The organism is Arthrobacter sp. PM3, assembly GCF_003352915.1.
In the GTDB taxonomy this organism is placed as follows: Bacteria; Actinomycetota; Actinomycetes; order Actinomycetales; family Micrococcaceae; genus Arthrobacter.
Window position 1 is genome coordinate 2,375,052 of record NZ_CP022314.1, and the last position, 56,945, is coordinate 2,431,996.

The following is a 56,945-nucleotide window of genomic DNA, read 5'->3' on the forward strand; positions in this document are numbered from 1 at the left end:
GTGTCCTGGCGTGTTCTGCTCGAGGACGCCGGCGCGGTCCAATCGATGTCCCGCAAGGGCAACTGCTACGACAACGCGGTCATGGAGAACTTCTTCGGCCACCTCAAGGAAGAACTCTTCCACCATGCCCGGTTCCCCGGCACCGACGCCCTGGCAACGGCCCTGAACGAGTACATCCGCTGGTACAACACCGAAAGAATCTCAACAAAACTCAAAGGCCTGAGCCCGGTCCAATACCGCGCCCAGACCCTCGCAGCTTAGGCTGTAACCAACCAGTCCAACAATCGGGGACCAGTTCACGTCGAACGTTGGGCATCATGGCAACATGTCCAAGGGAACGGCCCAGGAACGGACATGTCCTGCCGGGCACGGTCCGCTGCACCGGGGGACATGCTCAGCGGTGGGCTCAAGGAATGGGCATACGCCCCAAGTGTCCAGCGCCCAGGCCACGCACTGGACATGCTCCTCGTTGGGAGCCAATCCAGTGGCGCATGTCCAGCGGCTGAGCCAACAACCGGGCATGTCCCTTGCTCGAAACCGGGCCAGTGGCGCATGTCCAGCGGCGGAGCCAACAACCGGGCATGTCCCTTGCTCGAAACCCGGCCAGGGGCGCACGGCCAGCGGGGGAGTCTAAGGCTGGGCATGTCCCGTGGTGGTGGGGTTGTCGGCCGAACGCTTGCGTCCCATGAACGCGGCCGCACCGCCGGCTGCGAGGCTCAGCACCAGAAGCACCCAGCCCGCCACGGTGAGCGCAGACGCCAGCGCGACCTGACCGCCGTCGACCGTGCCGGCTGACATCATGCCGTCAATCGCTGCGTTACCCCACAGCCTGACCACCACGAAAAGCAGGGGCAGCGCCCACAATGCCCAGCGCAGTCCTTTCCGCGCCACGTTCGTACCGATCAGCAGCAGCCAGGTGAAGCCGAAGATGAGCGGGAAGAGCGTGCCGGCCGTCTTGTGGACATAGTTCAGCTGGCCGACGGCGTCGGCGTCCATGGCCCCGCGCAACTGCCCCACGAACCCCTGGTCGAAGCCGCCCACCAGCGAATCCGGCATGGCGAGGCCGCCCGACAACTGGGTGAGCTGGTTGAGGGTGAGCAGGTGCAGGTACCAGAACAGGAACAGGCTGGCCACGACCCCGGCAATGACGATCAGGTTGCTGTTGCCCTGTGCCTTCTGCGGTGTCCGGCTGGTGGTCGGATTGATCACCGGGGGGAGGTGGTGCTGGGGGACCGCCGCATTGGCGCCATGCTTCTTGATCCGCTGCGCGGGTGTCTTGGCCATGGCTCCATTATCGCCCGTCCGGCGCGGCCGCCGGCGCCGGCTGTTCACTGCCAACCGGCGCCGATAGTCTGGAACGCGTGACCGAACTAGGAAAACACCGGCTTGGCCGGCACAGCACCGCAGATCTTGACCCGTCGCTGGATGACTACCAGCTCGCCGAGGCCCTGGTCCGCGAGGCCGGCACGCTGGCGCTTCTGATGCGGCAGGCAGGGCTCGAGGGCAAGCAGAAGACCTCGGTCTCGGACGTCGTTACGGCCGCCGACCACGCCGCCGAGTCCTACGTTCTGGAACAGCTCCGGCGATGCCGTCCGGACGACTCCGTTCTGGGCGAGGAGGGCGCGTCCGTGCTTGGCAGCAGCAGCCGGACCTGGGTCATTGATCCGGTCGACGGGACGTACAACTTCCTGCACGGATCCACCTACTGGTGCTCGGCCCTTGCCCTGAAGGATTCGTCCGGCGCCGGTCTCGGCGCAGTCTTCCAGCCCGAGGAGGACAAACTCTGGATTGGCGGGACCTCCCGGGGCGCAACGCTCAACGGCGAAAAGCTGGCCACGTTCCGTCCCGACGCATCCGGAGGTAAGGGTCGGTCCGAGACTCCGGTTTCGGACCTGGGCGCGGCAACCTACATCCACCCGACCTGGCTCGCGGACCCGATGTGTGCCATGCCGTGGCACGCGGCAGCGACGTCGGCGGCTGCGCTGCGCATGTTCGGGTCCGGGTCCTGCGACCTCAGCCGCGTGGCCGACGGCGAACTCGGCTGCTGGTTCCAGCACAGCTGCCCGGAGTGGGACTGGCTGCCCGGCAAGGCCATCGTCGAGGCGGCCGGCGGCGCGACCGACGTCGTGCGGGTCAACGGCCTCGACTGGTTCATCGCCGGAGGCACGACGGCGGTCCGTCAGTTGCGTGCGGCCCTCCTGTCAGGTTCTGTCGGCTAAGGTTCGCCGCTGCCGCCCCGCCGCGGAGCATGCCCATTCTTTGACGCCGTCTCCGCGGGGCATGCTCGTTTCATGGTGCAGCCTCGGGACATGCTCAATTTTCAGGGCAGTTGCGTCGGAACATGCTCATTCCTCGCAGCGAGGGGCGGACATATAGGGATCATGCCCTGTGGCTACGAGCAGCAGAGGGCATGCTCATTCCCTAATGCAACGACCGAGGGACATGCTCATCCTTCGAGGCCGGGCGCGGGCATGCGGGCAGCGCGGCCGTGGCTCCCGGCGCGGCAGGGGACAGGCTCATTCCTCCGTGCCACGACCGTGAGGCATCATCGGTCAATGGCTCAGCCGTGGGACATGCTCCCTTTTCGGCGGAGGAGGCGCGGAGCATGCTCATTCCCTGCGGGGAGCCGCGGACATGTGGGGATTATGTCCAGTGGCTGCGGGGAACGGAGAGCATGTCCCCCAGGGGCGGACACGGCTGTCAGCGGCACCGCCTAGACTTAGATACACCATGGATATGTTGTTTGACCCTTACGCCGACGGACACTTCCACGCTGCCTCGAAGGCAACGGCTGGCCAGAAAACGCCTGCCGGGACGGGCTTGGCGGGGCTGGAACCCGGGGCGGGCTTCGACCCCTACGGCAACGGCCCGCACGGCGGCAACCCCCATGGCGGCTGGGACCGTCCGCAGCTTCCCGACGCCGGCGAGCTCCTCGAAGGCCTGAACCCGCAGCAGGAGGAAGCGGTCAAGCACGCCGGCAGCGCCCTGCTGATCGTGGCCGGTGCAGGGTCCGGCAAGACCCGGGTGCTCAGTAACCGGATCGCCTACCTGATCGCCACGGGCCGGGCGCACCACGGCGAGATCCTGGCCATCACCTTCACCAACAAGGCCGCGGCCGAAATGCGGGAACGGATCGAGGCGTTGGTCGGCGGCCGGGCCAAGACCATGTGGATCTCCACCTTTCACTCCTCCTGCGTCCGGATCCTGCGCCGCGAGGCCAAGAACGTCGGGCTCAACTCCAATTTCTCGATCTACGACTCCGCGGACTCGCTGCGCCTGATCACGCTCGTCGCCAAGAACCTGGACCTCGACCCCAAGCGCTTCGCGCCCAAGGCCATCCAGCACAAGATTTCCGCGCTCAAGAACGAACTCATCGACGACGACTCCTACGCCTCCAGCGCCAACTACAACGATCCTTTCGAACAGGCCGTCGCCGAGGTCTTCAAGGGCTACACCCAGCGGCTGCGCCAGGCCAACGCGATGGACTTCGATGACCTGATCGCGCAGACCGTCTACATGTTCCGGGCGTTCCCGGCGCTCGCAGACTCCTACCGGCGCCGCTTCCGGCACGTTCTCGTGGACGAATACCAGGACACCAACCACGCCCAGTACGCCCTGGTGCGCGAGATCGTCGGCGAAGGCCCCGAAGCCTCCGAACTGACGGTCGTGGGCGACTCCGACCAGTCCATCTACGCCTTCCGCGGCGCGGACATCCGCAACATCGTGGAGTTCGAGAAGGACTACCCGGACGCCCGGACCATCAAGCTCGAACAGAACTACCGCTCCACCCAGACCATCCTCAGCGCCGCCAACTCGGTGATCTCCCGCAACCCGAACCGGCCCGAGAAACGGCTCTGGACGGCCGAGGGCGACGGCGAGAAGATCGTCGGCTACGTCGGCGAGAACGAGCACGACGAGGCCCAGTTCATCGCCAAGGAAATTGACCGGTTGCAGGACGAGGGCAACCTGCGCCCCGGCGACGTCGCCATTTTCTACCGCACCAACGCCCAGTCCCGGTCCATCGAAGACGTTCTGGTGCGCGTGGGCCTGCCATACAAGGTGGTCGGCGGCACCCGCTTCTATGAGCGCAAGGAAATCAAGGACGCCCTCGCCTACCTCCGGGTCCTGGTCAACCCGGACGACGACGTCAACCTCCGCCGGATCCTCAACGAACCCAAGCGCGGCATTGGCGACCGCGCCGAGGGCGCCGTCGCTGCTCTCGCCGAGCGGGAGCGCTCCTCCTTCATAGCCGCCGCGCGGCGCGCCGACGAGGCCCCCGGCATGGCGACCCGCTCCGTCAATGCCGTGCTCGGATTCGTGAAACTCCTCGACGACCTCGCCGAAGTGGCCTCCGGGTCCGGCGCGGCGGCGGCCCTGGAAGCGGTGCTCGAACAGACCGGATACCTGGCCGCGCTGCGCTCCAGCACCGATCCGCAGGACGAATCGCGCGTGGAGAACCTCGCCGAACTCGTCGCCGTCGTGCGTGAATACGAACGCGACAACCCCGAAGGCTCCCTCGGCGCCTTCCTGGAACAGGTCTCCCTGGTGGCCGACGCCGACCAGATCCCGGATGCCCCCGGGGCAGATATCGACGCAGCAGTCGCCGAGGCCAAGCGCCTGGGCGTGGTCACGCTCATGACCCTGCACACGGCCAAGGGGCTGGAATTTCCGGTGGTGTTCCTCACCGGCATGGAGCACGGGCTGTTCCCGCACCAGCGATCGGCGACGGACCCCAAGGAACTGGCCGAGGAGCGCCGGCTGGCCTACGTGGGGCTGACCCGCGCCCGGAAGCGGCTCTACCTGACCCGGTCCGAGGTCCGGAGCATGTGGGGGCAAAGCCAATACAACCCGGCCAGCCAGTTCATCGAGGAGATCCCGGCCGAACTCGTCGAGTGGAAGCGCGAAGGCGCCAGCCGCCAGGGCGGCGGCTGGGGGAGTGGCGCCGCAATCGGGTCCAGCCGCTACGGCGGATCCTTCTGGGGCGCCGGAACGGCGCGCGGCGCCGGCACCGGCCCCTCCGCTGGCTTCAACGCCGATGTCCCGGCCGCCGTGGCCAAGAACAGGGTCCAGCCGCAGAAGGAAATCGTCGCCGTCAGTGTCGGGGACAAGGTCAACCACACCAGCTTCGGCAACGGCACGGTCCTGGCCGTGGAGGGCGCCGGGGACAAGACGGTCGCCAAGGTGAAGTTCGACGTCGGCGAGAAACGGCTGCTCCTGCGTTACGCGCCGCTAACCAAGCTGGACGCGTAGCGGCAGACCGGCCGGCGCCGCCACCGGCGCGTACGTTACGCACGGGCCGCCGTGCCCCGGCGCCGCCGGTCAGGGCGCCCTTTTGCACCCCAAAAACCGCGTAATCTAGCGGTTTTTCTACGCTACATAGAATAGTGTCCTTACTCACATAACGGGTACTCTGGGACGGGCTGGTCCGATCGAAGGACTAGAGTTCCCAGAGGAGCATTGCGCCGTGTGGCTCGTTTCCAAGCTTGTCGCAGGGTGCGTTTATTCCGCAGCCCGGTAACCGTGAATACGCGGGGTCCGGCTGTACAGAAACTACTTCGACGTAGAAGGACACTAAACCGTGGACCTGTTTGAATATCAGGCGCGCGATATGTTCGAGGCGCACGGTGTACCCGTGCTTGCTGGCATCGTGGCGCACACCCCTGAAGAAGCAAAGGCAGCTGCCGAGAAGATCGGCGGCGTAACTGTCGTCAAGGCACAGGTTAAGGTCGGTGGCCGCGGCAAGGCTGGCGGCGTTAAGGTCGCCAAGACTGCCGATGAGGCGCTGGAACACTCCACCAACATCCTCGGCATGGACATCAAGGGCCACACCGTCAACAAGGTGATGATTGCCCAGGGTGCGGACATCGCCGAAGAATACTACTTCTCCGTCCTGCTGGACCGGGCCAACCGCAACTACCTGGCGATGTGCTCGGTTGAGGGCGGCATGGAAATCGAGCAGCTCGCCGTCGAACGCCCGGAAGCCCTGGCCAAGATCGCGATCGACCCGGCCGTCGGCATCGACCAGGCCAAGGCCGACGAAATCGTCGCCGCCGCCGGTTTCGCTGAGGAGCTGCGCGGCAAAGTCGCCGCCGTCATCCTCAAGCTCTGGGACGTCTTCAAGAAGGAAGACGCCACCCTCGTGGAGGTCAACCCGCTGGTCAAGACCGGCGCCGGTGACATCGTCGCGCTCGACGGCAAGGTCTCCCTGGACGAGAACGCCGACTTCCGCCACGTGCACCACGCACAGCTGGAAGACAAGGACGCAGCTGACCCGCTCGAGGCCAAGGCCAAGGCCCAGGACCTGAACTACGTCAAGCTGGACGGCGAAGTGGGCATCATCGGCAACGGCGCCGGCCTTGTGATGTCCACCCTCGACGTCGTCGCCTACGCCGGCGAAAACCACGGCAACGTCAAGCCCGCCAACTTCCTGGACATCGGCGGCGGAGCCTCCGCCGAGGTTATGGCAGCGGGCCTTGACGTCATCCTGGGCGACGAGCAGGTCAAATCCGTGTTCGTGAACGTCTTCGGCGGCATCACCGCGTGCGACGCCGTCGCCAAGGGCATCGTCGGTGCGCTGGCAGAGCTCGGTTCCTCCGCGAACAAGCCTCTGGTTGTCCGCCTTGACGGCAACAACGTCGACGAAGGCCGCCGCATCCTGACCGAGGCCAACCACCCGCTGGTTACCCTGGCCGCCACCATGGACGAGGGCGCCGACAAGGCTGCCGAGCTCGCCAACGCCGCTAAGTAAAGGGACGCGACAATGTCTATCTACCTCAACAAAGACTCCAAGGTCATCGTTCAGGGCATCACCGGCGGCGAAGGCACCAAGCACACCGCCCTGATGCTCAAGGCCGGCACCAACATTGTGGGCGGCGTCAACGCCCGCAAGGCCGGCACCACGGTCCTGCACGGCGAGAACGAAATCACCGTCTTCGGCACCGTCAAGGAAGCCATGGCCGAGACCGGCGCCGACGTCTCGATCGTCTTCGTTCCGCCGGCCTTCACCAAGGACGCCGTCGTTGAAGCCATCGAAGCCGGCATCGGCCTCGTTGTGGTCATCACCGAAGGCGTGCCGGTCCAGGACTCCGCCGAGTTCTGGGCACTGGCCCAGTCCAAGGTCGACGCCGACGGCAAGCAGGTCACCCGGATCATCGGACCGAACTGCCCCGGCATCATCACCCCGGGCGAGGCCCTGGTCGGCATCACCCCGGCCAACATCACGGGCAAGGGCCCCATCGGCCTGGTCTCCAAGTCGGGCACCCTGACCTACCAGATGATGTACGAACTGCGCGACCTCGGCTTCTCCACCGCCATCGGCATCGGCGGCGACCCGATCATCGGCACCACCCACATCGACGCCCTGGCAGCATTCGAAGCCGACCCGGAGACGAAGGCGATCGTCATGATCGGCGAAATCGGCGGCGACGCCGAAGAACGTGCGGCCGACTTCATCAAGGCCAACGTCACCAAGCCGGTTGTCGGCTACGTGGCCGGCTTCACCGCCCCGGAAGGCAAGACCATGGGCCACGCCGGCGCCATTGTCTCCGGTTCCGCGGGCACCGCCCAGGCCAAGAAGGAAGCCCTCGAGGCTGCCGGCGTCAAAGTCGGCAAGACGCCGTCCGAGACCGCCAAGCTCCTGCGCGAAGTCTACGCAGCCCTCTAGGCACTGCGTCAGTCAAGCGTTACACCAACGCGGGGTCACTTTCGGCCCATTCCACCGGGTGGGATGGGCGATAAGTGACCCCGCGTTGTGCGTTTAAGCCGGTTCAGACCTTGGCGCTGCTGAGGATTTCCTCGAGCCGTTCGTAGGCCTCGGACAGGCCGCCCTCCATCCCGGACTGGGCCATCCCGTCGCGGGCCTCCATGCTCGGGTAGACCGCGTGGGCGCGCAGCCGGGACCTGCCGCCGCCGAGGTCCTCGAAAGTCATGAACTCGATGCTCACGACGTCGGGGTAGCCGCCGTATTCAAACGTCTGGACGGCGAAGTCGTTCTCACGCACCGTGTGGAAGACGCCGTTGAAAGCGTGGGGCGTTCCGTCCGGGCCTGTGTGCAGGTAGCTGTAGCTACCGCCTGTCCGGAAATCGTAGTGGTCGATGTCCATCGCCATGCGGCGCGGCCCGAGCCACTGGGCGACGAGTTCGGGGTCTTTATGGGCCCGGAAGACCTCGGAGACCGGAAAATCGAACTCCCGCTCAAAATCGATGAAGGGCAGCCCCTCGGGAACTGTCAGGGTCAGTGCGTTGCTCATGATGCGTCCTTTGCCTGTGTGCCGCCCCGGGCGGCACGGGTTTCAAGCACGGCGTCGAGGCTGCGGAACTGCGCCTCGCGGACCAGCCGGTACTGGTCGATCCACGCGGTGAGCGCCTCCAGCCGTGCGGGGTTCAGGTGAACGGGCCGGCGCTGCGCGTCACGGGTGCGCGTGACCAGCTGCGCCTGCTCGAGGACCTGGATGTGTTTCGAGACGGCCTGCTTGGTGATCGCGAAGGGCTCCGCCAGCTCATTGACGGTGGCCGGACCCCGGCTGAGCCGGGCAATGATGCGGCGGCGGACGGGATCGGCGAGGGCCAGGAAAGCCGCGTCGAGCTGAGCGTCGTCGCCGGAATCCATAGGGCTTGCCTCCCCGAATCGCATATCCAATCAACCTTATTCAACTAAGAGGTTTATCAACCTCTTAGTTGTTAACTTACGCTTCCAGCCATCGGGGCACAAGGGCGCCGGGAACACCCGTCACCCGGCCACGCCCCGTGTCATGGTGCGGTTGTGCTCATGTTTGACGCCGCTGGCCGAGGCGAGCTCGTAGTCGTCGAGCAGGTGCCGGCGCCGGGCCGAGGCGAGCAGTTTCAGGCGCTTCTGCTCGATGGCGGACCGTGAATCCTCCACCGCAGCCAGCTCGGCCGACAACACCGTGATGGCGCGAAGGTGCTCGTCCGGCCCCACTCCCGGGGGCTGCACTTCCTCGGCCGCGTCCCCGATGACGCGGACCGCCCACTGCGACAGCCCGGCGGCGCGGGCGACGGCGGCGACCTTGAGTCCGTCCAGCAAGGCTTGGGCGATCCGTTCATTGAGATCCGCGGAGAGTGCGCGGAGCCGGCTGGACCTGAACGAGATTCGTTGGGTGTGCTCCGCCAGGAGTTCCCGGGCCTGTTCGCCCAGCCGGACCTTGGGATCAGGCCGCGACGTGCCGCGGTAGGTGTAGCCGCGGCCTCCCGTCCGGAGGTCCGGCACCCGCGCGGCAGATGGTGCGCCGGGATGTTGACGTTGTTGCTGGCCGGCCACCTGAGGTCCTCGCTTCGGGTCGGTAGGGCATGTACGGCGGAAACCGCCGCACCGGTCAGGCCCCCGGCCGGACCGTCGGGTCTCCCGTCAGCAGGTTAGGCGCCGCCCACGGTGCGGGGGAAATACGGATTATGCGTGGAACCATAGCCAAAACCGGTGGACCGGCCGCGCTTCGCGGACTCGCCGCCGGTCATAAGAGAGCCTTATCCGTCCACGCAGTTTAGGTCTTATCCAGACCGGTGCCTCCTTCCATAAGCTCGAATGAGTCAATGCTCAGCTCCCTCTGAATCCCTGGAAGAGAACATGTCTGAATTTGTGCCTGCGTCGCGCGTGTCCCGGATCAAATCCTCCCCGAGCGTGGCCGCCGCCGCCCGTGTGCGGGAACTCAAGGCCGAAGGCCGGCGGATCCTGGATCTGACCGTGGGCGAACCCGACTTTGACACGCCCGCCCACATCAAGGCCGCCGCCGTCGACGCGATCGGGCGGGGCGAAACGAAGTACACGTCCGTCACAGGCACGGCACCGCTGCAGCACGCCATCCTCCAGTCGCTGGAAGCCCGCACCGGGCTTCGCTACGGGACCGACGAAATCACCATCGGCGGCGGGGCCAAGCAGGTCATCTTCACCGCCTTCATGGCATCCCTGAACGAAGGGGACGAAGTGATCGTCCCCGCGCCGTACTGGGTCTCCTATCCGGACATGGTCCTGGCCAATGAAGGAACGCCCGTGATCGTCCCCTGCGGCGCCGACACCGGCTTCAAGCTCACCCCGGACGCCCTGGCCGCCGCCATCACCGAGCGCACCAAGTGGCTGATCCTGAACACCCCGTCGAATCCCACCGGCGCCGTCTACTCCCCGGACGAGCTGCGCGCCCTGGCGGATGTCCTCGTGCACGCTCCCGGCGTCTACGTCCTGACCGATGAGATCTATGACCAGATCTACTTCGGGCAGGGGCGGCTGGCCGGCCTGGCCGAAGTTGCGCCGGAGCTCAAGGACCGGATCCTGATGGTCAACGGCGTCTCGAAGGCCTACGCCATGACGGGCTGGCGACTGGGGTACGGGGCCGGACCGGCGCCGCTCGTTGCCGCCATGAACAAGCTGCAGTCCCAGATCTCATCCTGCCCCTCCTCGGTGAGCCAGGCCGCGGCGGCCGCCGCACTGTCCGGCGACCAGAGCTTTGTGCGCGAAAGCGTCGAGGTCTACCGCGAACGGCGGGACCGCGCCGTCGCGGCGCTCAATGCGGTCAGCGGCCTGTCCTGCACCACCCCGGACGGCGCCTTCTATGCCTATGTGAACTGCGGCGGGGTCATCGGCAAGACGACGCCGGACGGAACCGTCATCATCAACGACGAGGACTTCACGCTCTACCTTCTGGACGCCGCCGGAGTGGCCGTCATCCAGGGGTCCGCCTACGGCCTGGGGCCCTACTTCCGGATCTCGTACGCCACCAGCCTGGCCGTGATCGAGGAATCCATCGCCGCCATCGACAAGGCCGTCCAGGCCCTCAGCTGAACACCCACCACAAAGGAGCAACCGCGCCATGATCCACGTCAAGACCAAAATCGACAGGCCGTCGGCCGACGCCATCACCCAGCTGTCCAAGTTTTCCTCTGCGACGGTCCACGAGGCCCAAGGCCGCAAAGGCGCCCTGAGCTCCAGGATCAAGCCGATCGACCGCAGCATGTCCTTCTGCGGACCGGCAGTCACCGTTCGTTGCGCCCCCCGGGACAACCTCATGCTCCAGGTGGCTATCCACTACGCCCAGGCCGGGGATGTCGTCCTGGTCTCGGCCGGTGAATTCGACGAGGCCGGGACGTTCGGCGACGTCCTGGGCAACGCCATGAAGGCCAAGGGCCTGGCCGCGATGGTCACGGACTCGGGGGTCCGCGACACCCAGGACCTGATCGAACTGGGACTGCCGGTGTTCTCCGGCAGCGTCAGCATCAAGGGGACTGTCAAGGAAACCATCGGCCCCATCAACCATCCCGTCGTGATCGGCGACGAAATCATCTACCCCGGCGACATCCTCCTCGGCGACGCTGACGGCGTCGTCGTGGTGCGCAAGGACGAAGTGGACGACGTTATCCGCCTCTCGCAGGAACGCGACGACGCCGAACGGGACCTCATCCGCCGCTACCACGACGGCGGCACGACCCTTGAGCTGTGCAACCTCACCGAGGTGCTCAAGGCCAAGGGCCTGCTGGTCGAAGAGGACTAAGGATCCGGAAGCAGGGGACTAGGCGGTCCCGGGCCCGCGCCAAGCGGGCTCGACCAACGAAGGGAGGGCCCGATGCCGGTGACGGCATCGGGCCCTCCCTTCGTTGCAGAACCCGGCAGGAGCCCGGAATCAGGACCGGCTGTAGCTCCCGGGGGTGCCGTCCAGGTACCAGACGGCCGACATGCCGCCGGCCGCCGGCATGATGCTGCCCTCGAACACGAAAACCGGTTCGGCCGAGGCATCCTCCGTGCGCCATAAACCGTTGGCCGGGCAATGCGAACCCGTGCTTGCCCGCAGCGGAATGGAATTCTCCGCCGCGCGGCGGTTTTTCGTAATGATCTTCTTCATGGCCGGCTCCCGGATGAATTCGTAAGGATTGGGGGCAATGACGCGCCCTGATGCTTTTATCCTAGATTCACCGCAAACTATCCGCTAAGACAAATGCTGAATGTCCTGATAAGCCAAAGCTATGCGTCGCATTATTACCGCGCGTACTTGGCGGTCAGTATTGCCTGCAGCATTTCCCGCAGCACCAGCAGAACGGCGGAGGCTGCCTCTGAGAGCGGTTCGTGGTCCGGAGTGCACAGGGCGATCTTGCACTGCAGTGCCGGTTCCACCAGCCGCAGGACGCGGAAATTCTCCTCGTGGAAGAGGGCATCGGCGGCGGACTTCGGCAGGACTGTCGCCCCGAGGTCGGCGCGCAGGAGCCGGGCCAGGGACGGCACCGACTCGACTTCCCCCACCAGATTGAGATTCAGCCCCTGGTTCTCCATGCCCGCCTGCACGATCTGCCGCAGGGTGTGGTTCTGCTCCGGCAGGAACAGCCCGATCTTCGCGGCATCGGCCAGACGGATGGACCCGGTTTCGGTGTCCACTCCGAGGTCGCGGTCGGCATTGACCACCAGGTGCAGGTCCTCGGCGATCAGGGTGGTGAACTGGACCCCGCGGATGGGCCCGGGCTCGTAAATCAGTGCCATATCGAGGCGGCCGTTCTTGATGGCCTCGCTCAGGACCCCGCCGTAGATCTCCGTCAAATGCAGGACGATGTCGGGGTAGCGGCGCCCAACTTCCCGGATGATGTCGGGCGTCAGGCTGGACGCCATGCTGTACGGCGCAATGGCGATGGAGACCCGGCCGGAGGGCGCGGCTCCCGACGCCGCCACGTCAAGCCGGGCCTGGTCCACCAGCCGGAGGATGGTTTGCGCGTGCCGGTACAGCGTATGGCCCGCGGCTGTCGGCTGGACGCCCTGTTTGCTGCGGATCAGGAGGCGCTGCTTCAGCTCGTTTTCCAGGGCGGAAACCTGCTGGCTGAGCGCCGGCTGGGCCACGTGCAGGGCCGCCGCAGCCTTCGTGATGCTTCCGGAATCGACGATCTTGACGAAGTAAGCCAGCTTTCGCGTGTCCATAACGGTCTCTTTCCTGTGCGCGGCGGGAAGCCCGGCGGAAGGTCATATGCGAATGCTATGGAGGGATAGGCATCCGGTCTTTGTGTGACCCGCGTCTCGGACACTACCTTAATCACAGATGACATTTGCATGGCCATAAGTATTCTACCCCGGTTTTGATATAAGAACTCGTGATGACGTCATACCAGTTCTGAATAAACGCGCCGGTGCTTAAAACGTGAATGTCTTCTTTACATCCCGGAAATAAACGCCTCATAGCTTTAGGGGTGCCCGGTTCCACTGCCAGACCCGAATTCTTCATTCTTAGAAAGAGCTGACAGATGAAAATCACGACCCACCGCAAGTTTGCAATATTTGCCGCCGTTTCCGCCTCCGTGTTTGCCCTGACCGGCTGCGGCGGCAGCAGTGCCGCGTCCGTCAAGGACAGTGCCACGGCAGGCGAAGTCAACCTGATCGCCTACTCCGGCGTGTGGCAGGACCAGTACAACGCGGCCGTGATCGAGCCGTTCAAGGCGAAATACCCGGACATCAAGATCAACTACGTGTCCAAGCGCTCATCCGCGGAAATGCTCAGCGCCCTGCAGGGACAGAAGGGCAGCCCGGCCACCGACGTCGCGATCATGGACAACTCGGTGTCGACCACCGGCAACAAGCAGGGCCTCTTTGAAAAGGTCGACGCCGCGGCCGTCCCGAACCTGGCCAACGTCCCGGAAAAGTTCCGCAGCAAGGACGGTTACGGCCCGGTGGCCATGCTCGACGCCGTCGGCCTGCTCTACGACACCGCCACCTTCCCCAAGGCGCCGGAAAGCTGGGACGTGCTGTGGGATCCGGCCTACGCCGGCAAGATCAACGTCAACGCCCCGCCGTCGCTGCTGGGACTGTCCCTCACCGCGATCACCGCCAAGATGCAGGGCGAGGATTACACCAAGGGCATTGACGCCGCCGTGGCCCGGCTGAAGCAGCTGGCCCCCGGCGTGCAGACCTTCGCGCCGAACCCGGACGAATACCAGAATGTCATCACCGGCCAGACAGTCCTCGGACTCGGGCAGAACGCCCGGGGACAGTTCTACAGCGACCAGAGCAACAAGAAGATGGGCGTCACCTTCCCCATGGAAGGCACGGTCTACCAGATCAACACCATCAACCTGGTCAAGAACGCACCGCACTCGGCGGCCGCCGGGACCTTCATGAACTACGCCCTGTCCGCCGAGGCCCAGACGGCCTTCGCCAAGGCGCTCTTCTACGCCCCGTCCGTGACCAACGCCGAGCTCCCGGCCGACGTCAAGAAGCGCGTGGTGCCCACCGACGGCTCGGTGAACATCGTTCCGCTCGACGTCGACTTCCTGTCCTCGGCCCGGGACAAGTGGACCGACACCTGGAAGCGCACCATCATCACCAAATAGCCCCCGGCGGCTGCCCCTCCCCACCTTCGCATCAGGAGAACTGAACCGTGAGTGAATCAAAACTGTCGATCGTCGACCTGACGAAGCGATATGCCGCAGGCCTCGACCCGGCCGTCGACCGTCTGAACATGCAGGTTGAGGAGGGGCACCTGGTGGCGCTCCTCGGACCGTCCGGGTGCGGAAAGACCACCACCCTGAGGATGGTCGCCGGCCTCATGGACCCGACGGCGGGCTCGATCGTCGTCGACGGCAAGGAAATTACGCACACCCCCGTGAACAAGCGCGGCATGGGCATGGTCTTCCAGTCCTACGCCCTGTTTCCGCACATGAACGTCGAACAAAACGTCGCCTTCGGCCTGCAAATGCGCCAGACGCCCAAGACCGAGCAGAAACGCCGGGTGGCCGCGGCCCTGGACATGGTCCAGCTGGGCCACCTGGGCAAACGCCAGACGAAGGAGCTATCCGGCGGGCAGCAGCAGCGAATCGCCCTGGCCCGGGCCCTCGTCGTGGAACCGACGCTGCTGCTGCTGGATGAGCCGCTGTCCAACCTGGACGCCAAGCTGCGCGAAACGATGCGGACCGAAATCAGGTCCATCCAGCAGCGGACGCGGGCCACCACGCTCTTCGTCACCCACGACCAGGACGAGGCCCTCGACATGGCGGACCGCATTGCCGTCATGAACGGCGGCCTGATCGAACAATTCGGCTCCCCGACCGACGTCTACGAGCGCCCCCGGACGCACTTCGTGGCCAACTTCATCGGCCAGGCCAACTTCCTGACCGCCCGCGTCGTCTCGGAAACCGGCCCGGCGTCACGGGCCGGCGAGGCCTACTACAAGGTCGACATCGACGGCCTCGACGGCCTCGGCGGGTTCGGCGCCGTCGGCGCACGCGGGCTCACCGGAACCCACGAGCTCGTGGTCCGCCCGCACCGTCTCGCCGTGAGCCTCACCCGGGGCGCGGACAGCGGCGCCGTCCAAGGCACCATCGACCGCGTCAGCTACACCGGCGACGCCCTGTCCGTTGCCGTCAGCGTCGGCCGGAAGACCCTGCACGCCCAGCTGCCGACGTCGAGCGGGGACCTGCCTCGCCCGGGCGAGGCGGCCTACTTGTCCTGGTCCCCCGAGGACGCCTACATCCTGCCGGCCCCGGCGGAAGGTGGCCGGCCATGACGCTCCTGCAAACCCGGCGCCCGGTTACCCCGCACCCCGGGGACGACGGCGCGCTGGAGAAAGCCACCGAGAGGCGCAACCGGCGCACTTACCGCGCCCTGCTGATCCCCGGGCTCCTCGGACTGCTGGTCAGCTTCGTCTTCCCGCTCGCCTACATGGTCAGGATGTCCTTCAACCGCGGCGCGGCGGACGGGGTGGTGGAGGAAACCTTCACCTTCGACACCTACCTCCAGCCCCTGACCGACCCGTACTACTGGAAGGTCACCCTGGACACCTTCCAGATGGGCGTCACGGTGGGCATCCTTTGTGTGGCGGTGTCCTACCCCGTGGCCCTGTTCCTGGCCCGGAGCACCAGCAAGTACCGCGGGCTGCTGCTGGCGGTGGCGATCGCCCCGCTGCTGACCTCTGCCGTCGTCCGCACCTACGGGTGGATGGTCATTCTCGGCACCAATGGCCTGGTCAATTCGTCCCTTGAAGGCTTGGGCATCATCGACGCGCCGCTGAAACTGACGAACAACCTGACCGGCGTCACCATCGGGCTGGTCGAGATCTTCATGCCCTACGCGATCCTGGCCATGATTTCGGGATTTGGCCGGCTCAGCCCGCAGCTCGAGGAAGCGGCCGGATCCCTCGGCGCCAGCCGGGTCAAGGTTTTCACCCGGGTTACCCTGCCGCTGAGCCTGCCCGGCGTCCTCGCGGCGTTCCTCATGGTGTTCGTCCTCTCGATCAGCACCTTCATCACCCCGCGCCTACTCGGTGGCGGCAGCGTCCAGGTGCTTGCCACCGAGATCTACGACCAGACCACGGGCCTGCTGAACTGGCCGTTCGCCGCGGCCCTCTCCGTCATCCTGCTGGTGCTGTTCGGCTTGATCATCGCCGTCTACCAGCGGCTCACACGAAAGATCGGAGGCTGAACATGAGTGAAGCACCCCTCTACAAGCCGCGGTTCAATGCCGCCAAGCCGGCGTTCGGCGTCCTTGTCTTCCTGCTGTACCTGTTCCTGCTGGCCCCGCTGCTCGTTGTCTTCGTGGTGTCCTTTGCCTCCAACCAGTACCTGTCCTTTCCACCGGAGGGGCTGACCCTGAAGTGGTACGAAATGCTGCCGCAGGAAAGCACCTTCATGGACGGGATGCGGGTCAGCCTGATCGTCGCGGCCGCGGTCACCCTGATTGTGCTCGCGCTCGGGGTGCCGGCGGCGCTGGCCCTGGACCGGTTTGACTTCAAGGCCAAAGCGGCCGTGCAGTCCTTCTTCCTGTCGCCGCTGCTGATCCCGAGCATCGTCCTGGCCCTGGGCATGGTCCTGCTGTTCGGCCCGCTGAAACTGACCAACACCTACGCCGGGATCATCATTGGACACGTCGCCATCACCATCCCGTTCGTCATCAGGACCACACTGATGAGCCTGGCCACCACGGACACCTCGTGCGAGGCCGCGGCACGGATCCTTGGCGCGGACTCCTGGACCGTCTTCCGCCGGGTGACGCTGCCGATCATCCGGCCCGGGGTGATCGCCGGGGGAGTCATCGCCTTCATCGTCTCCTTCGATGAAGCCGTCATCTCCCTCTTTGTCGCCGAATCGGGGCTGCCGACCCTGCCGGTGCAGGTGCTCCGGTACGTGGAGAACTCGGCGGACGCCGCCGTGGCCGCCTTGTCCGTCATCCTGATCCTGATCTCCCTGGCCGTGGTCGTCGTCGTCGAACGCGTCATGGGGCTGCGCAGAGCGCTGTAGCCGCTGACGGGCCCCGGGGCGGGGCCGGGGTGGGGCCCGGGTCATAACCGGGCCCTATCCCGTGACACCGATTACGTCTTTGTGTGAGACAACTCCCAGTGTCAGACTTTTTTCAGGCCCCGAAACGGCGGCAGGGCGGCCTTCGGCCGACACCACACACTCTTTGACGTTCCGGCCGCACCGGCACCACGGCGCAGCCCACCCAACACACCACGCAGAGGAAGGCACACCATGCCAACAGTTGATCTCGTAGCGGATCTCGGTGAAGGCTTTGGCGCCTACTCCATCGGCGACGACCAGGCCCTCCTGGAGATCGTCTCCAGCGCCAACATCGCCTGCGGATTCCACGCCGGCGACCCGGACATCATGAACGCCACCGTCGCGCAGTGCGTCCGCACCGGCGTCGGCATCGGCGCGCACCCCAGCTTCCCCGACCTCCGGGGCTTCGGCCGGCGGGCCATGGACCTCACGGCCGATGAAGTCCGCAACGATGTCATCTACCAGCTCGGGGCGCTGACCGCCTTCGCGTCCTACCATGGCGGAACCGTCTCGCACATCGCTCCCCATGGCCGGCTCGGCAACCTCGTGGCCACCCGGCGCGATTACGCCGAGGCCGTGGCCGACGCGGCGTTCCGCGTCAACCCGGAGCTGATCGTGCTCGCCCAGGACGGCGAACTCGCCACCGCGGCGGCTGGCCGAGGCCTGCCCGTGGCGATTGTTGGCATCGCGGACCGCGCCTATGAGGACGACGGCACGCTGGTGCCCCGCAGCCAGCCCGGCGCCGTCATCCACGACCCCGCCGTGATTGTGGAACGCACCGTACGTATGGTCTGCGACGGGCTGATCACCACCGCGTCCGGACAGGACCTCCCCATCGCCGCGGACACCGTGCTGCTTCACGGCGACAACCCCGGCGCCGTCGACCTCGCCCGCCGCATCCGGGCCGAACTCATCCGGGCAGGCGTCAGAATCGCGCCCGTCGCCGAGGTGCTCCGTGCCAAGCAGGGAGTCTCCTAGCATGTCCGCCCCGACCACACTGGAAATCCACGAATCCGGCGACGCCGCGCTGCGCGTTGTGGCGACGTCCCCCGACGCGGGGAAGAACTGGGCCACGGTGCACTCCCTCTCCGGCTGGCTCGAGTCGGCGGGCGTCGAGGGCATCCACGGCGCCGTCCCGACCTACGACTCCGTGCTCGTGGAATTCGACCCCTATCTGACCTCCGCCCGGCAGGTCCGGGCCGTCATCCTCTTGGGCATCCGCCAGCTCGACTACGTCGGCCCCGCGCTGCGGACCCCGCGGCGCTTCGAGGTCCCCGTGGTCTACGGCGGCGAGTTCGGACCCGACCTGGACCGCGTGGCCGAGCACGAGGGACTGTCCGTCGAGGACGTCATCGCCGCGCACACCGGCAAGACCTACGTCATCCGCTGCCTCGGCGCCCCCGCCGGGTCCCCCATGATGGACGGCCCCGACTTCCCCTTGCCCGTGCCGCGGCTGAAGGACCCGCGGCTGTCCGTCCCGGCGGGCGCCGTGTCGGTCGCCGGGCGGCAGGCCGTGATCGCCCCGGCCGCGGCGCCGGGCGGATGGTGCGTCATCGGGCAGACGCCCCTGACCGTGCTCAACGCCGACGCCGAACCGCTGGTCCCGTACCTGCCCGGCGACGTCCTGCGGTTCCGGCAGATCCCCGCCGCCGACTTCTCCCGCTACGCGGGACAGTTCCTGGAGGCCGCCAAGTGACCGGATCCCTCCTCATCCAGCAGCCCGGCAACTCGGTCGTCACCGACCTCGGCCGGACCAGGGGACCGCGCTTCGGGCTTCCCGTCAACGGTGCACTGGACCAGTTCTCCGCCAAAGCCGCGAACATCCTGGCCGGCAACAGCGACAACGATCCGCTGCTGGAGCTCACCGCCCTCGACTTCCGGATGACGGCCACCACCGACATCCTGATCGCCGTAACCGGGGCGCCGCTCAGCCTCACGGTCGGCGGACGCGCATGCCCGCAATGGGAACCCGTGTCCGTCCGGGCCGGCGAAACCGTGGCCGTGCGCGGAATCCACACCGGGCTCCGGGCGTACATCGCGGTCCACGGCTCGTTCGCCGTGCCCACCCTGCTGGGCAGTTGCGCCCCGGACACCGTGATCGGATTCGGCCTGCGGCTCGCCGAAGGAACGCAACTGACGACGACGAAGACTGTCGCGCCGATCACCCAGCCGCACTTCGACCTGCCCCTGTTCCGGCTCGGCCTGACCCGGCCGGCCTTCAGCACCGAACCGGCGATCGACGTCACGGACGGCCCCGACGTCGACGAGTTCGGCGACACCGCGGACCTGCTCTTCAATACCCGCTACACGGTGAGCCCGCGGAGCAACCACATCGGACTCCGCCTCGGCGGCGCCCTGCCGGAGCGGCAGCTGAGCTCCGAGGTCCTCTCCCGCGGCGTGCCGGTCGGAGCGATCGAGGTCCCCTCCCGGGACGAGCTCCTCGTGCTGCACCGGGGCCGCGGGGTCACGGCCGGCTACCCGGTCCTGGCCGTCGTCACCAGCCGGTCACTGGACCTCCTGGCCCAGGCCAGGCCGGGCCACACCATCACTTTCCGAAAGACCACCGTCGCCGAGGCGACGGCCAGACACCGGGCGGCATGCCAGGAACTGGACAACCTCAGGAACACGGTCCGCACCGTATTCGCGCTGCTCGGCATCGGAACCAGCGCCGGCTGGCGGGAACTCACCCCCGCGGCCGGCATCTAGCCGCGCACCAGACTTCAGGAACTACAAAGGACATCAACATGACAACAGCAACGCGAGCCTCCGGACCGCAGCATGATCGGCTGGACGCGAGGCAAACCAGGAAGGTCGTCACCGCCGGGTGCGTCGGGATCTTCGTCGAACTCTATGACAACGGCATCTTCGCCTTCATGGCCGGAACCCTGGCCCTGGTCTTCCTCGCCCCGGGCAACCCGGACAACGCGCTCCTGTTCGTCTTCGCCGGATACGCCGTCTCCTTCTTCGTGCGGCCGCTCGGCGCCGTGGTCTGCGGCTTCCTGGGGGACAAGATCGGCCGGCAAAAGCTGTTGGTCTTTGTCATCCTGCTGATCAGCGTGGCGACCGCGGGCATCGGCCTGCTGCCAAGCTACGCGGCCATCGGCATCGCCGCGCCGGCGCTCCTTGTCTTGCTCCGCATGCTGCAGGGCTTCTCGGTCGGCGGCGAAGCAGCCGGCGCCATGACCTTCCTCGCCGAGCACGCACCGGAAGGCAAGCGCGGCATCATCACCTCCTACGCCCAAATCGCCTCCTTCGCAGCCCTCCTCACCGGCACCCTCGTGGCGTTCTCCATGTCCCCATGGCTCACCCAGGCAGCGATCGACGGCGGCGGTTTCGGCGCCTTCGCCTGGCGCATCCCGTTCCTCGTCGCCATCCCCATGGGCATCATCGGCTGGTACATCCGCAAGGCCATCAGCGACACCCCGAACTTCGAGAAGCTGAAAGAAGAAGGCGGCCTGTCCAAGAACCCCCTCAAGGAAGCCTTCAAGTCCGCCGAACACCGCCGCGCCATGCTGCTGGCCCTGTTCATCCCGCTCATGAACGGCTCCGGCTACTACGTCCTCTTCTCCTACATGCCCACGTTCCTCAAGGGCAAGCAGATCAACTTCACCATCGGCGAAGCCCTCATCGTCACCGCCTGCAGCCTGGTGGCCATCTGCATCGCCATCCCCTTCATGGGCGCCCTCTCCGACCGGGTGGGCCGCAAGAAGGTCATCGCCGGCTCCGCCATCGCCATGGCCGTCCTCGGCATTCCCGCCTACGCCCTCATTGTCACCGGCAACATGGGCCTGGCCATCCTTGGCGCCTGCATCATGGCAGTCGTCTTCGCCGGGCACACCGCCGTGATCCACATCCTCATCGTTGAACTGTTCCCCACCCGCGTGCGCTACTCCGCGTACGGCCTCGGCTACAACGTCTCGTCGGCACTCTTCGGCGGCACCGCACCGCTGTTGATGACCTGGCTGATCTCCACCACGGGCAACGTCTACATGCCGGCCTTCTACGCCGTCGTTACCGCCTTGGGCACCTTGATCGCCGTCAGCACCGTCAAAGACCGCGCGCACCTGCCGCTGCGCGACGCCTGACCCCCGCCGCCACGGCGGCGGCCCCCGGCAAGCCGGCACCCGTACCCCACCACGTACATCCATAGGAGACTTCCATGCCCTTTTCCGACTACTCGACCGCACTCGTCACCGGCGCCTCAACAGGAATGGGCGCCGCGATCGCCGAGCGCCTGACCAAGCGCGGACTGACCGTGCACGCCGTCGCCCGCAACGAGGAACGGCTGAACGAACTCGCCGACCGCACCGGGGCCGTGCCCCACGTCCTCGACCTGACCGACACCACCGCCCTGACGGCCGCCGTCGGAAGCCTCGAAGTTGACGTCCTCGTCAACTGCGCCGGAGTGTCCCGGCCCGGCAACATCCTGGACTCAAGCGAAAGCGACATCGACGAGCTTGTCGACGTCAACCTGCGCGGGCTGCTCCAGCTGACCCGCCTGGTCCTGCCCGGCATGGTCGAACGGGACCGGGGACACGTCGTCAACATCAGCTCGATCGCCGGCCTCTACAACTTCTACGGCCACACCGTCTACCACGCCACCAAGGCCGCCGTGCACCAGATCTCCCGGCAGCTGCGCAACGACACCGTGGGCAAGCGGATCCGGGTCACCGAGATCTGCCCCGGCCGGGTCGAGACCGAAATCTTCGGACGCAACATGGGCGGCAGCCCCGAAGCCATGGCCGAGGCCTGGCAGACATACTACGAAGGCTACGAGTCGCTCACCACGGACGACATCGTCAACGCCCTGGACTACGCCATCGAAACCCCGCGGCACGTGAATGTGGGCATGCTTGAGCTCATGCCAACCTTCCAGGTCCCGGGCGGACTGACCTTCGACCGCCGCGAACAGAGCAACTGAACCCACCCCGCCCGAACCCCTTCCCCGAACCACACCCCCGCGAACCCGTTAGGCCCCTCCATGCAGTCAGTGCAGACCATCAGCTTCCCCGAACCCCAGCTCCTTGCCGCCCTTTCCCCGCTTCCCGGCGGACTCAGGGGAGTGGTGTGGGACATGAAGGAGGCGCCCGGCGAAGCCCACGGAAACATCGACGGCGTCATCCTGCCCTACATCGACGCCTCGGCCGTGCTGGGCTCACTGGCCCAGGTCAAGGACCTTAAATTCGTCCAGACGCAGTCCACCGGGTTCGACGGCGTCCCGGAGGCGGCCGGTCCGTCCGCGGCCGTGGCCAACGCCTCCGGCGTCCACGCCGCCGCCACCGCCGAACTCGCCGTGGGCCTGATCCTCGCCAAGCTGCGCGGGATCGACCAGGCCGTCCGCGACCAGCAGACGCAAGCCTGGGCACCGCAGCGCCGCCAGTCCCTCGCCGACCGGCGCGTCCTGCTCCTGGGCGTTGGCGGCATCGGACGGGAACTGGCCCGCCGGCTGGCACCGTTTGAAGTCACGCTCACCAGGGTCGGAAGCACGGCCCGCACCGACGACGACGGCCGCGTGCACTCGTCCAAGGACCTCATCGCGCTCGCGCGGGACCACGACATCCTCGTCTCCGTCCTGCCGTTATCCGATTCGACCCACCACCTGGTCGGCGCCGACGTGCTCGCCGCCCTGCCCGACGGCGCCCTGGTGGTCAACGTGGGCCGGGGCGCGGTGGTGGACGCCGACGCCCTGACCCGGGAAGTGGTCTCCGGCCGGCTGCAGTGCGCCCTGGACGTGATGGACCCCGAGCCGCTGCCCAAGGGCCACCCGCTCTGGGGCACGGACAATGCGCTCATCACTCCGCACGTGGGCGGCAACGCGTCCGCCTTTGAGCCCAGGATCCTGAAGCTGCTGAAGCAGCAGCTCGCGGCACTGGCAGAAGGCCGCACCCCCGCGAACCTCGTCCAGCAGGGACGCATCTGATGCCGGGAACAAGCAACGGACTTTTTGACTTGTCGGGCCGGGTGGCGTTGGTGACGGGGTCGAGCCGGGGGATCGGGAATGCGTTGGCGCGGGCCCTGGCGGATGCGGGGGCGACGGTGGTGCTGAACGGTGTGAATGCGGAGCGGTTGAAGGCTGCGGAGGCGTTGATGGCCGCGGATTACCCGCCGGGGCGGGTGCACGGGTGCGCTTTTGATGTCACGGACGCGTCCGAGGCGGCCCGGGGCGTGGCGTGGGTCGAGGAGCACGTGGGTCCGCTGGAGGTGCTGGTGAACAATGCCGGGATCCAGCACCGGGTGCCGATGCTGGAGCTGGATGTGACGGACTGGGAGCGGGTGATCGCGACGGACCTGACGAGCGCGTTCCTGGTGGGCCGGGAAGCGGCCCGGCACATGATCGGGCGGGGGCACGGGAAGATCATCAATATTTGTTCGGTGCAGNCGGATCTGGCCCGGCCCACGATTGCCCCGTATGTGGCGGCGAAGGGCGGGCTGCGGAATTTGACGCGGGCGATGACGGCGGAGTGGGCGGGGTCCGGGCTGCAGATCAACGGGCTCGCGCCGGGGTATATCCATACCGAGATGACGCAGAACCTGGTCGATGACGGGGCGTTCAACACCTGGATCCTGGGCCGGACCCCGGCGCGCCGGTGGGGGACGGTGCAGGACCTGGCCGGGCCGGCGGTGTGGCTGGCCTCGGCGGGCTCGGACTTCGTCAACGGGCAGACGATCTTCGTCGACGGCGGCATGACGGTGGTGGTCTGATGACGNGCGCAACAATTCTTCCGGCGGTGGTGCCGGTGGCGGGGCCGGCGGTGGTGGCCCATGGGGCGGGGGATCTGCGGATCGAACAGGTCCCGGTGCCGGTCCCGGGCCCGGACGAGGCGGTGGTGGAGGTCGCGTTCGGCGGGATCTGCGGGTCGGACCTGCATTACTGGCTGCACGGGGCGGCGGGGGAGTCGGTGCTGAAGGCGCCGATGGTGCTCGGGCATGAGATTGTCGGGACCGTGGTGCGGGCCGCGGCGGACGGGACCGGCCCGGGCGCCGGCGCCCCGGTCGCGGTGCACCCGGCCACCCCCGGCCACGGGCCGGGGCGGTTCCCGGCGGACCGGCCGAACCTGTCCCCGGGCTGTACGTATCTGGGGTCCGCGGCCCGGTTCCCGCACACGGACGGGGCGTTCAGCCGGTACGCGGTGCTCCCTGCCCGGATGCTCCGGGCCCTGCCCGCCGGGCTGGAGCTGCGGACCGCGGCTTTGGCCGAGCCGGCGGCCGTGGCCTGGCACGCGGTCGGCCGGGCCGGGGACGTGGCCGGGAAGACGGCGCTGGTGATCGGGTCCGGGCCGATCGGGGCGCTGGCCGTGGCCGTGCTGAAACGGGCCGGCGCGGCCCGGATCGTGGCGGTGGACATGCACGAGAAGCCGCTGGAGATCGCCCGGGCCGTGGGCGCGGACGATCTCCTGCACGGGACGGACACCGCGGCGATCGAGGCGGTCGAGGCCGACGTCGTGATCGAGTCCTCCGGCAGCCACCACGGCCTGGCCTCGGCCATCCGGGGGGCGGCCCGCGGCGGGAAGGTCGTCATGGTCGGGCTGCTGCCCACCGGCCCGCAGCCGGTCCTGATCTCCCTGGCCATCACCCGGGAACTGGAACTGATCGGCTCGTTCCGGTTCAACAACGAAATCGATCACGTCATCACCGCCCTCGCCGACGGCACCCTCGCCGCGGACCCCGTCATCACCCACACCTACCGGCTCGAGGACGGCCTGGCGGCCTTCGCCACCGCCCGCGACGCCGCCACCTCCGGAAAAGTCCTCCTCGACTTCCGGCCCAAGCCGGAGTGAAAAACGGGACCGGGACCCCGCACCTCCGGGACCGAAGGCGAGTGAACAGAAGGCGAGTGAACAGAAGAAAGGAACGGTGAAGTGAACCGCGCGCTGTGCCTGCCGAACAACAGGGAATGGACCGCGGAGGAGTTCAGCTCGCTGGCACCGCCCCGCAGGGACAGCCTCAAACGCCGGCTGGTCTGCCTGGACTGCGGCGCCAGGGCCATCTTCCAGTCAGCCGGCCGCCGGCGTCGTCCGGTCTTCCGGGCGTCCCACCGCAAGGACTGCGCCGTCGTGGCCCCGGCCTGGGGCGTCTTCCGGTTCCTGCAGTAACAAACACCACCCCAACGCGGGGTCACTCAGCGTCCCTTCCGCACCTGCGGATGGGCTTTGAGTGACCCCGCGTTTTTCGTTTCCGGCGCCCTTCGCCTCGGGGCTTGTGACGAGTCACGCAACTTTGTTAGTATGTCAGGACAAACTAGCTAATGAAGGAGAATCGAGTGCCCCTCGTTCGAATCGACGTCAACCAGGGCCGCAGCCCGCAGCAGCTCCAGGACCTGAGTCGGGGGATCCATGACGCCATCCTGGCCGAATACGGGATTCCGGAGCGGGACTACTTCCATGTGCTGACCGAGCATCCGCGCGGCCAGATCGTCGCCCAGGATGCCGGCCTGGGCTTTGAGCGCACTCCGGATGTGGTCATGATCCAGATTTTCACCCAGGGCGGGCGCAGTCAGGCGGCCAAGCAGTCGCTCTTTGCCGCCATTGCCGACAAGCTGGCCGGGCTCGGGATTGCCGGCACTGACGTGTTCATCGGCTATGTCGAGAACACGGCGGGGGACTGGTCATTCGGCTTTGGCCGGGCCCAGTATGTCACCGGCGAACTCAGCGTTCCCGCCAAATAATCCGCGCAAAAAGCTGCGCCGCGCGGTGTCCGGCATGCCTCCGAAAGAGGCATTGCGACACCCTCTGTGGCAAGTTGTAAATATGTCAGTACAAACCTTTGACAGGACATTGAATCTAGGGCAAAGTAGTGGATGTGGTCCGGCTCACGCGGGCCCTCCAGGCACCGGAACTTCAGCTGTACAGAGGTACCAGAGTTCACACGAGAAAGGTCCACGATTACCGTGACCCATGAGCTGCTCACGATCGGGCGCATCAGCGTTGATATCTACCCGAACGACATTGGTGTGGATCTGGAGGACGTGACGTCCTTCGGCAAATACCTCGGCGGATCCCCGTCCAACGTGGCCGTAGCGGCAGCCCGGCACGGCCACCGCACCGGCGTCATTACCCGGACCGGCGACGACGCCTTCGGCAAGTACCTGCACCGCGAACTGCACAAGTTCGGCGTGGATGATTCCTTCGTTGCTTCGGTCAAGGAGTACCCCACCGCCGTGACGTTCTGCGCGATCAAGCCCCCGCATGACTTCCCGCTGTATTTCTACGGCCGTTTCCCCACCGCCCCGGATCTGCAAATCAAGGCCGATGAACTGGACCTGGACGCCATCCGGGACGCGGGCATCTTCTGGTCCACCGTGACCGGCCTGTGCCAGGAGCCCAGCCGGGAAGCGCACCTCAAAGCCCACGAAGCCAGGCCCCGCACCGGCCTGAAGCAGGGCCAGTACACCATCCTGGACCTGGACTACCGCCCGATGTTCTGGTCCTCCGAGGAGGAGGCGCGCGAGCAGGTCGCCAAGATCCTGCCGCACGTCACGGTCGCGATCGGCAACGACCAGGAGTGCGCCGTCGCCGTCGGCCAGGGCACCCCGGACGAGCAGGCGGACCGCCTCCTGGCCGCCGGCGTCGAAATCGCCGTCGTCAAGCTTGGCCCTGAGGGTGTGATGGCCAAGACCCGCACCGAGCGCGTCGTCTCCGCCCCCGTTCCCGTCGAGACCGTCAACGGCCTGGGTGCCGGTGACTCCTTCGGCGGCGCCTTCTGCCACGGCCTGCTCTCCGGCTGGCCGCTGGCCGAAGTCCTCGACTTCGCCAATGCCGCAGGCGCCATCGTGGCGTCCAGGCTCTCCTGCGCAGACGCCATGCCGACGCCGGAGGAAGTCACCTCGCTGCTGGCTGAGCGTGGCCGCCTCGCCCCCGGCCAGTTCGCCACCCAGAACGCCCCGGAAGGAGCAGCACTATGAGTGTCCACTCCACCGTCCCGACGCCGGCTCCGGCCGCCGCGGACGACGACCCCCGCCGCTACGAGCACCTGAGCACCATCCGGCTCGAGGACCCCGACGCGATCGCCCGCGCGGCCAAGGGCCGCCGCCGCCACCCCGGGCTGAAGTACGGTTCCCAGAATTTCATCGTGGCCGCCGACCATCCGGCCCGCGGGGCCCTCGCCGTCGGGTCCGATCCGGTGGCGATGGCGGACCGCCGCCAACTGCTGGACCGGCTCCGGATCGCGCTGGCCAACCCCCTCGTCGACGGTGTCCTGGCCTCGCCGGACATCATGGATGACCTGCTGCTGCTCGGCGCGCTGGAGGGCAAGCTGCTGTTCGGGTCAATGAACCGCGGCGGCCTGGCCGGCCTGGTCAACGAGTTCGATGACCGCTTCACCGGGCACACCGCAGCGGCACTCGAGGCCCTCGGCGCCGACGGCGGCAAGATGCTGACCCGCATCTGCCTGGGCGATCCGGACACTGTGGCCACCATGGAAGCCACCGCCAAGGTCATCGATTCGCTGGCCGAGCGCAAGCTGATCGCCATGGTGGAGCCCTTCCTCTCCGTCCGCGACGCCAACGGCAAGGTCCGCAATGACCTCTCCACCGACGCCGTCATCAAGTCGGTCGCCATCGCCGAAGGCCTCGGCTCCACGAGCGCCTACACGTGGATGAAGCTGCCGGTCGTGGCCGACATGGAACGCGTCATGGCCGCCACCACCATGCCCACGGTCCTGCTCGGGGGAGACCCGGACAGCAGCCAGGACGAGGTCTTCGCCAGCTGGGGAGCGGCCCTGGCCCTGCCCGGTGTCCAGGGCCTCACGGTCGGCCGGACCCTGCTGTATCCGGCCGACGGCGACGTCGCCGGCGCCGTCGCCACGGCAGCCTCCCTCCTGAACCGCCCCGCCTCAGACCGCACCGCAGAAGTATCGGAGTAAATACCCATGGGATCTGTAACCCGTCGGATGACCGTGGCGCAGGCCGTGGTCGAGTTCCTGTCCAAGCAGTACACCGTTGACTCGATCAACGGGGTGGAGTTCCGGGAGCGCCTGATTCCGGGCACCTTCGGTATTTTCGGGCACGGCAATGTGGCCGGTGTCGGGCAGGCGCTCAAGCAGTACCAGCAGCTGGATCCGCGGATCATGCCGTACTACCAGGGCCGCAACGAGCAGGCCCAGGCGCACCAGGCCGTCGGCTACGCCCGGCACACCCGCCGCCGGCAGACCTTCGCGATCAGCACCTCGATCGGACCGGGGTCCTCGAACCTGCTCACCGGTGCCGCCCTGGCGACGACCAACCGTCTGCCGGTGCTGCTGCTGCCCAGTGACACGTTCGCCACCCGCGCCGCGGACCCGGTGCTGCAGCAGCTCGAACAGCCCTACGCGTACGACATCACGGTCAACGACGCGTTCCGCCCGCTGTCGAAGTTCTTCGACCGGGTCTCCCGCCCCGAGCAGCTGTTCTCCGCGTTTCACCACGGCCTGCGCGTCCTGACGGACCCGGCCGAGACCGGCGCGGTCACGATCTCCCTGCCCCAGGATGTCCAGGCCGAGGCCCTCGACGTGCCCGAGGAGTTCCTGGCCGAGCGCGAATGGCGGATCCGCCGCCCGGAGGCCGAGGATGAAGACGTCCGCCGCGCCGCGGCCGCGATCCGTGCCGCGAAGCGGCCCCTGATCATCGCCGGCGGCGGCGTCCTCTACGCCTACGCCAACGACGAGCTCGCGAAGTTCGCCGAACTGACCGGCATCCCGGTCGGCAACACCCAGGCCGGCGTCGGCGTCCTGCCCTGGGACCACAAGCACTCGCTCGGCGCGATCGGCTCCACCGGCACGACGGCGGCCAATGCCATCGCCGCCGAAGCGGACCTGATTATCGGGATCGGCACCCGGTACGAGGACTTCACCACCGCGTCCCGGACCGCCTTCCAGAACCCGGACGTGCGCTTCGTCAACATCAACGTCGCCCCGATCGACGCGTACAAGCACGGCACCACCATCCCGGTGGTGGCCGACGCCCGCAAGGCCCTGGTCAAGCTGAACCAGGCCCTCGGCGGCTACCGAGTCGGCGCGGACCTCGAACAGCAGGTCGCGAACGAGAAGCAGCGCTGGAACGCCACCGTGGACACGGCGTTCGATACCCGCAACACCCCGCTGCCGGCGCAGAACGAGATCATCGGCGCCACCAACCGGGCCATGGACGCCCAGGATGTGGTGATCTGCGCGGCCGGCTCGCTGCCCGGTGACCTGCACAAGATGTGGCGCGTCCGTGACCCGTTCGGCTACCACGTCGAATACGCCTACTCCTGCATGGGCTACGAAATCCCCGGCGGGCTGGGCGTCAAACGTGCCGCGCTGGCCGAGGCCAAGGCCGGCGGCACGGACCGCGACGTCGTCGTCATGGTCGGGGACGGCTCCTACCTGATGATGCACACCGAACTCGTCACCGCCGTCGCCGAGCGCATCAAGCTGATCGTCGTCCTGATCCAGAACCACGGCTACGCCTCCATCGGCTCGCTCTCCGAATCCCTGGGCTCGCAGCGCTTCGGCACCCAGTACCGGGCGCTGGACGAGGAGCACCACAGCTTCGACGACGGCGAGAAGCTCCCGATCGACCTCGCCACCAACGCCGAATCCCTCGGCGTGAAGGTGATCCGGATCGAACCGGGCGAGAAAGTCATCGCCGAACTCGAACAGGCCATCCGCGACGCGAAAGCCGCCCCGGAAAACGGCGGCCCGATCGTCATCCATATCGAATCCGACCCGCTGCTGGATGCCCCGTCCTCCGAGTCCTGGTGGGACGTCCCGGTCTCCCAGGTCTCCGAGCTCGAATCCACCAAGCAGGCCTTCCAGACCTACGTCGACCACAAGTCACGCCAGCGCAAACTGCTCGGCTGAGTCTCACTTCACCACGAACAGTCACAGACAAAAAACAGTCACAGACAAAAACAGTCACAGACCAAGGAAGTCCATCACCATGTCAACGACGACGTCCACCACGACGATCAACCACTTCATCAACGGTGCCGAAGCCGCCGGCGAGGGCGACCGCACCCAGCCCGTGTACAACCCGGCCACCGGCGCCGTCTCGGGCGAGCTGCGCCTGGCCAACCGTGCCGACCTCGACGCCACGGTCGCCGCCGCCCGCAAGGCTGCCGACACCTGGGGCGACATTTCCCTGGCCAAGCGCACCGCCGTCCTGTTCAAGTTCCGCGAGCTCGTCGCCGCGCACGTCGATGAGCTCGCGGAGCTGGTCACGGCCGAGCACGGCAAGGTCCTCTCCGACGCCAAGGGCGAGATCGGCCGCGGCCTGGAAGTCGTCGAGTTCGCCTGCGGCATCCCGCAGCTGCTCAAGGGCGACTACTCCGACCAGGTCTCCACCGGCATCGACGTCTTCTCCTTCCGTGAGCCCCTGGGAGTGGTGGCGGGCATTACCCCGTTCAACTTCCCGGTCATGGTGCCGCTGTGGATGGCCCCGATGGCGATCGCCACCGGCAACGCGTTCATCCTCAAGCCCTCCGAGCGCGACCCGTCGGCTTCCATGCTGCTGGCGAAGCTGTGGAAGCAGGCGGGCCTGCCCGACGGCGTGTTCCAGGTCCTGCACGGCGACAAGGAAACCGTCGACGGCCTGCTGACCCACCCGGACGTGGACGGCATCTCCTTCGTCGGCTCCACCCCGATCGCCAGGTACGTCCACGAGACCGCGACCGCGCACGGCAAGCGCGTCCAGGCCCTTGGCGGGGCGAAGAACCACGCGATCATCCTGCCCGACGCGGACCTGGACAACGCCGCTGACCACCTCGCCGCCGCCGCGTTCGGCTCGGCCGGGGAACGCTGCATGGCCATCTCCGTCGCCGTCGCCGTCGGCGAGGCCGCGGACCTGCTGGTGAAGAAGGTCGAAGAACGCGCCCTGGCCGTGAAGGTCAACAACGGCACCGCCCCCGGCGCCGAGATGGGCCCGGTGATCACTGCGGCCTCCAAGGAACGCATCGAACGGATCGTCACCGAAGCCGAAACCGCCGGCGCCGCCATGGTCGTGGACGGCCGCGACCTCGTCGTCCCCGGCCACGAGGACGGCTTCTGGGTCGGGCCCACCGTCCTGGACCACGTCAAGACCGAAATGAGCGCCTACACCGAGGAAATCTTCGGCCCCGTCCTCGTCGTCGTCCGCGTCGACACCCTCGAAGACGGCATCGAGCTGATCAACGCCAACCCCTACGGCAACGGCACCGCCATCTTCACCTCCTCGGGAGCGGCGGCCCGGAAGTTCCAGCGCTCCGTCACGGTCGGCATGATCGGCATCAACGTGCCCCTGCCCGTGCCCGTGGCCTACCACTCCTTCGGCGGCTGGAAGGCCTCCCTCTTCGGCGACAAGCACATCTACGGCCCCGAAGGCGTCTCCTTCTACACCCGCGGCAAGGTCATCACCTCCCGCTGGCCCGAAACCCACCACGCCTCCGGCGCCTCCTACAACTTCCCGTCGAACTGACACCTCAACAACCACTATCGATTGCTCCGTAACCGCCGTTTTGAGCGTCCAAAAGGGCACCTGCGGAGCAATCGGTGAGAAGGAACGGATATGACTGAGAACAAGCTGATCATCGGCACCGCGCCGGACTCCTGGGGTGTCTGGTTCGCGGATGACCCCAAGCAGACCCCGTGGGAGCGCTTCCTGGACGAGGTGGCCGAATCCGGCTACAAGTGGATCGAGCTGGGCCCGTACGGCTACCTGCCCACCGACCCGGCCCGCCTCGCCGAAGAGCTGAAGGCGCGCGACCTGCAGATCTCGGCCGGGACCGTCTTCACCGCCTTCCACCGCGGCGCCCACCAGTACGACGAAGCCTGGGAGCCGGCCCGCAAGGTCGCCGAACTCACGGCAGCCATGGGCGGCGAACACATCGTGGTCATCCCGGCCATGTGGCGCGACGACGTCACCGGCGAGGCCGTGGAGAGCGGCACGCTTTCCGAGCAGGCCTGGAGCGACCTCTTCGCCGGCCACAACCGGATGGGTAAGACCCTCCTGGAGGACTTCGGCCTGAAGCAGCAGTTCCACTCGCACGCCGATTCCCACGTCGGTGCCCAGGAGGACATCGAAACCCTCCTGGCCGCCACGGACCCGCAGTACCTGAACCTGTGCCTGGACACCGGCCACGCCGAATACTGCGGTGCCTCCAGCCTGGACCTGATCAAGAACTACCCGGACCGGATCGGCTACCTGCACCTGAAGCAGATCAACCCGGACATCCTCAAAAAGGTCAACGAGGAAAACATGACCTGGGCCGCCGCCAACCTGGCCGGCGTCATGACCGAGCCGCCGAACGGCCTGCCGGACCTGCGCGCCGTCATCGAAGCCGTCGAGGGCCTCAACCGCCCGATCTTTGGCATCGTGGAACAGGACATGTACCCCGTGGCCTTCGACGTCCCCATGCCGATCGCCAAGCGCACCCGCAACTACCTGCTCTCCTGCGGCTCCCGCACCGCCGTCAACTAGTTCCACTAGATAGAAGGAATACACACCATGACCAAGACCCTCCGCGTTGCCGTTATCGGCGCCGGCCGTATGGGCGCAGACCACATCCAGCGGCTCAACACCCGCATCCACGGAGCCGAAGTTGCCGCCGTCGTCGACGTCGACCTCGCCCGGGCGCAGGCCGCCATCGAAGGCCTCCCGGGCGCCGTCGCCCTGGCCGACGCCGAAGAAGCCCTCAACAACGGCGACGTCAACGCCGTCCTGATCGCCACCCCCGGCTTCCTGCACGAGGACATCCTGCTCAAGGCCATCGCCAAGGACATCCCGATCCTCTGCGAGAAGCCGCTCACCCCGGATGCTGAATCCTCCTGGAAGATCGTCGAGGCTGAGGAAAAGCTTGGCCACAAGCGCATCCAGGTCGGCTTCATGCGCCGCTTCGACGCCGAATACGCCGCCCTGGGCAAGATCATCCGCGACTCCGAACTCGGCGAGCTGCTCATGCTGCACCACCAGCACCGCAACCCCACCACCCCGGCCGGCTTCACCAACGAGATGCTGATCAACGACTCCGTGGTCCACGAGTTCGACGCCATCCGCTACTTCACCGGCGAGGAAATCACCTCCGTCCAGGTCCGCCTCGGCAAGCCCACCCGCAACGCCCCGGCCGGCCAGCACGACCCCCAGCACGTCCTGATCGAGACCGAGTCCGGCGTCCTGGCCGACGTCGAGATCTACGTCAACGCGAAGTTCGGCTACGAAGTGGCCACCCAGGCCTCCTTCGAGGACGGCATCGTCAGCATCGGCGGGGACAAAGGCCCGTACACCCGCAGCAACGGCCACTGGGGCGGCAACGTCACCCCCGGGTTCGAGGAGCGTTTCGGCGCGGCGTACGACGTCGAAATCCAGTCGTGGGTCGACGCGGCCCGCCGCGATGAGATCGGCGGCCCCACCGCCTGGGACGGCTACGCCACGGCCGCCTGCTGCGAGGCCGGCGTCGAGGCGCAGAAGAACGGCGAAAAGGTCGCCGTGAAGCTCAACGCCAAGCCCGCGCTGTACCGCTAGGAGCACCGGAAGGGGCGGATCTGTCCGCCCCTTCCGTTGTGTTCCGCCACCCCGCACAACCTGACTGATCCACAATGGAGTGTCCTTCGTGAAAATCGCCCTTGACCCCACGCCGTTCCACCACAGCCACAGCCTGCTGGAGTTCCCGCGCGTTGTCGCCGACCTCGGCTACAAGTACATGCAGATGACCCCGCACGCGGATTTCATCCCGTTCTACAACCACCCGAAGGCCGACGACGAGCTGGTGGGCAAGCTGAAGGCGGCCTGCAAGGACGCGGGAATCGAAATCGCCTCGGTGCTGCCCGTGCTGCGCTGGTCCGGCCCGGATGAGGACGCCCGCGAGGCCGCCGTCCGCTACTGGAAGCGCGCCATCCAGATCACTGTTGACCTGGGCGTCAGCACCATGAACACCGAGTTCAGCGGCCGGCCGGAAAAAGCCGAGGAATCCGAGCGCGCCTTCTACCGCTCCATGGAGGAACTGCTGCCGATCATCGAGCGGGAGGGCATCGACCTGCTGATCGATCCGCACCCGGACGACTTCGTCGAGGAGGGCCTCGCCGCCATCCGGGTGATCCGCGGCCTCAATTCCAAGAACGTCGGCATGGTCTACGTGGCCTCGCACAGCTTCCACATGAAGAACGAGCCGCTGGAAATCATGCGCGCTGCCGGGGACAAGCTGCGCCTGGTCCACGTTGCCGACACCATGAACCACCACGCCTCGCACGGCCTGCGCTACATCACCAACCCGCCCGGGAACCCGGTCCGGGTGCACCAGCACCTGAAAGTCGGCGACGGCGACGTCAACTGGGACGAGTTCTTCGGCGGCCTGAAGGAAATCGGCTTCCTGGACCGCGAGGACACCGTCATGGTCTCCAGCGTCTTCGCCGAGGACGAAAACGCCGAAGAGGTTTCCCGGTACCAGCTGGAGACCATCACGCAGCGCGTCGAGAAAGCGAGCCTATGACGGCGGCCGTCACCGACGTGGCACGATCCGTCAACCACCGGCGGGCCCTGCGCACCGTCACGATCGTCTCCACGTTCGGCGGGCTCCTCTTTGGCTACGACACCGGCGTGATCAACGGTGCCCTGCCCTACATGCAGGCGGACCTGGGCCTCACGCCGCTGACCGAGGGGCTCGTGACGTCCTCGCTGCTGTTCGGCGCGGCCTTCGGCGCCCTCTTCGGCGGGCGGCTCGCGGACCGGCACGGCCGGCGCAAAATGATCATGGTGCTGGCCCTGGTTTTCCTCGCCGGCACCCTGGCCTGCACCTTCGCGCCGACCACGGAAGTGATGATCCTGGCCCGGCTGATCCTCGGCCTGGCCGTGGGCGGGGCCTCCGTGACCGTGCCGGTGTACCTGGCCGAAGTCTCGCCGAGTGACCGGCGCGGACGTATCGTCACCCAGAACGAGCTCATGATCGTCACCGGCCAGCTGCTGGCCTTCATCTTCAACGCCTACCTCGGCAACAGCTTCGGCGAGTCCGGCGGGATCTGGCGCTGGATGCTGGTCATTGCCACCCTGCCGGCGATCGCGCTGTGGATCGGCATGAACTTCATGCCCGAAAGCCCGCGCTGGCTGGCTTCGATGGGCAGCTTCGGCGAAGCCCTCGGCGTGCTGCAGCGCATCCGCTCCCAGCGCGCGGCGGCCGCCGAGTTCGAAGAAGTCAAAGCCCTTGCCGTCGAGGACTACAAAGCCAAGATGGGCTCCTGGAAGGACCTCAGCGTGCCCTGGCTGCGGCACATCTTCCTCGTGGGCATCGGCCTCGCGGTCATCCAGCAGATCACCGGCGTCAACTCGATCATGTACTACGGCACGCAGATCCTCGCGGAGTCCGGCTTCGGCCGCGAAGCGGCCCTGACCGCCAACATCGCCAACGGCGTCATCTCCGTCCTGGCCACGTTCCTGGGCATCTGGCTGCTGGGCAAGGTAGGACGGCGGAGGATGCTCATCACCGGCCAGCTCGGCACCACCACGGCGCTGCTGCTGATCGGCGTCTTCTCCCTCTTCCTGCCCGAAGGCACCGCCCGCGGCTACGCGATCCTGGCCCTCACCGTGACGTTCCTGGCGTTCCAGCAGGGCGCGATCTCGCCGGTCACCTGGCTGATGCTCTCCGAGATCTTCCCGCTGAAGATCCGCGGCCTCGGCATGGGCGCCTCGGCCTTCGTGCTGTGGATCGTGAACTTCCTCGTCGGCTTCGGCTTCCCGCAGCTCCTGGCCGCGATCGGACTGTCCAACACCTTCTTCGTCTTCGCCGTCCTGGGCGTCGGCGCCATCGCCTTCGCCGCAAGGTTCATCCCGGAGACCAAGGACAAGAGCCTGGAGGACCTCGAGCACTACTTCAAACAGGCTGCGGCCAAGCACCCCGCCGCCGTCTAGCGGTCCACCCCGGAAGCCCCGTTCCCCACTCAGTGAGGGGACGGGGCTTTCCGCGTCAGACGCCGGCGTGCAGCCGGGGGAGCGCGTCCACCAGGGGAGCCAGCTCCGGGACTTCCTGGGCCTCGGCCAGGGCCCGTTCCAGCGTGGCGTCGTGGATGGGCCGTGTCTCCTCAAGGAGGGCGATGCCGCTGGGTGTGAGCTCGGTGTAGATCCCGCGGCGGTCATCCGCGCACAGGATCCGGGTCAGCAGCCCGCGGTCTTCGAGCCGGTTGACCAGGCGTGTGGTGGCGCTTGCGCTCAGCGCCGTGGCACGGGCCAGCTGCTGCATCCGCATGTGCCAGCCGTCCTGCCGGCTCAGCGCGTCCAGGACCGTGTACTCCACCACGGAGAGCCGTGCTTCGGCCTGGAGCGAGCGCTCCAGCTCGGCTTCGATCAGTCCGTGCAAAGCCGCCAGTGTCCGCCAGCCCTGCGCCCGGACTTCGACGGCGTCGTCCTTGATGCCCATCTGGTGATTCCCTTCAGCTCGCATGCCCGGCGGGTGATGCCAGGCACGACAAATAATAGTTGCTTGCGCGTTGTATCTGCCTGTGCAACAATTTCTTTCGTGGCAATAAATAACGCGCCTGCAACTAATAGCTTACGCGTGCCATCCCATCCAGTACAGCTTCGAAGGAGCACTTCCATGCCTATCGGCCTGATAGCCCTCGCCCTCGGCGGGTTCGGGATCGGACTCACCGAGTTCGTCATCATGGGCCTGCTGCCCCAGGTTGCGGCAGACTTCCGCGTCACCGAGGCCACCGCCGGCTGGCTGATCTCCGGCTACGCGCTCGCGGTCGTGGTCGGGGCGCTCGGCCTGACCGCCGCCGTGACCCGCTTTGAGCGCAAACCGGTCCTCGCCGGGCTGATGGTCCTGTTCATCGCCGGCAACCTCGTCTCGGCGGTCGCCCCCGACTACGCGCTGATGATGGCGGGCCGCATCATCGCCGCACTCGCCCACGGTGCCTTCTTCGGCATCGGAGCCGTGGTGGCGGCCGGCATGGTTGCGCCGGACCGGAAGGCCGGGGCCATCGCGATCATGTTCACGGGCCTGACCGCGGCAAATGTCCTGGGTGTCCCGTTCGGGACCATGCTGGGCCAGGCCGCGGGCTGGCGCTCGACGTTCTGGGGGATCACCGGGATCGGCGTCCTGGCGCTGGCCGGCATCCTCACCTTCGTGCCCAAGACGGGATCAGGCGAGACGGCCGCTGGTTCTGCCTCCGGCGGCCTGCGCGGCGAGCTGCGCGCGTTCCGGTCCGGCCAGGTCTGGCTGTCCATCCTCGTCACCATCCTCGGCTATGGCGGCATGTTCGGCGCCTTCACCTACATCGCCTACACCCTCACCGAGGTCACCGGCTTCGCCGCCACCACGGTGCCGTGGCTGCTGATCCTCTTCGGTGTCGGGCTCTTCATCGGCAACACCCTGGGCGGCAAGGCGGCGGACAGGAACGTGGACCGCACCCTGCTGGTGGTCCTCGCCGCGCTGGTGGCGGTGCTCGTGGTCTTCGCCCTGGCCGCCGAAAACCAGCCGCTGACCATCGCCGCAATGGTGCTGCTGGGCGGCTTCGGCTTCGCCACGGTCCCGGGGTTGCAGATGCGGGTCATGAAGTACGCCAGCAGCGCCCCCACCCTGGCCTCCGGCGCCAATATCGGCGCCTTCAACGTGGGCAACGCACTGGGTGCCTGGATGGGCGGCGTCACCATCACCGCCGGCCTGGGCTACACCTCGCCGATCTGGGCCGGCGCCGGCATTACCCTGCTGGGCCTGGCGGTTATGGCGTTCGCGGCAGCCACTGCGAAGCGGCAAAACACTCTGCAGCGCGACTCCGCCCTGCCGCCCGGCGTCGACAGCTCCGCGAACAGCGACGAGACGGAGCTGCAGACGGCCTGACGGCCGAAGCGCCTAGCGTCCGAACGGGAGCCGCGGGTCCAGGTCCTGGCCCTCCCAGGTCTGGCGGATCCAGCCGTGGTGCGGGTCGTCGCTGATGAGCCAGTCGCGGACCGGGCCGGGGCCGGCCATGACGTTGAGGTAGTACATGTCGTAGCCCGGGGCGGCCATGGCGGGCCCGTGCCAGCCGTAGGGGACCAGGACGACATCGCCGGTCCGGACCTCGGCCGAGACGTCGATGGGCCGCTCGTCGGAGGCGTAGACGCGCTGGTAGCCGATGGCGTCCTCGGCGTCCGGGGAGAGCGGCGCCCCGGGCGTCACCCGGGTCTCGAAGTAGTAGATCTCCTCGAGGCTGGTCTCGCCGTCCTTCTCCTCATCGTGCTTGTGCGGGGGATAGGAGGACCAGTTGCCGGCCGGGGTGAGGACCTCGCAGACAATGAAGCGGTCGGCCTCCAGGGCCGCGGGAGTGCCGAAGTTGTGGACCTGGCGGGAGCAGTTGCCCGCGCCGCGCAGCTCCACGGGCGTCTCGGCGGCCGTGATCAGGCGCGTCGGGTACGAAGCCTTGGCCGGGGCTGTGGCAACGGCCACCCGGCCGCCGTCGGCCGAGGTGATTCTCACCGCCTTGCCGGTGCCCGCGTACAGCACATCACTGGGTCCGCTGAAGACGCTCTCCCGCCCGGCCAGGGGGTAGTCCTGCCCGTCCACCCTCGCCACGAAGGAGCCGTTCAGCGGCACCACGATGCGTTCCTCGGCCGCGGCATCCAGTTCGACGTCGCCGCCGGGCGCCAGTGTGGCGACCTTCAGTCCGGTATGGGCCCAGCCGTCCACCTTGACTTCCGAATCGGATGTTCCGAGGGAAATATCCCACGTGCCGTGAGCGGCGGTGCCGAGCGGATAGACCCAGTTGGCCATGGAAGCTGCCTTTCGTTGCCGCGCCGGAAGAGGGCGCGTGAATGTGTGCGGTTGTCGCTGGACCGGTTCGCCCTGAGCCGACTATCGCTGGACTGGCTACCTTTGGACCGGCTATCGCTGGACTGGCTACCTTTGGACCAGTGTCATTTCAAAACTGTAGGAATCCGCCCGGTACACGTGGTGGCCGGTTTCCACCATGCGCCCGGTGTCGTCCACGGCGGTGCGTTCCATGGTCACCAGGGCGGAGCCGGGGGTGGTCTCGAGCAGCGGTGCCTGGTAGTCGTTGGCGATCATGGCACCGATCCGCTGCGAAGCCAGGCGGAAATTCACGCCGCCGTTGCGCAGCACGCCGTACAAGCCCTGGGATGCCAGGATTGCCTCGTCGATCGCGGTGATGTCGTCGCGCACCCAGTTCTCCATCAGGGCCAGCGGCTTGCCGCCCACCTTCCGTAGCCGGGTGAAGTGGTACACCTTGGCGCCGGCCGGAAGCTGCAGTGCCTTCCGGATCGACGCGTCCGCCTCCTCGTGCGAGAAGCTCAGGACCTCGGTGGTGGGGTTGCTGCCGTTGTTGGTGAGGTCGTCATAGAGGCTGGAGAGCTCCAGCGGGCGGCGGACCTGGCTGGCCACCACCTGGGTGCCCACGCCGCGCTTGCGGACCAGCAGGCCTGAACGCACCAGTTCATCCATGGCCTTGCGCATCGTGGGGCGCGAAAGGTTCAGCTGGGCGGCCAGGTCGATTTCGTTTTCCAGCCGGCTGCCGGGCTCCAGCACCCCGGAATGGATCGCCGCCTCGATGCCCTGCACCACCTGGTGGTACAGCGGCACCGGGGATGAGCGGTCGATCCGCAGATTTAGTTGATTCGCCACTGGATGGACTCCCTTGTGCTCCGCGGCGGCTGCCATGCCCGCCAATCCGCGCATGTCACCCTATGTTCGCTTGATAAGACATACTGCCTTTCTTGATACTAGCAGGGCTGTCGAAGGGAGCCAAGAGGGGCCGGGAAAGGCCGTGGCGACTGATGGGCGGGGAATGTTTTTTCACCGGGCGGGACCCGAATTCCGGCGACTTGCCGCCGATGCGTTACGTCAAAACATCCTAATGTCAGGACAAACTGTTGACAACTGTGATTGGAGTCACCATGATCTGTTGTAGATGGCTCACAGACCGACGCGATGAAGCGGGCGGCGTGGCCCGGAATCGAAGGAGATTTATCGTGAAGAAGTTTTCCTGGCGTAAGGCGGCGCTGGTGGCCGCCGTCGTTCCGATGATGGCTCTTAGCGCCTGTTCCAGCAGCGGCGGCAGGCCCGCAGAGACCGGCGCCGCCGCCGGCAGTGGCGGCCAGGCGGTCTCGACGCCGCGGCTCAAGGTGGCCCTCATCACCCACGCATCGGGCGGCGACACCTTCTGGGACATCGTCCGCAAGGGCGCCGAGGAAGCATCGGCCAAGGACAACGTTGAACTCCTGTACACGTCGGATCCCGAGGCAGGCCGCCAGGCCCAGCTCGTCCAACAGGCCATTGACCAGAAGGTCGACGGCATCGCCGTCACCCTCGCCACGCCGGACGCCCTGAAGGACGTCCTGAAGAAGGCCACCGACGCCGGCATCCCGGTAGTGAGCCTCAACGCCGGTGAAGGCGTCTCCCAGGCACTCGGTGCCTTCACCCACTTCGGTTCCAACGAACAGCTCGCCGGCGAGGCCGTCGGCACCCGGCTCGCGGCCGAGGGCTACAAGCACCCCGTCTGCGTGATCCAGCAGCAGGGCCACGTGGGCCTTGAAGCACGTTGCGCCGGTGTCAAGGCCAAGGTGCCCGGCACGGAAATCCTGTACGTGGACGGCAAGGACATGACCGCCGTCCAGTCCACCGCGACCGCCAAGCTCCAGGCCTCCAAGGACGCCGACGTCATCATCGGCCTCGGCGCGCCGATCACCCTCACGCTCCTGAAGTCGGTCGCGGACGCCGGCAGTTCCGCCAAGGTGGCCAGCTTCGACCTGAACGCCGAACTCGCCCAGAAGATCGTCGACGGCGCAGTCCTGTTCACCGTGGACCAGCAGCCGTGGCTGCAGGGCTACATGTCCATTGACTCGATCTGGCAGAACAAGCGCGGTGGCTTCAAGCTCGGCGGCGGCCAGTCGGTCCTGACCGGCCCGAGCATCGTCGACAAGACCAATGCGGCTGATGTCCTGAAGTTCGCCCAGCAGGGTATCCGCTAAGAATCCGTTGGCCGGGCCGGCCTTCGGGCCGGCCCGGCAACAAGGAGAATCATCATGACTATCACCCAGACAAAGACCAAGTCACCGGCGGCCGATGAGCGCGTCGCCAAGCGCAGCCCGTTCCAGAAGCTGCTGGGCCGTCCCGAGGTCGGTGCCCTCGTCGGGGCCATCGTTCTGTTCGTTTTCTTCGCCCTGGTGTCCCCGACCTTCACCCAGCCGAACGCCTTCGTGACCATCCTGTACGGCTCCTCCACGATCGGGATCATGGCCGTGGGCGTGTCCTTGCTGATGATCGGTGGGGAGTTCGACCTCTCGACCGGTGTCGCCGTGATTTCCTCGGCACTGACGGCGTCGCTGTTCAGCTGGTACTTCACCACGAACGTCTGGGTCGGCGTCGGCCTGGCCCTGGTGGTTTCCCTGTCCATCGGGTTCATCAACGGCTGGATCCTGATGAAGACCAAACTCCCCAGCTTTATCGTCACCCTCGCGACGTTCCTGATGCTGACCGGCCTGAACCTGGGCCTGACCCGCCTGATCGGCGGCTCCGTGTCCTCGCCCTCCATCTCCAGCATGGACGGCTTCGCCTCGGCCCGCGCGGTCTTCGCCTCCTCGATCTCCATCGGCGGCGTCGACGTCAAGATCACTGTGTTCTACTGGTTCCTCCTCGTCGCCATCGCCACCTGGGTGCTCATGCGGACCCGGATCGGCAACTGGATCTTCGCGGTCGGCGGCGACGCAAACGCCGCCCGCGCCGTCGGCGTTCCGGTCAAGGCCACCAAGATCGGCCTGTTCATGGGCGTCGGTTTCTGCGCCTGGGTCCTAGGTATGCACAACCTCTTCGCGTTCGACGCCGTGCAGTCCGGCGAAGGCGTGGGCAACGAGTTCCTCTACATCATCGCCGCGGTGATCGGCGGCTGCCTCCTCACCGGCGGCTACGGCTCGGCAATCGGCGGCGCGATCGGCGCGTTCATCTTCGGCATGGCCAACAAGGGCATCGTTTACGCCCAGTGGAACCCGGACTGGTTCAAGTTCTTCCTGGGCCTGATGCTGCTGCTGGCCACCATCGTCAACCTCATCGTCAAGCGCCGCGCGGAACTGAAGTAAAGGGCCGAAAGAACAATGAATGCCAAAGAGATCGACCAGCAGACCCTGCTGCAGAACGAAAAAGATCCCCTCACCCACACCCCCGTGCACCTGCTCTCCCTCGACGGGGTCGGCAAGCACTACGGCAACATCATCGCCCTCTCCGAGGTCACCATGGCCGTGGACAACGGCCGCGTCACCTGCGTCCTGGGCGACAACGGCGCCGGCAAGTCCACCCTGATCAAGATCATCGCCGGCCTGCACCAGCACGACGCCGGGACCCTGAAGGTCATGGGCGAGGAACGGAAGTTCAGCTCCCCACGTGACGCCCTGGACGTCGGCATCGCCACGGTCTACCAGGACCTCGCGGTGGTGCCGCTGATGCCGATCTGGCGCAACTTCTTCCTCGGCTCGGAACTGACCAAGGGATTCGGCCCGTTCAAGAGCATGGACGTGGACAAGATGAAGGAGATCACGCTCAAGGAACTCGCCGAAATGGGCATCGACCTGCGCGACGTCGAGCAGCCCATTGGGCAGCTCTCCGGCGGTGAACGCCAGTGTGTCGCGATCGCCCGGGCCGTGTACTTCGGTGCGAAGGTCCTGATCCTCGACGAGCCCACCGCCGCCCTCGGCGTCAAGCAGTCCGGCGTCGTGCTGCGCTACATCCTGCAGGCCCGCGACCGCGGCCTCGGCGTCATCTTCATCACCCACAACCCGCACCACGCCTTCCCCGTCGGCGACCGGTTCCTGCTGCTCAAGCGCGGCAAGTCGATCGGCTACTACGACAAGAAGGACATCACCCTCGACGAACTCACCGCCCAAATGGCCGGCGGCGCCGAACTCGCCGAACTCGCCCACGAACTCGAACAGCTCGGCGGCCACGGCGACATCGTCAAGGAAGTCCAGGCCGAAGTCGCGGAAACGTCCAGCCAGCTCCCCACCTGACCCGGGCACACCGCCAGCGGGAGGCCCCGGACGGCAAACGCCGGCCGGGGCCTCGGGCGTCGGCCCGAAACCAGCCCGCCAGGCTACGAAACAATTAGAGGAACAGCATGAAAGACATCACACTCGGACTCGTGGGCGTGGGGCGCATCGGCGTCATGCACGCCCGCAACATCGCCGCCCTGAACAGCGTCCTGCACCCGGAGGGCATCAACGTCCGGCTCCGGCTGACGGATGTCGCCGCGGACCACGCCCGGACCGTGGCCGGCGGGCTCGGCGCCGAATTCCTGCCGACCGTCGAGGCCCTGCTGGCCTCCGGGCTGGACGGGCTCGTTATCGCCACCGGGACCGGGACCCACCCCGAGCTCATCAAGGCCGGCGTGGACGCCGGGATCCCGGTCTTCTGCGAAAAGCCCGTGGCCCTGAACGTGGCCGACGCCCTGCCGGTGCTCGACTACATCCGGGACCGCAACGGCGTGGTGCAGATCGGCCACCAGCGCCGGTTCGACGCCGGCTACCTGGAGGCCCGCCGCGCCTACCAGGCCGGCGAACTGGGCTGGATCCATTCCCTCCGCGCCGTCACTTGCGACATGGCACCGCCGCCGGTCGAGTTCCTGGCCGGATCAGGCGGGCTGTTCCGCGACTGCTCGGTCCACGATTTCGACATCCTGCGCTGGCTCACGGGCCGCGAAATCGTCGAGGTCTACGCCAAGGGTTCCAACAACGGCGACCCGGCCATCGGCGAAGCCGGCGACGTGGACACCGCCCTGGCGCTGGTGACGTTCGACGACGGCACTGTCGGCACGGTGTCCGCCACCCGCTACAACGGGGCCGGCCACGACGTCCGGCTGGAAATCCAGGGCTCCCGCGCCTCGCTCATGGTGGGCCTGGATGACAAGACGGCGCTGGTGTCCGCCGAAGCAGGCATCAGCTTCCCGGCGGGGGAGCCGCACCAGACGTTCGCCGAACGGTTCGACCAGGCCTACCGTTCCGAGATGGGCGCCTTCGTGGACCTGATCCTGGGCCGCCGGGACAACCCCTGCACCCCGGAGGACGCCGTCGCGGCCTCCCGGGTGGCCGACGCGGCGCAGGAATCGCTGGCCACCGGCGTCCCGGTCAAGGTGGCGGTCAGCGTCGCCGGCTGAGTTTCCGGCCGGCCGGCTGCGGCTTCAGGAACCGGTCCGGCACACGTCGATGAACGCCCGGAACGGTGCGAGCCGTTCCGCAGCAGGAAGCTCCAGCGCCTCGGGGTGCCACTGGACCGAGGCGACCCACCGGTCCGGGTCCTCCAGCGCTTCGACCGTGCCGTCCCCGGCCACGGCCGTCACGAGCAGTGGCCCGCCCACCCGGGCCACTGCCTGGTGGTGGCCGGAGGCGATCTTCACGCTCACGGCGCCGGAGCCGGCGCCGTACAGGGCCGCCACCTTGGAGCCGGCCAGGACCTCAACCTCGTGCCAGGCCCACGGACCGGCACCGTGCGCCGGCGCCGGTTCCCGGTGCGCCACCGCACCGGGGGCCATGTCCTGGAGGAGGGTTCCGCCGTAGAGCACGTTGAGCAGCTGATGTCCGCGGCAGATGCCCAGCAGCGGCAGCCCGGCGTCGATCGCGTGCCGCGCCACCGCCGCATCCAGCCGGTCCTGCTCATGGTTGACGTCGTAGCACGCATCGGCCGGCGCCTCGCCGTAGAGGCCGGGATCCAGGTCGCCGCCGCCGGGAAGCACGACGCCGTCCAGGGACGCCAGCGCTGCTGCGGCACCGCCGTCGGCCATTGCGGCAGCGGTGAGCAGCACCGGTTCGCCGCCGCCTTCACGCAGAAGGTCCTCGATATACCCGAACAATCCATTGGCCGCGGCCACGCGCGGGTCGGGATTGGACGAGCTGGTGAGCCGGACCGGGAGGCCGATGCGCGGCCGGCGGTCCGGGCGAGGGCGGGAAGTCTGCATGCCTCATTCTGCATCACCGGCGCGGACTAGGATGAGCAGATGAAGGCCCGCTATCTCGTGTCCCGCAGCCGGTTCATCGCAGCTGCCCCGGATGCGATTTTCGACGTGCTTGCCACGCCCGCCCTGCACAGCGTGATCGACGGCTCGGACACCGTGAAGGGCGCCAGGCCGCGCGGACCGGCACGGCTCTACCTCGGTGCCAAGTTCGGGATGCAAATGAGGATGAGGGTCAACTACAAAATCCTCAATCGGGTCTGCGAGTTCGAGGAAGGCCACCGGATCGCGTGGCGGCACTTCTACGGCCACGTGTGGCGCTACTTGCTCGAACCCGCCACCGGTCCCGGGGGGACCGCCGGCACCATGGTCCCCGGAACCATGGTCACCGAGCAATGGGACGCGCGGCGGGTCCGCGGCAAGAGCCTGCTCCGGCTGGCCGGCTACCTGCGCCGGCATCCGGTCAACCTGGAACAGACCCTGGCCAAGCTCGACGCCTACATGGCCGCGCACGGGGACTTGGGTAATGTGGAGGGAAGGACGAACAGCGACTGACGTCGCGACTGACGATGGGAACCTAGGATGGGCCGCAGGACACTGGTCGACGACCTCGTCGACGGCCTGCTGACCGAGATCCTCGACGGAAAGCTCCAACCGCACGCCGCGATTCCGCCCGAGGCCGACATCGCCAAGGAGTACGGCGTCAGCCGGCTGACCGTCCGCGAGGCCCTCAAGGCCCTCCGCGCGCAAAACATCCTCTACGTCAAGGCCGGTCGGGGGACTTTCGTCAATCCCACCGACAACTGGACCGGCCTGGACGCCATCTTCAAGGCCGCATCGCACGGCAACGGGGCCGACCAGGTCTCCGTGGGGCTGATCGAGATGCGCCGCATGGTGGAAACCGGGGCGGCCGCGCTCGCCGCGACCCGCTACACCCCGGAGCAGGCCGAGCGGATGCGTGAGTGCATCGCGGACATGAGACGCTTCCATGAGTCCGGCGACCTTGACCGCTTCGTGGAGGCGGACATCGGGTTCCACGACGCCGTCCTGAGCGCTTCCGGCAACCCGTTCGTCCGCGCGCTGTTCGGCCAGCTGGGGCAGCTGCTGTACATGACCCGGCGCGAGACGTCCGCCGTCAACGAGATCCAGGAACACGCCATCGACTATCACCAACGGGTGCTGGACGGCATCCTGAGCGGCGACGCCGAGCGCTCCCGCAAGGCCATGGATGCGCACATGGACCAGACCAATGCCGACTACGAACGCTACGTCCGGGGCGCCACGCACTAAGGTCCTGTGCCGTCCGGGCTCCGGCGCCCGCCTCCCCGGGGCCACGCCACCTTGACGTAAGCCGCGTCACATCCTATGCTCGTGCCTAGTTCTTGAATCAGATGTCTGACATCTGACTCAAAGGTCCGGTCCCGTTCCGCAGCCGCGGCGAGGACTTCCCACACCCACACCTCCCGACGCGGCACAGCCGCCGGCGGGAACTGCACGATAGAAGGTCGATGATGACTCTATTAGCCCGCAACTCAGCCGGACTCGGCGAACTCGGCGAGCGGACGCTCCGCAAGGTCCGCCGCCGCATCATGCCGCTGATCGTCCTGCTCTACTTCATTGCCTACCTGGACCGCAACAACGTCGGCTTCGCCAAACTCGGCATGCAGGGCGACATCGGACTGACCGAAGCGGCCTACGGCCTCGGCGCCGGAATCTTCTTCCTCGGCTACGCCCTGCTGGAAATTCCGAGCAACGGCGGCATGTACAAGTTCGGCGCCCGGAAATGGATCGCCCGGATCCTCATCACCTGGGGCATCTTCGCCACCGCGATGTTCCTCGTCAACGGCGAGACCACGTTCTACATCATCCGTTTCCTCCTCGGCGCCGCTGAGGCAGGCTTCTTCCCGGCCGTCCTGTTCTACCTCACCCTGTGGTTCCCGGCCGCACAGCGCGTCACCGTGCTTGGCATCTTCATCCTGGCGCAGCCGATTTCCAATGCCCTCGGCGCCCCGGTCTCCGGCATGCTGCTCGGGCTGGAAGGCGTCGCCGGCCTGCACGGCTGGCAGTGGCTGTACATCCTTGAAGGCATCCCGGCCATCCTCCTGGGCCTCCTGACCCCGATGCTCATGACCGACCGCCCGGCCCACGCCAAGTGGCTGGCCCCGGACGAGCGGGAATGGCTCACCACCACCATGGACAAGGAACTCGCGGACAAGCAGCAGTCCGGCAACCACAACTTCCTGGCCGGGCTCAAGGACCCGCGAACCATTGCCTACTCGGCCCTCTATTTCGGCCTGGTCTGCGGCATCTACGGCCTGGGCCTGTGGCTGCCGACCATCGTCAAGGCGCTCGGCAAGTTCAACACCACCGAAGTCGGGTTCATCGTCTTCATCCCGTACGCCATCGCCGCTGTCTTCGTCTACTTCTGGAGCAAGCGCTCGGACCGCACCGGCAACCGCGTGTGGCACGCCAGTGCCAGCATGATCCTCGCCGCCATCGGCCTGCTGGGCGCCGGGTTCCTGCTCCCGGTCAACGCCGTCCTGGCCATGGTCTTCCTGACCCTGGCCGCCATGGGCATCTACTCGGCCATCGCGCCCTTCCTGGCCATGCCGTCCGCCGCCCTGACCGGCGCCGCGGCCGCCGCGGGCCTGGCGATGGTCAACTCCCTCGGAAACCTCGGCGGCTTTGTCGCCCCGTACATCGTCGGCCTGCTCAAGGACACCACGGGCAACAGACAGACCGGCCTGGTGTTCCTGGCCGCCTGCCTTGCCATCACCGGCGTCGCCACGTACCTGTACGCCCGCAACCGTCCGGAAGGTGCCTCCACCCCGGCAGCCACCGTTTCGGCATCTGAATCCCACTAGAAGAAAGCACTCCCATGCCTGCAGTAACCCCTTTCCCCTCCGACCGCACTGTTGTCCTGACCGGCGCCGCCTCGGCCCGCGGCATCGGCCGCGCCGCCGCAGACCGCCTGGCCAGCGAGGGCTGGTCGATCGCGATCCTGGACATCAACGCCGAGGACGCCAGCGCCGCAGCCGCCGAAATCGGGTCCAACCGCGTGGTCAAGGCCATCGGTGTCGGCGCGGATGTCTCCGACGCCGCGTCGGTGGACCGGGCCATCACCGAAATCGAAGGCTCGCTGCCGCCGATCGTCGCCCTGGCCAACCTGGCCGGCATCAGTTCGCCGACGCCGTTCATGGAAACCACGGTCGAAGAATGGGACAAGGTCTTCGCCATCAACATGCGCGGATCCTTCATCGTCTCCCAGCGGGTCCTCAAGGGCATGATCGAACGCCGGCTCGGCAGGATCGTGAGCATCTCCTCGATCTCGGCGCAGCGCGGCGGCGGCACCTACTCCAAGGTCGCCTACAGTGCGTCCAAGGCCGGGATCATCGGGTTCACCCGTGCCCTGGCCCGCGAGGTCGGCGAATTCGGGGTCACCGTCAACGCCATCGCCCCCGGCCCGATCGACACCGACATCATGGGCGGNACGCTGACCGAGGAACGCAAGGCACAGATGTCGGAGGGCATCATGATGGGGCGGGTCGGCAGCCGCGAGGAAGTGGCGGCCCTGATCTCCTTCCTGCTCGGACCGGACGCCGGCTACATCACGGCGGCCACGTACGACATCAACGGCGGCCTCCAGGTCTCCTGACCGTCCGGCCGCGGTCTACTCTGACTCCATGAGGTTCGCCCGCAGCCTGCACCCCAGCCCGCGCACCCTGGAGGTCGAGAGCCTTGCCGGTTTCGACCGGTTCGTCGCCGCCGGAGCGCGCAGCATGCACGGCTGGCATGTCCAGTCGCTGGATCTGCGCGGCCGGCGGGACCAGCTGGCGGCGTTGGACGTGCAGGGGGCGATCTTCCTGGGCTGCACGTTCGACGACGGTGTGGAGCTTTCCCTGCGCAGCCGGGGTGCGCTGATCTTTCCCCGTCTCGAGTCCGTTCCGTTCAACCCCTACCGCGGCCAGCTGTACACGCCGCAGGAGCTGTACGCGGGGGTGGCCACCTCCCGCTACGAGGACACCCTCGACGCACGCATCTACCAGTGGAGCATCCGGCCGGGCCAGCGCCACCGCCTCGATTCGACCCTTGCCGCCGCGCTGCACGACCATGCGATCGGCGACGCGCTGGACGAGCTGACGCGCACGGGCTTCTGCGCGGGCCGCGGGATGGTCGGCGTCATGGGCGGCCACGCGGCCCGTCGCGGCACCGCCCTGTTTGAGGAAGCCGCCCAGCTGGGGCGGCTGCTGGCCCGCAACGACCGGGTGGTGGCCACCGGCGGCGGGCCGGGGACCATGGAGGCGGCCAACCTGGGCGCTTTCCTCAGCGCCGCCCCGGAACGGGACTTCCGGCGGGCCCTGGCCGACCTTGGGGCGGTACCGGCCTTCCTGCCCTCGGTGTCGGCCTGGGCGCGGGCGGCTGCCGCCGTCGTCGAGCGCCATCCGGACGGGACGCCGTCGCTGGGGATTCCCACCTGGTACTACGGCCACGAGCCGCCCAATTTCTTCGCCACCCACGTGGCCAAGTACTTCGCCAATGCCATCCGGGAAGCGATCCTGCTTGAGCTCTGCAACGGCGGCATCATCTTCCTGCCGGGCTCCGGCGGCACGGTGCAGGAGATCTTCCAGGACGCCTGCGAGAACTACTACGGCGACCCCGAAACCATCACGCCCATGGTCCTCGTGGGGCAGGAGCACTGGCTGCGGCGGTTCCCGGCCTGGCCGCTCCTGCAGAGCCTGGCCTCCGGCCGTCGGATGGAGGGGCGGATCTACCTGGTGGACACCGTGGAGGAAGCCCTCGACGCCCTGGTACGCTGACCGGGCAGTGCCAGAAGGTCAGAGGTCCTTGCGGCACTGGGCGTGGCCGAGTTCGTACAGCCCGTTCAGGTCCCCGGCGGCCAGCCCGTCGGGCGTTCCGATCTCCGGGTACATCAGCTGGGACGGGTCATCGACGTGTTCCAGGCCCATCACGTGGCCAAGTTCGTGCAGGATCACGGCCGTGGCGTACGCCGCACCTTGGGACCGGTCCAGGTCTTCGGTGATCTGCGGGGCGTCCAGCTCCAGGCTGCCGGTGACGAAGCTCTTGGGCCCGTCGCCGAAACTAAAGTGCGTGCTGCCGCCGGTTCCGATCACCGGGCCCTTCAGCTGCGGGGCCTGTTCCGGGGTGGTCCACGCGATCAGCAGCGGCGCCCACCGGTCCCCGTAGGCGGCCTTCTGGTAGGGCGCCCGGGTGGGCGAGGGGAGCTCGCTCGTGGGCCCGTCATTGATGAACCTGATCCCGGTGGCCTCGGAGATCGTCCGGATGGAGTCCTCCACCAGCCGTTCGGATCCCTGCGGCGCCAGTGCTGCGTTGACCACATAGTGCAGCGGCCGGCACGGCGAATAGCCCACCGGGCTGCCGTCGTCGTTCGTTGCCAGGAACTTGTAGGAGGAACTGGCGGTTGCCGGTTTCCGGGGTGTGGCAAGGGGCTGGTCCTGCTCCTCGAGCCCGGGCCGGGGAGTCTCTTCCCGGTCCCCGCCGGCAGGCACGGCAGGCTGGCCCGATCCCTGTCCGGACCGCGGTGCCTGCGCGCCGGCGCCCTGGCTCTGCCACGGGTTCTGCCCCGCGCTGTTCCCCGTTCCGTGGCTGACCTCGAACAGGCCCGTGAACCGGGGATCGCCGTAGACCAGCCCGGCCGCCAGGAACGCGCCGCCCGCGATCACGGCCGCGGCAACCAGGTTCCTGACCACCCGCAGCGCCGTGACGGGCCGGCTGTGCCGCGGCCCGCGGTCCCGGAATTCAGGACCCTCCACTAGCCGACCACGGAGCCAAACGCCATGCCCAGCAGGTACGTGACACCCGCGGCTCCCATGCCGATGGCAAGCTGGCGCAGCCCGCGGGTGGCGGGGGAGGTGCCGGAGAGCAGGCCGACGACGCCGCCGGTCAGCAGCAGGGCCACGCCGACGAGGGACGCGGAGACCACCAGGGCGGCCAGGCCCGTCATGCCCAGCAGGAACGGGATGATGGGCACGATCGCGCCGGACGCGAAGAAGCAGAAGCTCGACGCCGCCGCGCCCCACGCCGTGCCGACGGCCTCGTGCTGGTCCTCAGTTTCCGGCACTTCGGGCTGCAGGGACAGGCTCGGATCGCAGTCGCACTCCAGCAGGCCCATCCGCTCCGCGACGCGGTGCTCGGCGGCTTCCCGGGACATGCCGCGGGCCAGGTACACGAGCAGGAGTTCGTTGTGCTCGATATCCAGCGACGGCGCCGCCGCGAGCGTGATCTGGGTGGGCCGGGTGGCGGCCAGGAGTTCCCGCTGGGACCGCACCGAGATGAACTCGCCGGCACCCATGGACAGTGCCCCGGCCAGCAGCCCGGCGACGCCGCTGAGGAGCACCACCTGGCTTCCGACGCCGGAGGCCGCCATGCCCATGACGAGGGACAGGTTGCTGACCAGTCCGTCGTTGGCGCCGAAGACGGCGGCCCGGAAGGTGCCCGCGAGGCGGTTGCGGCCCCGGGTGGCCAGGCCGCGGACCACTTCTTCATGGATCTGCTCGTCGGCGACCATGGCCGGCGTGGCGTGCGGGTCGGTGGCGTACGGGGACCGGCTTTCCGCCCGCTGCGCCAGGGCCAGGACGAAGACGGAGCCGAAGTGGCGGGCCAGGAATCCCAGGAACCGGCTCTGCAGCGAGGCATGCCGGTCCTTGCCGGCGTGCTCGCCCAGCAGCTGGAGCCAGTGCGCCTCGTGGCGTCCCTCGGCCTCGGCCAGGGCGAGCAGGATGGCGCGTTCCTCGCCGCTGCGGTTCTGTGCAAGGTCGCGGTACACGGCCGCCTCGGCGCGCTCGTCGGCGAGGTACTGGCGCCAGCGCTTGATGTCCGCGGGGCCCGGGGCTGCCGGGGCTGCCGACGACGGTGCTGAGGATGCCGGTGCCCGGCGGTGCTGCGGGGAATCGTGGCGGTCAGGTTCGGTGTGCTGGGACACGAAAAAAGGCTCCTGGGTTTGATCGGGCGTGGTCCGGCGCCATTGCGACTCCAGAGTACCCCGGATTTCCGCGGTTTTTCGGCCGGTGATCCTCAGCGGAAAGTTTAGGGAACCCGCAACCGGCGGACCCCTGCGGGCGGCCGTCGGACACTCTCCCGCAGGGCCCGCCGGCCCTTGACCGGCCGGGTCCGCGGTGTTCGAATGAAACCCAGGGCGGGCTCCCCGGGGCCCTTGCCGCCACCCCTGCCACGGAGGTTGCACCATGGACAGCACAGGACCACGTCCCACCCAGCCGGCCCGGGATTCCCTCGAATCCGATCCCGCCTACGACTACGCCGAGGACGCGCCCGTCAGCGATGCCGCGGAGACCGAGGAGGAAGAACTCCTCGAAGAGGCCGACCGGCTGGTGCCCCTCGACAAGGAGGACTTCCTGGGCGACGAGAAACCGGTCGCGCCGCTGGAAGGCGAAGAGTTCCTGGAAGCTGACGAGAACGAGTAAACGCACGACGGCGGCGCCCCCTGGAAACCGCTGAAGGGGAGCGCCGCCGTCGTGCGTTACGGTCGTGCGTTAAGTCGGGCGTCAGCTGGCGTGCAGGTCCTCAGCGCGCCAGGACCTCAGTGCGCGAGGGCGGGGACCTGCTCGTCTTCGGCCGCGCCGCCGCCCGCGACCCGCCGGCGCCAGCCCTGCATCACGGCAGGATCTGTCGGCTTGGTCAGCAGCGAGACCGCGATGTAGACCACAGCGGAGGCGATGAGGCCGTAGTAGATCGGCTCGTTGGCGTAGATGCCGTCCAGCGGCACCTCGGCGTTGATCTCCAGGATGATCATGGTGCCCAGCGTGATGACCGAGCCGACCGCCATGGATGCGGCGGCGGCCACGCCGGTGCCGCGCTTCCAGACGAGGCCGCCGAGGATGGCCACGAGCAGGCCGCCGACCAGGATGTCGTAGGCAATGGTCAGGGCCGCGACGACATCCTTGGTGATGATGGCGATCACGATCGCCACGACGCCCAGGCCCAGGACCCACAGGCGGTTGGCTTTGACGTCGTGTTCCGGGTTGTCGGTGTCATCGGTGTTGATGGTCTTGCCGAACCAGCCGGCCACGAACGGCAGCACGTCGGCGCGGGCCACGGTGGCGGCGGCGATCAGGGCGCCGGAGGCGGTGGACATCATGGCGGCGACGGCGGCGGCGAGCACGAGGCCTCCGATGCCGATGGGCAGCAGGTGGGTGGCGACCTCGGCGTAGACCACGTCCTTGCCGAGCGCCTTGACGTCGATCTGCGGCAGGGCGACGCGGGCGCCCAGGCCGATCAGGGCGCCGGCTGCGCCGTAGAGGATGCAGTAGATGCCGGCCGTGGAGCCGCCCCAGCGGGCCACCTCGGGCGTCTTGGCGGTGAACACGCGCTGCCAGATGTCCTGGCCGATCAGCAGGCCCAGGGTGTAGACCACGAAGTAGGTGATGATGGTCTGGGTTCCGATGCCGTCAATCTGGAAGAAGCTGGCGTCGACCCGGGCGCGGATCCCGTCGAGGCCGCCGGCGGCGTTGAGCGTGAACGGCAGCATCAGCACGAAGATGCCGACGGTCTTGATGACGAACTGGACCTGGTCGGCGAGCGTGATGGACCACATGCCGCCGATGGTCGAGTAGACCAGCACGATTGCGCCGCCGACGGCGATCGCGAGGGCGCGGTCCCAGCCGAAGAGCACCACGAAGATGGTGGCGTAGGCGCCGGTGGAGGTGGCGCAAAGCATCAGCGTGTAGGCCAGCATGACGATGCCCGAGGTCTGCGTGGCCTTGCTGCCGTAGCGCAGGGTCAGCATTTGGGAGACGGTGTAGATCTTCAGCTTCTGGATGGTGCTGGCGAAGAGCAGGCTCAGCAGCAGCACGCCGGCGCCGATCGCGACCACGAGCCACATGCCGGAGATGCCGAACTTGTAGCCCAGCCCGACGCCGCCGACGGTTGAGGCGCCGCCCAGGACAACGGCGGCCATGGTCCCGGTGTAGAGGAACGGGCCGAGCCGGCGTCCGGCCACGAGGAAGTCGCTGTTGTTCTTGGTGCGGGCCTTGCCCCACCAGCCGAACGCCAGCATGGCGACCAGATACACCACCACGATGGCGATGTTGACGAAACTTGCGTCCATAAAATGGCTCCTTGGAGCTGACTGGCAGCGTGCGTGGACCTTGCCTTGCCTCAACGGTGCGTTCGGCCGGCCTGCTGCTGCGTGACGTGGTTGGCGGAGGATGTCCGTCGGAACCTCCGGTGTTGCCTAACAGATTGCCCAATAGGCAACACATGTTGCCAAAGGGTATGTTGTGATTCCGGTAACAGTCAAGGCGCCGTGCGGGGCGCCGCCGTATCCGCGTCATGAAGGCCCGGTCCCGCTAGGATTGCTCCAATAAAGGGGCCAAGCGGCCGGCCGTGAAAGGTTCCTACATGAAGGCTCTACCAGTTGAACCGAGCAACGTCCCCGTCGCCATCGGTTCCAGGATCCGCGCCGCCCGGCAGTCCCAGCGGCTCACCATTGAACAGGTCGCCGACGCCACCGGGCTCACCAAGGGATTCCTCAGCAGGGTTGAGCGGGACCTCACCTCGCCCTCGGTCGCCTCGCTGGTGACGCTGTGCCAGGTCCTGTCCATCTCGATCGGCGACCTCTTCGCCGCGCCCGAAACCCACCTCACCAAGCGCAACGAAGGCCCCAGGATCTCCCTCGGCGGCGAAGGAATCGTCGAACGGCTGCTGACCGCGCGTTCCGAGCGCCGCGTCCAGATCATCCAGGCGGTGATCGAGCCGCGAGGCCGCGGCGAGTCCGAACTCTATGCGGTGGACTGCGACGTTGACGTCCTGCACGTGGTCAAGGGAAGCATCCGGCTGATCCTGACCAACGAGGAATTCGAGCTCAGCACCGGGGATACCGTGACGTTCCCCGGCCGGGAGCCGCACACCTGGGTCAATCCCACGGACGACGCCGTCGAAGTGCTGTGGGTGCTGGTGCCGGCCGCCAGCCGGTAACCGGCCCGGACACTCCGGAAACATACAAAACATAGAGAACGAACAGCAGCCGCTTACGCCAATCCAACCTGGGGGATTCCATGTACCGCACCACTGTTTTTCCGGCCCTGGCGCTCGCCGCCGCGCTCGCGGCGGGTGTCACCCTCAGTTCGTGCGCCGCGCCGGCCCAGCGCGCCGGCGAGGCCGGAACCGGGCCCGCCGGCACGGCGGCGTCCTCCCCGGCTCAGTCGTCCGGCCCCGCCGCCGCGGCGGAACCGTCCGCCACTGCGGCGGTGCCGGCGCCCGCGCCCACTGCCACGTCCCCGGCCACGCCGACCGCGGCCCCGGTGGCCGGCGTGAAGACCTTCACATTCCCGGACGGGCACCTGTCCTTTTCCTACCCGAGCGACTGGTCCATCCGGATGGTGGGCGCTCCGGAGAACGCCGCGAAGCTGCGGGGCGTGCAGGCTGTCATCGCCGACGCAACCGGCAATGAACTGGCGTCGGTCACCAGTAGCACCAGCGCCAGCAGCGCCTCGGGCCCGGTGGCCCGCACCGTCCTGGATGCCGCCCCGGTGCCGGGGCTCAAAGACGTCGACGGCGAACAGCTCGCCGCCGGCTTCGCGTTTGACTCCTTCGCCGACCAGTCGGACTTCCACATGGGCGTCCGCAAGCAGCGCGACTTCGCGCCCTCGGTCACCGAGGCCGGCAACTCCCACGTCCAGTTCCCCAACGGCGGGGCCGAAGCCAAAGTGCTGTTCGGCAACCCGGCCTTCCCGTCCGTTGATGCCGCCAGGGCCTGGATGACCACGGAGCAGTACAGCCAGCTCAAGCGCCTCCTGCTCAGCCTGAAATACAGCTAAGGCCAGTACCGGCAGAGAAGGCGGGGCTCCGCGGCCGTTGGTGAGATCTACGTCACATTCCGGCAATCTGCCGGAAACGGCGAATTCATCCCCGGGACCGGGACGTAACGTGCCCGCAAGATAAGGAAAGCCTTCCCGAAACACGCCGTGGGTAGCGTCTTCTGCGGGGGGACGCATAACTGTCCTGATTCGCCACATGGTCTCGCCGATCCGGCGCCCTCGGAGCGCCGGCATTCGAGGAAGGCTCCCGCAAATGAACTTCTCTGTGTCTGCAGTAGCAATGGATGTCGATCCCCAGACCCTCGACCCCGGAGCGACCGCCTGGATGCTCGCCGCCTCTGCCCTCGTCCTGCTGATGACCCCCGGGCTGGCGTTCTTCTACGGCGGGCTCGTCCGCATGAAATCCGTCCTCAACATCATGATGATGAGCTTCGGCGCCATGGGCGTCGTCGGCGTCGTCTGGGCCCTGTGGGGCTACGGCATGGCGTTTGGACCGGATGCCCTGGGCGGCTTCGTGGGCGATCCGTTCGGCAGCTTCGGCCTCAGCGGACTGACCACCAGCATCGGCTCCAAGGCCCCCGGCCTGCCGGACATGGTGTTCGTCGGCTTCCAGGCCACCTTCGCCATCATCACCGTCGCCCTGATCAGCGGGGCGGTCGCCGAGCGCGTCCGGTTCGGGCCCTGGCTCCTCTTCGCCGCCCTCTGGGTCACGCTCGTGTACGCGCCGATCGCGCACTGGGTCTGGGGCGGCGGCCTCTTCGGCCCCACCGGCGCCATCGGCAGCAAGATCTCGGCCCTCGACTTCGCCGGCGGCACGGTAGTCCACATGAACGCCGGCATCGCCGGCCTCATGCTGGCGGTGGTGCTCGGCAAGCGGCTCGGCTTCATGAAGGACCCGAACATCCGCCCGCACAACCTGCCCTTTGTCATGCTCGGTGCGGGCCTGCTGTGGTTCGGCTGGTTCGGCTTCAACGCCGGCTCGGAACTCGCCGCCGACGCCACGGCCGCCCTGGCCTGGACCAACACGCTGCTGGCCACCAGCGCGGCCCT

General features: G+C 67.4%; 56 protein-coding genes (1 of these 56 only partly in view). 43 read left to right on the forward strand and 13 right to left on the reverse strand.

From position 1 onward, the window contains the following. Positions 1-261: IS3 family transposase (locus tag CFN17_RS10960; RefSeq protein WP_208747745.1), on the forward strand; the 261-nt coding region annotated here is incomplete at its 5' end. Between the two features lie 369 nt (positions 262-630). Here CFN17_RS10960 and CFN17_RS10965 read toward each other — a convergent pair. Beyond that, a complete protein-coding gene (locus CFN17_RS10965; RefSeq protein WP_208747746.1) occupies positions 631-1,284 on the reverse strand; it encodes a hypothetical protein in 654 nt (217 codons plus the stop codon). 77 nt (positions 1,285-1,361) lie between these two features. Here CFN17_RS10965 and CFN17_RS10970 point away from each other — a divergent pair, with 77 nt between their 5' ends. The 4 genes from CFN17_RS10970 to sucD all read left to right on the forward strand — a co-directional run bounded on the left by CFN17_RS10970 (position 1,362) and on the right by sucD (position 7,663). Beyond that, complete coding sequence (locus CFN17_RS10970) at positions 1,362-2,219, forward strand: inositol monophosphatase family protein (protein WP_208747747.1); 858 nt, start codon at positions 1,362-1,364, stop codon at positions 2,217-2,219. Between the two features lie 511 nt (positions 2,220-2,730). Next, a complete protein-coding gene (gene pcrA / locus CFN17_RS10975) occupies positions 2,731-5,250 on the forward strand; it encodes a DNA helicase PcrA (RefSeq protein WP_208747748.1) in 2,520 nt (839 codons plus the stop codon). A gap of 328 nt (positions 5,251-5,578) precedes the next feature. Further along, on the forward strand, positions 5,579-6,748 hold the full coding sequence (gene sucC / locus CFN17_RS10980; protein WP_208747749.1) for an ADP-forming succinate--CoA ligase subunit beta: 1,170 nt from the start codon (positions 5,579-5,581) through the stop codon (positions 6,746-6,748). A gap of 12 nt (positions 6,749-6,760) precedes the next feature. After that, positions 6,761-7,663 (forward strand): succinate--CoA ligase subunit alpha, encoded by a 903-nt coding sequence (gene sucD, locus CFN17_RS10985; protein ID WP_208747750.1) that lies wholly within the window; start codon positions 6,761-6,763, stop codon positions 7,661-7,663. A gap of 103 nt (positions 7,664-7,766) precedes the next feature. Here sucD and CFN17_RS10990 read toward each other — a convergent pair whose 3' ends face one another. From CFN17_RS10990 to CFN17_RS11000, 3 genes are all read right to left on the reverse strand, one after another. Beyond that, the gene (locus CFN17_RS10990; protein ID WP_208747751.1) at positions 7,767-8,249 is read right to left on the reverse strand and encodes an SRPBCC family protein; all 483 of its coding nucleotides are present in this window, start codon (positions 8,247-8,249) and stop codon (positions 7,767-7,769) included. Continuing rightward, positions 8,246-8,608 carry a helix-turn-helix transcriptional regulator gene (locus tag CFN17_RS10995; RefSeq protein ID WP_208747752.1) on the reverse strand — a complete coding sequence of 121 codons (363 nt, stop codon included), beginning with the start codon at positions 8,606-8,608 and terminating at the stop codon, positions 8,246-8,248. Before CFN17_RS10995 ends, CFN17_RS10990 begins: the two co-directional genes overlap by 4 nt. A 120-nt stretch (positions 8,609-8,728) precedes the next feature. Further along, positions 8,729-9,277: a hypothetical protein gene (locus CFN17_RS11000; RefSeq protein ID WP_261792156.1), complete on the reverse strand. Its 549-nt coding sequence runs from the start codon at positions 9,275-9,277 to the stop codon at positions 8,729-8,731. A gap of 303 nt (positions 9,278-9,580) precedes the next feature. Between CFN17_RS11000 and CFN17_RS11005 the strand changes: the two genes are divergently transcribed. Beyond that, positions 9,581-10,789 carry an aspartate transaminase gene (locus tag CFN17_RS11005; protein WP_208747753.1) on the forward strand — a complete coding sequence of 403 codons (1,209 nt, stop codon included), beginning with the start codon at positions 9,581-9,583 and terminating at the stop codon, positions 10,787-10,789. A gap of 28 nt (positions 10,790-10,817) precedes the next feature. Beyond that, positions 10,818-11,495: a 4-carboxy-4-hydroxy-2-oxoadipate aldolase/oxaloacetate decarboxylase gene (locus CFN17_RS11010; RefSeq protein WP_208747754.1), complete on the forward strand. Its 678-nt coding sequence runs from the start codon at positions 10,818-10,820 to the stop codon at positions 11,493-11,495. Between the two features lie 129 nt (positions 11,496-11,624). Here the strand turns inward: CFN17_RS11010 and CFN17_RS11015 are convergent, their stop codons facing one another. Both CFN17_RS11015 and nac read right to left on the reverse strand, forming a co-directional pair. Beyond that, the gene (locus CFN17_RS11015) at positions 11,625-11,843 is read right to left on the reverse strand and encodes a hypothetical protein (RefSeq protein WP_208747755.1); all 219 of its coding nucleotides are present in this window, start codon (positions 11,841-11,843) and stop codon (positions 11,625-11,627) included. A gap of 134 nt (positions 11,844-11,977) precedes the next feature. After that, entirely contained in the window at positions 11,978-12,901 is a 924-nt protein-coding gene (nac, locus tag CFN17_RS11020; protein WP_208747756.1) for a nitrogen assimilation transcriptional regulator NAC, read from the reverse strand. A gap of 320 nt (positions 12,902-13,221) precedes the next feature. Here nac and CFN17_RS11025 point away from each other — a divergent pair, with 320 nt between their 5' ends. The 22 genes from CFN17_RS11025 to CFN17_RS11130 all read left to right on the forward strand — a co-directional run bounded on the left by CFN17_RS11025 (position 13,222) and on the right by CFN17_RS11130 (position 36,070). Then, entirely contained in the window at positions 13,222-14,304 is a 1,083-nt protein-coding gene (locus CFN17_RS11025) for an ABC transporter substrate-binding protein (RefSeq protein ID WP_208747757.1), read from the forward strand. Positions 14,305-14,351: 47 nt separating this feature from the next. Further along, positions 14,352-15,476 carry an ABC transporter ATP-binding protein gene (locus tag CFN17_RS11030; RefSeq protein WP_208747758.1) on the forward strand — a complete coding sequence of 375 codons (1,125 nt, stop codon included), beginning with the start codon at positions 14,352-14,354 and terminating at the stop codon, positions 15,474-15,476. Continuing rightward, complete coding sequence (locus CFN17_RS11035) at positions 15,473-16,390, forward strand: ABC transporter permease (protein WP_208747759.1); 918 nt, start codon at positions 15,473-15,475, stop codon at positions 16,388-16,390. The genes CFN17_RS11030 and CFN17_RS11035 overlap by 4 nt, the downstream gene beginning before the upstream one ends. Before the next feature lie 2 nt (positions 16,391-16,392). Then, positions 16,393-17,205 (forward strand): ABC transporter permease, encoded by an 813-nt coding sequence (locus tag CFN17_RS11040; protein WP_208747760.1) that lies wholly within the window; start codon positions 16,393-16,395, stop codon positions 17,203-17,205. A 231-nt stretch (positions 17,206-17,436) separates the two neighbouring features. Continuing rightward, a complete protein-coding gene (locus CFN17_RS11045; RefSeq protein WP_208747761.1) occupies positions 17,437-18,222 on the forward strand; it encodes a LamB/YcsF family protein in 786 nt (261 codons plus the stop codon). Between the two features lies 1 nt (position 18,223). Beyond that, on the forward strand, positions 18,224-18,940 hold the full coding sequence (locus tag CFN17_RS11050) for an allophanate hydrolase subunit 1 (RefSeq protein ID WP_208747762.1): 717 nt from the start codon (positions 18,224-18,226) through the stop codon (positions 18,938-18,940). Continuing rightward, complete coding sequence (locus tag CFN17_RS11055; RefSeq protein ID WP_208747763.1) at positions 18,937-19,950, forward strand: biotin-dependent carboxyltransferase family protein; 1,014 nt, start codon at positions 18,937-18,939, stop codon at positions 19,948-19,950. The genes CFN17_RS11050 and CFN17_RS11055 overlap by 4 nt, the downstream gene beginning before the upstream one ends. A gap of 38 nt (positions 19,951-19,988) precedes the next feature. Then, on the forward strand, positions 19,989-21,329 hold the full coding sequence (locus CFN17_RS11060; RefSeq protein WP_208747764.1) for an MFS transporter: 1,341 nt from the start codon (positions 19,989-19,991) through the stop codon (positions 21,327-21,329). A 74-nt stretch (positions 21,330-21,403) separates the two neighbouring features. After that, positions 21,404-22,165, forward strand: coding sequence for an SDR family oxidoreductase (locus CFN17_RS11065; protein ID WP_208747765.1), 762 nt, complete (start codon positions 21,404-21,406; stop codon positions 22,163-22,165). 60 nt (positions 22,166-22,225) lie between these two features. Continuing rightward, complete coding sequence (locus tag CFN17_RS11070; RefSeq protein ID WP_208747766.1) at positions 22,226-23,164, forward strand: 2-hydroxyacid dehydrogenase; 939 nt, start codon at positions 22,226-22,228, stop codon at positions 23,162-23,164. Further along, positions 23,164-23,946: an SDR family oxidoreductase gene (locus CFN17_RS11075; RefSeq protein ID WP_208747767.1), complete on the forward strand. Its 783-nt coding sequence runs from the start codon at positions 23,164-23,166 to the stop codon at positions 23,944-23,946. Before CFN17_RS11070 ends, CFN17_RS11075 begins: the two co-directional genes overlap by 1 nt. After that, positions 23,946-25,022: a zinc-binding dehydrogenase gene (locus CFN17_RS11080; protein ID WP_208747768.1), complete on the forward strand. Its 1,077-nt coding sequence runs from the start codon at positions 23,946-23,948 to the stop codon at positions 25,020-25,022. The genes CFN17_RS11075 and CFN17_RS11080 overlap by 1 nt, the downstream gene beginning before the upstream one ends. An 81-nt stretch (positions 25,023-25,103) precedes the next feature. Next, positions 25,104-25,337, forward strand: a complete 234-nt coding sequence (locus CFN17_RS11085; protein WP_208747769.1) for a hypothetical protein — start codon at positions 25,104-25,106, stop codon at positions 25,335-25,337. A 167-nt stretch (positions 25,338-25,504) separates the two neighbouring features. Beyond that, entirely contained in the window at positions 25,505-25,909 is a 405-nt protein-coding gene (locus CFN17_RS11090; RefSeq protein ID WP_208747770.1) for a tautomerase family protein, read from the forward strand. Positions 25,910-26,131: 222 nt separating this feature from the next. Further along, positions 26,132-27,145 carry a 5-dehydro-2-deoxygluconokinase gene (iolC, locus tag CFN17_RS11095; RefSeq protein WP_208747771.1) on the forward strand — a complete coding sequence of 338 codons (1,014 nt, stop codon included), beginning with the start codon at positions 26,132-26,134 and terminating at the stop codon, positions 27,143-27,145. After that, positions 27,142-28,104 carry a deoxyribose-phosphate aldolase gene (locus CFN17_RS11100; RefSeq protein ID WP_208747772.1) on the forward strand — a complete coding sequence of 321 codons (963 nt, stop codon included), beginning with the start codon at positions 27,142-27,144 and terminating at the stop codon, positions 28,102-28,104. Before iolC ends, CFN17_RS11100 begins: the two co-directional genes overlap by 4 nt. Positions 28,105-28,110: 6 nt before the next feature. Further along, a complete protein-coding gene (iolD, locus tag CFN17_RS11105) occupies positions 28,111-30,060 on the forward strand; it encodes a 3D-(3,5/4)-trihydroxycyclohexane-1,2-dione acylhydrolase (decyclizing) (RefSeq protein WP_208747773.1) in 1,950 nt (649 codons plus the stop codon). A gap of 79 nt (positions 30,061-30,139) precedes the next feature. Further along, on the forward strand, positions 30,140-31,651 hold the full coding sequence (locus tag CFN17_RS11110; protein ID WP_208747774.1) for a CoA-acylating methylmalonate-semialdehyde dehydrogenase: 1,512 nt from the start codon (positions 30,140-30,142) through the stop codon (positions 31,649-31,651). Positions 31,652-31,741: 90 nt separating this feature from the next. Continuing rightward, positions 31,742-32,653 (forward strand): sugar phosphate isomerase/epimerase, encoded by a 912-nt coding sequence (locus tag CFN17_RS11115; RefSeq protein ID WP_208747775.1) that lies wholly within the window; start codon positions 31,742-31,744, stop codon positions 32,651-32,653. Positions 32,654-32,680: 27 nt separating this feature from the next. After that, positions 32,681-33,694 carry a Gfo/Idh/MocA family protein gene (locus tag CFN17_RS11120; protein ID WP_208747776.1) on the forward strand — a complete coding sequence of 338 codons (1,014 nt, stop codon included), beginning with the start codon at positions 32,681-32,683 and terminating at the stop codon, positions 33,692-33,694. A gap of 88 nt (positions 33,695-33,782) precedes the next feature. Continuing rightward, complete coding sequence (locus CFN17_RS11125; protein ID WP_208747777.1) at positions 33,783-34,658, forward strand: sugar phosphate isomerase/epimerase family protein; 876 nt, start codon at positions 33,783-33,785, stop codon at positions 34,656-34,658. Next, complete coding sequence (locus CFN17_RS11130) at positions 34,655-36,070, forward strand: sugar porter family MFS transporter (protein WP_208747778.1); 1,416 nt, start codon at positions 34,655-34,657, stop codon at positions 36,068-36,070. The genes CFN17_RS11125 and CFN17_RS11130 overlap by 4 nt, the downstream gene beginning before the upstream one ends. A gap of 55 nt (positions 36,071-36,125) precedes the next feature. On the opposite strand, the gene CFN17_RS11135 is transcribed toward CFN17_RS11130, so the two are convergent. Further along, positions 36,126-36,575, reverse strand: a complete 450-nt coding sequence (locus CFN17_RS11135; protein WP_208747779.1) for a MarR family winged helix-turn-helix transcriptional regulator — start codon at positions 36,573-36,575, stop codon at positions 36,126-36,128. A gap of 177 nt (positions 36,576-36,752) precedes the next feature. Here CFN17_RS11135 and CFN17_RS11140 point away from each other — a divergent pair, with 177 nt between their 5' ends. Further along, positions 36,753-37,997, forward strand: coding sequence for an MFS transporter (locus CFN17_RS11140; RefSeq protein ID WP_208747780.1), 1,245 nt, complete (start codon positions 36,753-36,755; stop codon positions 37,995-37,997). A 12-nt stretch (positions 37,998-38,009) separates the two neighbouring features. On the opposite strand, the gene iolB is transcribed toward CFN17_RS11140, so the two are convergent. Continuing rightward, a complete protein-coding gene (gene iolB / locus CFN17_RS11145) occupies positions 38,010-38,906 on the reverse strand; it encodes a 5-deoxy-glucuronate isomerase (RefSeq protein WP_208747781.1) in 897 nt (298 codons plus the stop codon). 126 nt (positions 38,907-39,032) lie between these two features. Then, a complete protein-coding gene (locus CFN17_RS11150; protein ID WP_261792157.1) occupies positions 39,033-39,773 on the reverse strand; it encodes a GntR family transcriptional regulator in 741 nt (246 codons plus the stop codon). A 347-nt stretch (positions 39,774-40,120) separates the two neighbouring features. Between CFN17_RS11150 and CFN17_RS11155 the strand changes: the two genes are divergently transcribed. The 4 genes from CFN17_RS11155 to CFN17_RS11170 all read left to right on the forward strand — a co-directional run bounded on the left by CFN17_RS11155 (position 40,121) and on the right by CFN17_RS11170 (position 44,289). Continuing rightward, complete coding sequence (locus CFN17_RS11155; RefSeq protein ID WP_208747783.1) at positions 40,121-41,119, forward strand: substrate-binding domain-containing protein; 999 nt, start codon at positions 40,121-40,123, stop codon at positions 41,117-41,119. 54 nt (positions 41,120-41,173) lie between these two features. Further along, a complete protein-coding gene (locus tag CFN17_RS11160) occupies positions 41,174-42,223 on the forward strand; it encodes an ABC transporter permease (RefSeq protein ID WP_208747784.1) in 1,050 nt (349 codons plus the stop codon). Between the two features lie 15 nt (positions 42,224-42,238). Beyond that, complete coding sequence (locus tag CFN17_RS11165) at positions 42,239-43,147, forward strand: ATP-binding cassette domain-containing protein (protein ID WP_208747785.1); 909 nt, start codon at positions 42,239-42,241, stop codon at positions 43,145-43,147. Between the two features lie 107 nt (positions 43,148-43,254). Then, positions 43,255-44,289: a Gfo/Idh/MocA family oxidoreductase gene (locus tag CFN17_RS11170; RefSeq protein ID WP_208747786.1), complete on the forward strand. Its 1,035-nt coding sequence runs from the start codon at positions 43,255-43,257 to the stop codon at positions 44,287-44,289. A gap of 24 nt (positions 44,290-44,313) precedes the next feature. Here CFN17_RS11170 and CFN17_RS11175 read toward each other — a convergent pair whose 3' ends face one another. Further along, complete coding sequence (locus CFN17_RS11175; protein WP_208747787.1) at positions 44,314-45,087, reverse strand: gamma-glutamyl-gamma-aminobutyrate hydrolase family protein; 774 nt, start codon at positions 45,085-45,087, stop codon at positions 44,314-44,316. 39 nt (positions 45,088-45,126) lie between these two features. On the opposite strand from CFN17_RS11175, the gene CFN17_RS11180 reads away from it, so the two are divergent. From CFN17_RS11180 to CFN17_RS11200, 5 genes are all read left to right on the forward strand, one after another. Continuing rightward, on the forward strand, positions 45,127-45,636 hold the full coding sequence (locus CFN17_RS11180) for a polyketide cyclase / dehydrase and lipid transport (RefSeq protein ID WP_208747788.1): 510 nt from the start codon (positions 45,127-45,129) through the stop codon (positions 45,634-45,636). A gap of 27 nt (positions 45,637-45,663) precedes the next feature. Beyond that, positions 45,664-46,371, forward strand: coding sequence for a FadR/GntR family transcriptional regulator (locus tag CFN17_RS11185; protein WP_208747789.1), 708 nt, complete (start codon positions 45,664-45,666; stop codon positions 46,369-46,371). 218 nt (positions 46,372-46,589) lie between these two features. Continuing rightward, positions 46,590-47,945 (forward strand): MFS transporter, encoded by a 1,356-nt coding sequence (locus CFN17_RS11190; RefSeq protein WP_208747790.1) that lies wholly within the window; start codon positions 46,590-46,592, stop codon positions 47,943-47,945. 14 nt (positions 47,946-47,959) lie between these two features. Further along, entirely contained in the window at positions 47,960-48,736 is a 777-nt protein-coding gene (locus CFN17_RS11195) for an SDR family NAD(P)-dependent oxidoreductase (RefSeq protein WP_208747791.1), read from the forward strand. A 28-nt stretch (positions 48,737-48,764) separates the two neighbouring features. Beyond that, positions 48,765-49,898: an LOG family protein gene (locus tag CFN17_RS11200; protein ID WP_208747792.1), complete on the forward strand. Its 1,134-nt coding sequence runs from the start codon at positions 48,765-48,767 to the stop codon at positions 49,896-49,898. An 18-nt stretch (positions 49,899-49,916) separates the two neighbouring features. Here CFN17_RS11200 and CFN17_RS11205 read toward each other — a convergent pair whose 3' ends face one another. Both CFN17_RS11205 and CFN17_RS11210 read right to left on the reverse strand, forming a co-directional pair. Further along, positions 49,917-50,873: a M10 family metallopeptidase domain-containing protein gene (locus tag CFN17_RS11205; protein WP_261792158.1), complete on the reverse strand. Its 957-nt coding sequence runs from the start codon at positions 50,871-50,873 to the stop codon at positions 49,917-49,919. Beyond that, a complete protein-coding gene (locus tag CFN17_RS11210; protein WP_208747793.1) occupies positions 50,873-52,042 on the reverse strand; it encodes a VIT1/CCC1 transporter family protein in 1,170 nt (389 codons plus the stop codon). The genes CFN17_RS11205 and CFN17_RS11210 overlap by 1 nt, the downstream gene beginning before the upstream one ends. A gap of 262 nt (positions 52,043-52,304) precedes the next feature. Between CFN17_RS11210 and CFN17_RS11215 the strand changes: the two genes are divergently transcribed. Continuing rightward, the gene (locus CFN17_RS11215; RefSeq protein WP_208747794.1) at positions 52,305-52,541 is read left to right on the forward strand and encodes a hypothetical protein; all 237 of its coding nucleotides are present in this window, start codon (positions 52,305-52,307) and stop codon (positions 52,539-52,541) included. A gap of 116 nt (positions 52,542-52,657) precedes the next feature. Here the strand turns inward: CFN17_RS11215 and CFN17_RS11220 are convergent, their stop codons facing one another. Beyond that, on the reverse strand, positions 52,658-54,184 hold the full coding sequence (locus CFN17_RS11220) for a sodium:solute symporter (protein WP_208747795.1): 1,527 nt from the start codon (positions 54,182-54,184) through the stop codon (positions 52,658-52,660). 293 nt (positions 54,185-54,477) lie between these two features. On the opposite strand from CFN17_RS11220, the gene CFN17_RS11225 reads away from it, so the two are divergent. The 3 genes from CFN17_RS11225 to CFN17_RS11235 all read left to right on the forward strand — a co-directional run. After that, positions 54,478-55,053 (forward strand): helix-turn-helix domain-containing protein, encoded by a 576-nt coding sequence (locus CFN17_RS11225; RefSeq protein ID WP_116768469.1) that lies wholly within the window; start codon positions 54,478-54,480, stop codon positions 55,051-55,053. An 80-nt stretch (positions 55,054-55,133) separates the two neighbouring features. Next, the gene (locus CFN17_RS11230; RefSeq protein ID WP_208747796.1) at positions 55,134-55,895 is read left to right on the forward strand and encodes a hypothetical protein; all 762 of its coding nucleotides are present in this window, start codon (positions 55,134-55,136) and stop codon (positions 55,893-55,895) included. A 253-nt stretch (positions 55,896-56,148) separates the two neighbouring features. Further along, on the forward strand, positions 56,149-56,945 hold the 5' portion of the coding sequence (locus CFN17_RS11235; RefSeq protein WP_208747797.1) for an ammonium transporter. The gene runs 631 nt beyond the window's last position; only the first 797 of its 1,428 coding nucleotides appear in the window; the start codon lies at positions 56,149-56,151; the stop codon falls past the right edge of the window.

Bases quoted from the DNA above. Each gene is read 5' to 3' on its own strand.
- CFN17_RS10965 (WP_208747746.1), bottom strand. From the start codon at position 1,284: ATGGCCAAGACACCCGCGCAGCGGATCAAGAAGCATGGCGCCAATGCG.
- pcrA (WP_208747748.1), top strand. From the start codon at position 2,731: ATGGATATGTTGTTTGACCCTTACGCCGACGGACACTTCCACGCTGCC.
- sucD (WP_208747750.1), top strand. From the start codon at position 6,761: ATGTCTATCTACCTCAACAAAGACTCCAAGGTCATCGTTCAGGGCATC.
- CFN17_RS10990 (WP_208747751.1), bottom strand. From the start codon at position 8,249: ATGAGCAACGCACTGACCCTGACAGTTCCCGAGGGGCTGCCCTTCATC.
- CFN17_RS10995 (WP_208747752.1), bottom strand. From the start codon at position 8,608: ATGGATTCCGGCGACGACGCTCAGCTCGACGCGGCTTTCCTGGCCCTC.
- CFN17_RS11005 (WP_208747753.1), top strand. From the start codon at position 9,581: ATGTCTGAATTTGTGCCTGCGTCGCGCGTGTCCCGGATCAAATCCTCC.
- CFN17_RS11010 (WP_208747754.1), top strand. From the start codon at position 10,818: ATGATCCACGTCAAGACCAAAATCGACAGGCCGTCGGCCGACGCCATC.
- CFN17_RS11015 (WP_208747755.1), bottom strand. From the start codon at position 11,843: ATGAAGAAGATCATTACGAAAAACCGCCGCGCGGCGGAGAATTCCATT.
- nac (WP_208747756.1), bottom strand. From the start codon at position 12,901: ATGGACACGCGAAAGCTGGCTTACTTCGTCAAGATCGTCGATTCCGGA.
- CFN17_RS11025 (WP_208747757.1), top strand. From the start codon at position 13,222: ATGAAAATCACGACCCACCGCAAGTTTGCAATATTTGCCGCCGTTTCC.
- CFN17_RS11035 (WP_208747759.1), top strand. From the start codon at position 15,473: ATGACGCTCCTGCAAACCCGGCGCCCGGTTACCCCGCACCCCGGGGAC.
- CFN17_RS11040 (WP_208747760.1), top strand. From the start codon at position 16,393: ATGAGTGAAGCACCCCTCTACAAGCCGCGGTTCAATGCCGCCAAGCCG.
- CFN17_RS11045 (WP_208747761.1), top strand. From the start codon at position 17,437: ATGCCAACAGTTGATCTCGTAGCGGATCTCGGTGAAGGCTTTGGCGCC.
- CFN17_RS11050 (WP_208747762.1), top strand. From the start codon at position 18,224: ATGTCCGCCCCGACCACACTGGAAATCCACGAATCCGGCGACGCCGCG.
- CFN17_RS11060 (WP_208747764.1), top strand. From the start codon at position 19,989: ATGACAACAGCAACGCGAGCCTCCGGACCGCAGCATGATCGGCTGGAC.
- CFN17_RS11065 (WP_208747765.1), top strand. From the start codon at position 21,404: ATGCCCTTTTCCGACTACTCGACCGCACTCGTCACCGGCGCCTCAACA.
- CFN17_RS11070 (WP_208747766.1), top strand. From the start codon at position 22,226: ATGCAGTCAGTGCAGACCATCAGCTTCCCCGAACCCCAGCTCCTTGCC.
- CFN17_RS11100 (WP_208747772.1), top strand. From the start codon at position 27,142: ATGAGTGTCCACTCCACCGTCCCGACGCCGGCTCCGGCCGCCGCGGAC.
- iolD (WP_208747773.1), top strand. From the start codon at position 28,111: ATGGGATCTGTAACCCGTCGGATGACCGTGGCGCAGGCCGTGGTCGAG.
- CFN17_RS11110 (WP_208747774.1), top strand. From the start codon at position 30,140: ATGTCAACGACGACGTCCACCACGACGATCAACCACTTCATCAACGGT.
- CFN17_RS11115 (WP_208747775.1), top strand. From the start codon at position 31,742: ATGACTGAGAACAAGCTGATCATCGGCACCGCGCCGGACTCCTGGGGT.
- CFN17_RS11120 (WP_208747776.1), top strand. From the start codon at position 32,681: ATGACCAAGACCCTCCGCGTTGCCGTTATCGGCGCCGGCCGTATGGGC.
- CFN17_RS11130 (WP_208747778.1), top strand. From the start codon at position 34,655: ATGACGGCGGCCGTCACCGACGTGGCACGATCCGTCAACCACCGGCGG.
- CFN17_RS11135 (WP_208747779.1), bottom strand. From the start codon at position 36,575: ATGGGCATCAAGGACGACGCCGTCGAAGTCCGGGCGCAGGGCTGGCGG.
- CFN17_RS11140 (WP_208747780.1), top strand. From the start codon at position 36,753: ATGCCTATCGGCCTGATAGCCCTCGCCCTCGGCGGGTTCGGGATCGGA.
- iolB (WP_208747781.1), bottom strand. From the start codon at position 38,906: ATGGCCAACTGGGTCTATCCGCTCGGCACCGCCGCTCACGGCACGTGG.
- CFN17_RS11160 (WP_208747784.1), top strand. From the start codon at position 41,174: ATGACTATCACCCAGACAAAGACCAAGTCACCGGCGGCCGATGAGCGC.
- CFN17_RS11165 (WP_208747785.1), top strand. From the start codon at position 42,239: ATGAATGCCAAAGAGATCGACCAGCAGACCCTGCTGCAGAACGAAAAA.
- CFN17_RS11170 (WP_208747786.1), top strand. From the start codon at position 43,255: ATGAAAGACATCACACTCGGACTCGTGGGCGTGGGGCGCATCGGCGTC.
- CFN17_RS11175 (WP_208747787.1), bottom strand. From the start codon at position 45,087: ATGCAGACTTCCCGCCCTCGCCCGGACCGCCGGCCGCGCATCGGCCTC.
- CFN17_RS11180 (WP_208747788.1), top strand. From the start codon at position 45,127: ATGAAGGCCCGCTATCTCGTGTCCCGCAGCCGGTTCATCGCAGCTGCC.
- CFN17_RS11185 (WP_208747789.1), top strand. From the start codon at position 45,664: ATGGGCCGCAGGACACTGGTCGACGACCTCGTCGACGGCCTGCTGACC.
- CFN17_RS11190 (WP_208747790.1), top strand. From the start codon at position 46,590: ATGATGACTCTATTAGCCCGCAACTCAGCCGGACTCGGCGAACTCGGC.
- CFN17_RS11200 (WP_208747792.1), top strand. From the start codon at position 48,765: ATGAGGTTCGCCCGCAGCCTGCACCCCAGCCCGCGCACCCTGGAGGTC.
- CFN17_RS11215 (WP_208747794.1), top strand. From the start codon at position 52,305: ATGGACAGCACAGGACCACGTCCCACCCAGCCGGCCCGGGATTCCCTC.
- CFN17_RS11220 (WP_208747795.1), bottom strand. From the start codon at position 54,184: ATGGACGCAAGTTTCGTCAACATCGCCATCGTGGTGGTGTATCTGGTC.
- CFN17_RS11225 (WP_116768469.1), top strand. From the start codon at position 54,478: ATGAAGGCTCTACCAGTTGAACCGAGCAACGTCCCCGTCGCCATCGGT.
- CFN17_RS11230 (WP_208747796.1), top strand. From the start codon at position 55,134: ATGTACCGCACCACTGTTTTTCCGGCCCTGGCGCTCGCCGCCGCGCTC.